Annotated in this window: 59 protein-coding genes and 8 pseudogenes (1 of these 67 only partly in view); 22 read left to right on the top strand and 45 right to left on the bottom strand. The window is 61.1% G+C overall.

What is annotated here, in order from left to right; genetic code table 11:
• The 5 genes from ACVENA_RS22950 to ACVENA_RS22930 form a co-directional block, all read right to left on the bottom strand.
• Window positions 1-264 carry the start of a DUF6884 domain-containing protein gene (locus tag ACVENA_RS22950; RefSeq protein ID WP_030541642.1) on the bottom strand. Its footprint begins 357 nt before the window's first position, so only the first 264 of its 621 coding nucleotides appear in the window; its start codon is at window positions 262-264; its stop codon lies beyond the left edge, outside the window.
• 11 nt (window positions 265-275) lie between these two features.
• Complete coding sequence (locus ACVENA_RS22945) at window positions 276-1,085, bottom strand: hypothetical protein (protein ID WP_008831890.1); 810 nt, start codon at window positions 1,083-1,085, stop codon at window positions 276-278.
• Window positions 1,082-1,330, bottom strand: a complete 249-nt coding sequence (locus ACVENA_RS22940) for a hypothetical protein (protein ID WP_030541643.1) — start codon at window positions 1,328-1,330, stop codon at window positions 1,082-1,084. Before ACVENA_RS22940 ends, ACVENA_RS22945 begins: the two co-directional genes overlap by 4 nt.
• 316 nt (window positions 1,331-1,646) lie before the next feature.
• A complete protein-coding gene (locus tag ACVENA_RS22935; RefSeq protein WP_008831824.1) occupies window positions 1,647-3,083 on the bottom strand; it encodes a DUF4942 domain-containing protein in 1,437 nt (478 codons plus the stop codon).
• A 17-nt stretch (window positions 3,084-3,100) separates the two neighbouring features.
• Complete coding sequence (locus ACVENA_RS22930) at window positions 3,101-3,361, bottom strand: hypothetical protein (protein ID WP_008831823.1); 261 nt, start codon at window positions 3,359-3,361, stop codon at window positions 3,101-3,103.
• A gap of 1,100 nt (window positions 3,362-4,461) precedes the next feature.
• Here ACVENA_RS22930 and ACVENA_RS22925 point away from each other — a divergent pair.
• Complete coding sequence (locus ACVENA_RS22925) at window positions 4,462-4,752, top strand: hypothetical protein (protein ID WP_008831821.1); 291 nt, start codon at window positions 4,462-4,464, stop codon at window positions 4,750-4,752.
• 41 nt (window positions 4,753-4,793) lie between these two features.
• Here the strand turns inward: ACVENA_RS22925 and ACVENA_RS22920 are convergent, their stop codons facing one another.
• The 13 genes from ACVENA_RS22920 to ACVENA_RS22860 all read right to left on the bottom strand — a co-directional run bounded on the left by ACVENA_RS22920 (window position 4,794) and on the right by ACVENA_RS22860 (window position 14,626).
• Window positions 4,794-5,327: a hypothetical protein gene (locus ACVENA_RS22920; protein ID WP_037520606.1), complete on the bottom strand. Its 534-nt coding sequence runs from the start codon at window positions 5,325-5,327 to the stop codon at window positions 4,794-4,796.
• Window positions 5,324-5,533, bottom strand: a complete 210-nt coding sequence (locus ACVENA_RS22915) for a hypothetical protein (protein WP_004213310.1) — start codon at window positions 5,531-5,533, stop codon at window positions 5,324-5,326. Before ACVENA_RS22915 ends, ACVENA_RS22920 begins: the two co-directional genes overlap by 4 nt.
• Window positions 5,534-5,545: 12 nt before the next feature.
• Entirely contained in the window at window positions 5,546-5,812 is a 267-nt protein-coding gene (locus ACVENA_RS22910; protein ID WP_008831641.1) for a hypothetical protein, read from the bottom strand.
• Complete coding sequence (locus ACVENA_RS22905) at window positions 5,809-6,096, bottom strand: hypothetical protein (protein WP_030541545.1); 288 nt, start codon at window positions 6,094-6,096, stop codon at window positions 5,809-5,811. Before ACVENA_RS22905 ends, ACVENA_RS22910 begins: the two co-directional genes overlap by 4 nt.
• Before the next feature lie 11 nt (window positions 6,097-6,107).
• On the bottom strand, window positions 6,108-6,497 hold the full coding sequence (locus ACVENA_RS22900) for a DUF3768 domain-containing protein (RefSeq protein WP_008831643.1): 390 nt from the start codon (window positions 6,495-6,497) through the stop codon (window positions 6,108-6,110).
• 328 nt (window positions 6,498-6,825) lie between these two features.
• A complete protein-coding gene (locus ACVENA_RS22895; RefSeq protein ID WP_059153630.1) occupies window positions 6,826-8,106 on the bottom strand; it encodes a Fic/DOC family protein in 1,281 nt (426 codons plus the stop codon).
• A gap of 3 nt (window positions 8,107-8,109) precedes the next feature.
• Window positions 8,110-8,370 carry a hypothetical protein gene (locus tag ACVENA_RS22890; protein ID WP_022684640.1) on the bottom strand — a complete coding sequence of 87 codons (261 nt, stop codon included), beginning with the start codon at window positions 8,368-8,370 and terminating at the stop codon, window positions 8,110-8,112.
• Window positions 8,371-8,518: 148 nt separating this feature from the next.
• Complete coding sequence (locus tag ACVENA_RS22885; protein ID WP_059153607.1) at window positions 8,519-9,391, bottom strand: ArdC family protein; 873 nt, start codon at window positions 9,389-9,391, stop codon at window positions 8,519-8,521.
• Window positions 9,392-9,771: 380 nt separating this feature from the next.
• Window positions 9,772-11,547: a ParB/RepB/Spo0J family partition protein gene (locus tag ACVENA_RS22880; RefSeq protein ID WP_059153608.1), complete on the bottom strand. Its 1,776-nt coding sequence runs from the start codon at window positions 11,545-11,547 to the stop codon at window positions 9,772-9,774.
• Between the two features lie 282 nt (window positions 11,548-11,829).
• Window positions 11,830-12,150 carry a hypothetical protein gene (locus tag ACVENA_RS22875; RefSeq protein ID WP_020819818.1) on the bottom strand — a complete coding sequence of 107 codons (321 nt, stop codon included), beginning with the start codon at window positions 12,148-12,150 and terminating at the stop codon, window positions 11,830-11,832.
• A gap of 116 nt (window positions 12,151-12,266) precedes the next feature.
• Window positions 12,267-12,857 carry a thermonuclease family protein gene (locus ACVENA_RS22870; protein ID WP_020819817.1) on the bottom strand — a complete coding sequence of 197 codons (591 nt, stop codon included), beginning with the start codon at window positions 12,855-12,857 and terminating at the stop codon, window positions 12,267-12,269.
• Entirely contained in the window at window positions 12,851-13,732 is an 882-nt protein-coding gene (locus tag ACVENA_RS22865) for a DUF7146 domain-containing protein (RefSeq protein WP_059153609.1), read from the bottom strand. Before ACVENA_RS22865 ends, ACVENA_RS22870 begins: the two co-directional genes overlap by 7 nt.
• A gap of 111 nt (window positions 13,733-13,843) precedes the next feature.
• Window positions 13,844-14,626, bottom strand: coding sequence for a hypothetical protein (locus ACVENA_RS22860; RefSeq protein WP_059153610.1), 783 nt, complete (start codon window positions 14,624-14,626; stop codon window positions 13,844-13,846).
• Window positions 14,627-15,044: 418 nt separating this feature from the next.
• Here ACVENA_RS22860 and ACVENA_RS22855 point away from each other — a divergent pair.
• Window positions 15,045-15,605, top strand: a pseudogene (locus ACVENA_RS22855) (DUF4158 domain-containing protein); the annotation flags it as partial.
• A 51-nt stretch (window positions 15,606-15,656) separates the two neighbouring features.
• Here the strand turns inward: ACVENA_RS22855 and ACVENA_RS22850 are convergent.
• From ACVENA_RS22850 to ACVENA_RS22800, 11 genes and pseudogenes are all read right to left on the bottom strand, one after another.
• Window positions 15,657-16,421, bottom strand: coding sequence for an IS6-like element IS6100 family transposase (locus ACVENA_RS22850; protein WP_001389365.1), 765 nt, complete (start codon window positions 16,419-16,421; stop codon window positions 15,657-15,659).
• A gap of 76 nt (window positions 16,422-16,497) precedes the next feature.
• Window positions 16,498-17,010: pseudogene (locus tag ACVENA_RS22845) on the bottom strand (transposase); the annotation flags it as partial.
• A gap of 122 nt (window positions 17,011-17,132) precedes the next feature.
• The gene (locus tag ACVENA_RS22840) at window positions 17,133-19,136 is read right to left on the bottom strand and encodes a TonB-dependent receptor (RefSeq protein WP_449328999.1); all 2,004 of its coding nucleotides are present in this window, start codon (window positions 19,134-19,136) and stop codon (window positions 17,133-17,135) included.
• A gap of 338 nt (window positions 19,137-19,474) precedes the next feature.
• Complete coding sequence (locus ACVENA_RS22835; RefSeq protein WP_449328998.1) at window positions 19,475-19,795, bottom strand: hypothetical protein; 321 nt, start codon at window positions 19,793-19,795, stop codon at window positions 19,475-19,477.
• Window positions 19,755-20,324 carry a TonB-dependent receptor gene (locus ACVENA_RS22830; RefSeq protein ID WP_449328997.1) on the bottom strand — a complete coding sequence of 190 codons (570 nt, stop codon included), beginning with the start codon at window positions 20,322-20,324 and terminating at the stop codon, window positions 19,755-19,757. The genes ACVENA_RS22835 and ACVENA_RS22830 overlap by 41 nt, the downstream gene beginning before the upstream one ends.
• 124 nt (window positions 20,325-20,448) lie before the next feature.
• Window positions 20,449-21,603, bottom strand: a complete 1,155-nt coding sequence (locus ACVENA_RS22825) for a lipid-transfer protein (RefSeq protein WP_208634557.1) — start codon at window positions 21,601-21,603, stop codon at window positions 20,449-20,451.
• A gap of 26 nt (window positions 21,604-21,629) precedes the next feature.
• Complete coding sequence (locus tag ACVENA_RS22820) at window positions 21,630-22,013, bottom strand: Zn-ribbon domain-containing OB-fold protein (RefSeq protein ID WP_208634558.1); 384 nt, start codon at window positions 22,011-22,013, stop codon at window positions 21,630-21,632.
• Window positions 22,014-22,061: 48 nt separating this feature from the next.
• The gene (locus tag ACVENA_RS22815; RefSeq protein WP_208634559.1) at window positions 22,062-22,898 is read right to left on the bottom strand and encodes an enoyl-CoA hydratase-related protein; all 837 of its coding nucleotides are present in this window, start codon (window positions 22,896-22,898) and stop codon (window positions 22,062-22,064) included.
• A complete protein-coding gene (locus ACVENA_RS22810; RefSeq protein WP_226949247.1) occupies window positions 22,895-24,067 on the bottom strand; it encodes a CaiB/BaiF CoA transferase family protein in 1,173 nt (390 codons plus the stop codon). Before ACVENA_RS22810 ends, ACVENA_RS22815 begins: the two co-directional genes overlap by 4 nt.
• Window positions 24,064-24,759 carry a hypothetical protein gene (locus tag ACVENA_RS22805; protein ID WP_212599159.1) on the bottom strand — a complete coding sequence of 232 codons (696 nt, stop codon included), beginning with the start codon at window positions 24,757-24,759 and terminating at the stop codon, window positions 24,064-24,066. The genes ACVENA_RS22810 and ACVENA_RS22805 overlap by 4 nt, the downstream gene beginning before the upstream one ends.
• Window positions 24,760-24,788: 29 nt before the next feature.
• Window positions 24,789-25,634 (bottom strand): alpha/beta fold hydrolase, encoded by an 846-nt coding sequence (locus ACVENA_RS22800; RefSeq protein WP_226870502.1) that lies wholly within the window; start codon window positions 25,632-25,634, stop codon window positions 24,789-24,791.
• Between the two features lie 29 nt (window positions 25,635-25,663).
• Between ACVENA_RS22800 and ACVENA_RS22795 the strand changes: the two genes are divergently transcribed.
• The 4 genes and pseudogenes from ACVENA_RS22795 to ACVENA_RS22780 all read left to right on the top strand — a co-directional run.
• Window positions 25,664-25,987, top strand: a complete 324-nt coding sequence (locus tag ACVENA_RS22795; protein ID WP_208634563.1) for a hypothetical protein — start codon at window positions 25,664-25,666, stop codon at window positions 25,985-25,987.
• A gap of 67 nt (window positions 25,988-26,054) precedes the next feature.
• Window positions 26,055-26,943: pseudogene (locus ACVENA_RS22790) on the top strand (VOC family protein).
• Window positions 26,944-27,024: 81 nt separating this feature from the next.
• On the top strand, window positions 27,025-27,357 hold the full coding sequence (locus tag ACVENA_RS22785) for a non-heme iron oxygenase ferredoxin subunit (RefSeq protein WP_185210326.1): 333 nt from the start codon (window positions 27,025-27,027) through the stop codon (window positions 27,355-27,357).
• A 75-nt stretch (window positions 27,358-27,432) separates the two neighbouring features.
• Window positions 27,433-27,588, top strand: a pseudogene (locus ACVENA_RS22780) (anthranilate 1,2-dioxygenase); the annotation flags it as partial.
• Window positions 27,589-27,707: 119 nt separating this feature from the next.
• Here the strand turns inward: ACVENA_RS22780 and ACVENA_RS22775 are convergent.
• Entirely contained in the window at window positions 27,708-28,676 is a 969-nt protein-coding gene (locus ACVENA_RS22775) for an ATP-binding protein (RefSeq protein ID WP_276516480.1), read from the bottom strand.
• Between the two features lie 192 nt (window positions 28,677-28,868).
• Window positions 28,869-28,982 (bottom strand): annotated as a pseudogene (locus ACVENA_RS22770) (IS3 family transposase); the annotation flags it as partial.
• A gap of 86 nt (window positions 28,983-29,068) precedes the next feature.
• Here ACVENA_RS22770 and ACVENA_RS22765 point away from each other — a divergent pair.
• Window positions 29,069-29,833, top strand: a complete 765-nt coding sequence (locus tag ACVENA_RS22765) for an IS6-like element IS6100 family transposase (RefSeq protein WP_001389365.1) — start codon at window positions 29,069-29,071, stop codon at window positions 29,831-29,833.
• Between the two features lie 61 nt (window positions 29,834-29,894).
• Here the strand turns inward: ACVENA_RS22765 and ACVENA_RS22760 are convergent, their stop codons facing one another.
• From ACVENA_RS22760 to bphC, 10 genes and pseudogenes are all read right to left on the bottom strand, one after another.
• Window positions 29,895-30,905 (bottom strand): ABC transporter substrate-binding protein, encoded by a 1,011-nt coding sequence (locus tag ACVENA_RS22760; RefSeq protein ID WP_208634564.1) that lies wholly within the window; start codon window positions 30,903-30,905, stop codon window positions 29,895-29,897.
• Window positions 30,902-31,060: a hypothetical protein gene (locus tag ACVENA_RS22755; RefSeq protein ID WP_208634565.1), complete on the bottom strand. Its 159-nt coding sequence runs from the start codon at window positions 31,058-31,060 to the stop codon at window positions 30,902-30,904. Before ACVENA_RS22755 ends, ACVENA_RS22760 begins: the two co-directional genes overlap by 4 nt.
• Before the next feature lie 70 nt (window positions 31,061-31,130).
• Window positions 31,131-32,714, bottom strand: coding sequence for a class I adenylate-forming enzyme family protein (locus ACVENA_RS22750; RefSeq protein ID WP_449328996.1), 1,584 nt, complete (start codon window positions 32,712-32,714; stop codon window positions 31,131-31,133).
• Window positions 32,715-32,738: 24 nt separating this feature from the next.
• The gene (locus ACVENA_RS22745) at window positions 32,739-33,137 is read right to left on the bottom strand and encodes a Zn-ribbon domain-containing OB-fold protein (RefSeq protein WP_208634567.1); all 399 of its coding nucleotides are present in this window, start codon (window positions 33,135-33,137) and stop codon (window positions 32,739-32,741) included.
• 12 nt (window positions 33,138-33,149) lie between these two features.
• Complete coding sequence (locus ACVENA_RS22740; protein ID WP_226949243.1) at window positions 33,150-34,337, bottom strand: thiolase C-terminal domain-containing protein; 1,188 nt, start codon at window positions 34,335-34,337, stop codon at window positions 33,150-33,152.
• Between the two features lie 20 nt (window positions 34,338-34,357).
• Window positions 34,358-34,894 (bottom strand): aromatic-ring-hydroxylating dioxygenase subunit beta, encoded by a 537-nt coding sequence (locus ACVENA_RS22735; RefSeq protein WP_208634569.1) that lies wholly within the window; start codon window positions 34,892-34,894, stop codon window positions 34,358-34,360.
• A gap of 106 nt (window positions 34,895-35,000) precedes the next feature.
• The gene (locus ACVENA_RS22730; protein ID WP_449328995.1) at window positions 35,001-36,293 is read right to left on the bottom strand and encodes an aromatic ring-hydroxylating oxygenase subunit alpha; all 1,293 of its coding nucleotides are present in this window, start codon (window positions 36,291-36,293) and stop codon (window positions 35,001-35,003) included.
• Between the two features lie 68 nt (window positions 36,294-36,361).
• Entirely contained in the window at window positions 36,362-36,532 is a 171-nt protein-coding gene (locus tag ACVENA_RS22725) for a 2-hydroxymuconate tautomerase (protein ID WP_208634571.1), read from the bottom strand.
• Window positions 36,533-36,534: 2 nt separating this feature from the next.
• Window positions 36,535-36,630: pseudogene (locus ACVENA_RS22720) on the bottom strand (glutathione transferase GstA); the annotation flags it as partial.
• 31 nt (window positions 36,631-36,661) lie between these two features.
• The gene (gene bphC / locus ACVENA_RS22715) at window positions 36,662-37,540 is read right to left on the bottom strand and encodes a biphenyl-2,3-diol 1,2-dioxygenase (protein WP_208634572.1); all 879 of its coding nucleotides are present in this window, start codon (window positions 37,538-37,540) and stop codon (window positions 36,662-36,664) included.
• A gap of 395 nt (window positions 37,541-37,935) precedes the next feature.
• Here bphC and ACVENA_RS22710 point away from each other — a divergent pair, with 395 nt between their 5' ends.
• Genes ACVENA_RS22710 through ACVENA_RS22660 form a run of 11 tightly spaced genes read left to right on the top strand, consistent with a single transcriptional unit; the run spans window position 37,936 to window position 46,042 of the window.
• Window positions 37,936-38,700 (top strand): IS6-like element IS6100 family transposase, encoded by a 765-nt coding sequence (locus ACVENA_RS22710; protein ID WP_001389365.1) that lies wholly within the window; start codon window positions 37,936-37,938, stop codon window positions 38,698-38,700.
• Between the two features lie 59 nt (window positions 38,701-38,759).
• Window positions 38,760-39,239 (top strand): RrF2 family transcriptional regulator, encoded by a 480-nt coding sequence (locus ACVENA_RS22705; protein ID WP_449328994.1) that lies wholly within the window; start codon window positions 38,760-38,762, stop codon window positions 39,237-39,239.
• A complete protein-coding gene (locus ACVENA_RS22700; RefSeq protein ID WP_001389365.1) occupies window positions 39,205-39,969 on the top strand; it encodes an IS6-like element IS6100 family transposase in 765 nt (254 codons plus the stop codon). The genes ACVENA_RS22705 and ACVENA_RS22700 overlap by 35 nt, the downstream gene beginning before the upstream one ends.
• A 24-nt stretch (window positions 39,970-39,993) precedes the next feature.
• Entirely contained in the window at window positions 39,994-40,431 is a 438-nt protein-coding gene (locus ACVENA_RS22695) for a GlcG/HbpS family heme-binding protein (protein ID WP_449329000.1), read from the top strand.
• A gap of 25 nt (window positions 40,432-40,456) precedes the next feature.
• Window positions 40,457-41,938, top strand: a complete 1,482-nt coding sequence (locus ACVENA_RS22690; protein ID WP_208634578.1) for a 2-hydroxymuconic semialdehyde dehydrogenase — start codon at window positions 40,457-40,459, stop codon at window positions 41,936-41,938.
• Window positions 41,939-41,943: 5 nt separating this feature from the next.
• Window positions 41,944-42,756 carry a 2-keto-4-pentenoate hydratase gene (locus tag ACVENA_RS22685; protein ID WP_208634577.1) on the top strand — a complete coding sequence of 271 codons (813 nt, stop codon included), beginning with the start codon at window positions 41,944-41,946 and terminating at the stop codon, window positions 42,754-42,756.
• Between the two features lie 22 nt (window positions 42,757-42,778).
• The gene (locus ACVENA_RS22680; RefSeq protein ID WP_208634576.1) at window positions 42,779-43,720 is read left to right on the top strand and encodes an acetaldehyde dehydrogenase (acetylating); all 942 of its coding nucleotides are present in this window, start codon (window positions 42,779-42,781) and stop codon (window positions 43,718-43,720) included.
• On the top strand, window positions 43,717-44,778 hold the full coding sequence (dmpG, locus tag ACVENA_RS22675) for a 4-hydroxy-2-oxovalerate aldolase (protein ID WP_208634575.1): 1,062 nt from the start codon (window positions 43,717-43,719) through the stop codon (window positions 44,776-44,778). The genes ACVENA_RS22680 and dmpG overlap by 4 nt, the downstream gene beginning before the upstream one ends.
• On the top strand, window positions 44,775-45,545 hold the full coding sequence (locus tag ACVENA_RS22670) for a 2-keto-4-pentenoate hydratase (protein WP_208634574.1): 771 nt from the start codon (window positions 44,775-44,777) through the stop codon (window positions 45,543-45,545). Before dmpG ends, ACVENA_RS22670 begins: the two co-directional genes overlap by 4 nt.
• Window positions 45,546-45,758, top strand: coding sequence for a tautomerase family protein (locus ACVENA_RS22665; RefSeq protein WP_208634573.1), 213 nt, complete (start codon window positions 45,546-45,548; stop codon window positions 45,756-45,758).
• A gap of 5 nt (window positions 45,759-45,763) precedes the next feature.
• A complete protein-coding gene (locus tag ACVENA_RS22660; protein WP_185210324.1) occupies window positions 45,764-46,042 on the top strand; it encodes a 2Fe-2S iron-sulfur cluster binding domain-containing protein in 279 nt (92 codons plus the stop codon).
• Between the two features lie 91 nt (window positions 46,043-46,133).
• Here the strand turns inward: ACVENA_RS22660 and ACVENA_RS22655 are convergent.
• A pseudogene (locus ACVENA_RS22655) lies at window positions 46,134-47,149 on the bottom strand (IS1595 family transposase).
• 170 nt (window positions 47,150-47,319) lie between these two features.
• On the opposite strand from ACVENA_RS22655, the gene ACVENA_RS22650 reads away from it, so the two are divergent.
• Window positions 47,320-48,558: an NAD(P)/FAD-dependent oxidoreductase gene (locus tag ACVENA_RS22650; RefSeq protein WP_226870539.1), complete on the top strand. Its 1,239-nt coding sequence runs from the start codon at window positions 47,320-47,322 to the stop codon at window positions 48,556-48,558.
• A gap of 60 nt (window positions 48,559-48,618) precedes the next feature.
• Here ACVENA_RS22650 and ACVENA_RS22645 read toward each other — a convergent pair whose 3' ends face one another.
• A complete protein-coding gene (locus ACVENA_RS22645) occupies window positions 48,619-49,008 on the bottom strand; it encodes an SDR family oxidoreductase (RefSeq protein ID WP_244858180.1) in 390 nt (129 codons plus the stop codon).
• Window positions 49,009-49,060: 52 nt separating this feature from the next.
• On the opposite strand from ACVENA_RS22645, the pseudogene ACVENA_RS22640 reads away from it, so the two are divergent.
• Window positions 49,061-49,896: pseudogene (locus ACVENA_RS22640) on the top strand (IS3 family transposase); the annotation flags it as partial.
• 182 nt (window positions 49,897-50,078) lie between these two features.
• On the opposite strand, the gene ACVENA_RS22635 reads toward ACVENA_RS22640, so the two are convergent.
• Window positions 50,079-50,498, bottom strand: a complete 420-nt coding sequence (locus ACVENA_RS22635; RefSeq protein ID WP_449328993.1) for a Fic/DOC family protein — start codon at window positions 50,496-50,498, stop codon at window positions 50,079-50,081.
• Between the two features lie 106 nt (window positions 50,499-50,604).
• On the opposite strand from ACVENA_RS22635, the gene ACVENA_RS22630 reads away from it, so the two are divergent.
• Complete coding sequence (locus tag ACVENA_RS22630; protein WP_212599284.1) at window positions 50,605-53,493, top strand: Tn3 family transposase; 2,889 nt, start codon at window positions 50,605-50,607, stop codon at window positions 53,491-53,493.
• Window positions 53,494-53,635: 142 nt separating this feature from the next.
• Window positions 53,636-54,502 carry a recombinase family protein gene (locus ACVENA_RS22625; RefSeq protein WP_006953933.1) on the top strand — a complete coding sequence of 289 codons (867 nt, stop codon included), beginning with the start codon at window positions 53,636-53,638 and terminating at the stop codon, window positions 54,500-54,502.
• A gap of 80 nt (window positions 54,503-54,582) precedes the next feature.
• On the opposite strand, the gene ACVENA_RS22620 is transcribed toward ACVENA_RS22625, so the two are convergent.
• Window positions 54,583-54,735, bottom strand: a complete 153-nt coding sequence (locus tag ACVENA_RS22620; RefSeq protein ID WP_006949649.1) for a hypothetical protein — start codon at window positions 54,733-54,735, stop codon at window positions 54,583-54,585.
• Between the last annotated feature and the right edge of the window lie 96 nt (window positions 54,736-54,831).

Here is a 54,831-nt window from a genome sequence, read left to right as displayed (position 1 = left end):
GCGGTCCAGCTTCGCAGCAACGCAAGCGACAAGGAAAACCGGAGACGGGGACGGGGGAGGGTCGATGACAGACGGCGGCGCTGCCTCAAGATCGGCAATGACGGTGCAGCGGCCCCATTTCTGCAATTGGCGCTGCCATCCTTTCGGCGGTCCTTGGCGCTCGGCAACGTGGCTAAGGGTCGGTCCACCGAACAAGTCGGGTTGCTCCCCGATGCGCTGCACCGGGGGAACGTAGCGAGGTTCGCGGATGCAATGGCGGGCCATGCTCGATCCCCTCAAAAGGCGAAAGCGGTCTGGCCGCTCGCCTCGGTAAAGCTGGCGCTATCGCCTGCCGCGTAACGGTCGCGGCCCATGGGGGACCATTGCAGATGCCCGGAACGGTCATAGGAAAACCAACCATCCTCGATCCCGATGATGAAAGACCATGCCTTATCCTCGGCGCAAGGTCCGTGAAGATTGATCGGCCAATGCTCGGCCCCGCGTTCCTGCTGGCAGGGCGACGGCGCGGAAAAGCTGCGAAGCAACGCGGCGCGGTCGGTCGGCTCGGTAGCTCCCATTTCCCGCATGATCTGGCGGGCCTCGACGGTGCTGATGTGGCCGCTCGCCTTCCTGTCGGCGTGGTCCGAATAGCGAAGGCCATAGACAACGGCATTGAAGATATTGCGCGGCTCGGTGAACTCCTGCGTGGCGAGCAATTCGCGCCATTTCCCGGCGCTGATAAGGTCCACCGCATGATGCCAGAGCGAATGAACGCGGTTGCTGTAGCCGTGGCGGTTCGTCACGCCATCGCGGGCGATCTCGATCCCAAGCGCACGCTCGACGTGTTGCACGAAAGGATGGGCGGCAAGCAAAGGATGGCGAAGGCCGATCTTGCGCGGCTCGTCCTGCTCTGCGCGGATGACCTCGATGGGGAACTGAAACAGGCGCGACGGCAGATTCCACGGCGCGGAAAGGGGAAAGTCGCGGGGCACATCAAGCGCCCCGTTAATGTCCAGCACAAAGCCGTTTGGCGCGAAGCCTGCGGCAATGATCTGGTCGCCCAGCTGGTCGGCCTGCGCGGTGCGTATCGCGGCGGCGGCGCTCATGCGCTCAACTCCGCATAGGTGGCGCTGCACTCGTAGCGGATCGCATCGCCATCCCACATAGGACCGCAAACGCCCTTGAATTTCGGTGCGCCCTGCAACTCAGGCCGCTGGCTCGGATTGCTGTCGTAACCGCTGCATTGAAGCCCCTCGACCGCTGCCCGGCTGACGATGGTTTCAAAGGTCGCGCCCTCGATCTCGATCCGGTCAAAGTCCTGCTCGGTCTGGCGGTAGATACGGATTTTCATGGGCTTTCCCTTCCTAATTGAGCCGAAGGCGATGACGGGTCATCGACTTCTGCCGAAAGCGGGCGACGCTGGGCCGGGGAATGCCGCAAACGGGGCCGATCAGGGGGGAGGGGGATCACCCGCCCTGCACGGAGCGCAGCGAAGGAAGGGCGGGGAAACCCGCCTGGTCGCCAAGCGGAGCCGCGCAGCGGCGGAGACGGTCTAGCCCTTGCGGCAGGGGGCAGGAACAGGCCCCAAACGCGACAAATCAGCGCGGCGGCTTGCCGCCTCAATCTGCGCCAGGACAGGCGGTGGCAGCTGCCACCGCCTGCACCGATCAACCCGGCTTGCGGATCGCAAGCAAAACAGTGTTCACGTTGGTTCCGGCGTGGGCGAAAGAACCGGGGGGAAGGTCGATCCATTTGCGACCGTGGAAATAGATCGCCTCGCAACCAGCGATCATGCGGTGTAGCGCCTTGTGGCGCTGATCCTCGCCATACTCTGCCCGCGCGCTCATGATTGCCACCAGCACGCCTCCCGGTTTGAGAAAGGCGAGGGCATGGCGCACATGGTCACAGTCGCGGCCTCGATCAAAAGGCGGGTTCATTATCACCGCGTCGAACGGTGCGTAATGGGCCGGGTCCAATGCGAGAAAATCGCCCTCGATCGCATCGGCAAAGCCGTGGATTACGCGTAGTTCGTGGGCGAAGCCGGGTTGCAGCTCCACGCAAGTTACATCGGCACCAGCGTTGCGCGCGGCCGAAGCAAGCGCGGCCTTTCCCGCGCTAGGCTCTAGAACGCGCTGGCCTGTGCTGATCCTCGCATGTTCGATGACCTGGGCGGCGATCTCCGGGGAAGTCATGAACGCGCCGAAGTTCTTAGCGGGCGTGATATGATAGGCCGGGGCCGCTTCTGCCTCGGTCGTCTCATAGCCATCACCGATAGCCTCGCCGTAATATTCCGCGAGCAACAGATTCACGCTCTGCAGAAGGTCGTCACGCTCGAACCATATGTGCAGATTCCCATTCTTGAAGACGCGAACGCGGAAATAGTCGCCCTCGATCACGGTTGGCAGCGATCCGCGCACGCGTGCCGAATCGGCAACCTGTGAGGCGATGCTGTGGCCCTCTGAAACCGGGGGCTTTTCGTCCAGTTCCAGAAAGACGCGCTCCACGTCCCGCAACGTGTCGCGGCGCTCGTAGCGGTCCCATGATCCCCATTCGTTCAAGGCGCGGTCGATGATGAGACGCGCGCCGATCTTGAAACCGTTGTGCGAGCGAAAGCGGCGATCCAGCTTGGCGAAGACGTTGGCGATGCCGCGCAAATAAAGGTCGCGCCGGTTGGTCCAGATATTCCCGAAAGTGGCGGCGCAGTTGTCGGGCGTGAACGGCACGGGATCATCGCGCAAGCCGTCATGAAACTCCTTGCGGGCCTGCTGATCTAGCAGCTGGTCAAAACCCAGCTGCTCCATGAGGGCCGCCCAGCACCGGCGGTCCATCGTGTGCGTCAAGACGCGCTCGAAATTGTCGCGTGCGTCGATGGTCTTGCGCGCTCCCGTCTCCTTGTCGCGCTGGTCGATAGGCTGCGACTGGATAAAAGCGCGGGTCAACGTGTCCTCGGTCCAGTCGCGGCCACATGACAGCGACAGTGCGCCGCCAAGGGTCAGGCGGGCCGCCTCGTCGCGGGTTGCATGGTAGGTGTCATAGAGGCTGAGCCAAAGGGCTATGGCCTTGTCTCGGCCGTCGCAAATATCCGCGATCTGCGCGGGCGTCATAAGCTCCTGGCCCATGTTCACGCCCCCCCGACAATAAGAGCACCAAAGCCGAAGCCCTCGGCGGCGTCCTCGATGGTGGTCACAAGGCCGTCAAAATCTTCCTCCGGCCCTAGTAGGTCGGCAATCTCGATGACAGCGGGAAGGTCAGCGCCATGATTTTCGGCAAGGTCTTTGATGTAGCCAAAGCGGTCGAAATTGCCCTCTTCCTCATAGCGAGTGAGCGGGATGGTGCGGGCGGCGTTGATCCGAAGAATTGTGGCCAGCGGAATGTCGGTCATGTGCTGTTTTCCCTGCCTAGAATGGAGCCGAAGGCGATGACGGGTCATCGACTTCTGCCCAGCGGCGAGCAGGGCCGGGGAATGCCGCAAATCAGGGCCGATCAGGGGGGAGGGGAATCACCCGTCCTGCACGGAGCGAAGCGAAGGAAGGGCGGGGAAACCCGCCTGATCGCCAAGCGAGGCCGCATAGCGGCCGAGACGGTCCAGCCCTTGCGGCAGGGGGCAGGAACAGGCCCCGAAGTCGAACAGCGGGCGCGGCGGCATTGCCGCCTCAATCTAGGAAAAGCGCCCGCCAGGTCATAGCATAGCGGCGACCTAGCGGGCGCTGCGGCATGTCGCCGGCGACATGCCCAACGGATAGCGCCGGAAGCATCCGAGTAATCGGATCCTCCGTCAGTTTAATTGCCCGAGCGGTTGCGCGACACGTCCGCATAAGGTTTGCGGCGGCACTGGCTGCACCGAAGCCGCGCGATGAGTTCGTATATGCGGGTATCGAAAGAAATGCGGCGTGAGCGGGCGAAGTCGCCCAGCGGGGCGACGACGCGGCGACCGCAAGCGCACTGGATGCGCAGATAGCAGCCTTGCCGATACCAGATAGGATCAATGGGCTTGGGGCGGTTGTAGTTCGCGGCCATTGGGCGCTTATGCGCCAAACGGAACAGGAGGGGAACGCGCCGCGCGCACGCCGGCTATTGGATTGGCAAGGGAAAAGGGCTATATAGGCAATGCTTCGTGTGCTGATTCATTTCACGCACCTACCTGAACCCGCCGTGCTGTCACACGGCGGGTTCAAACTTTTAGGGCGGGCGGCCCTGTCAGACCACCCGCCCCGCTGGATCAGCCCTTATCGGACTTCCCCAGCTTCACAATTGCAATCACGAGCGCGACGGCTGCGATCGTCAATTGAGCTGCTTCATATGCTGTCAAATCACATCACCTCCTTTGAGCGAGAGGATTTGCGAAAGGCCGCTGTCACAGTCCTTCGCCCTCGCTCGATGAAGGCTATACAACGGATTGACGACAATGCGCGCGAAACGCTCTTCACATTTTCGTGAAGCCATTGGATGATCGCCGGCGACCGTTGATGAAAAGGGGAAGCTATGGGCCTCGTATCGCAGGTTAGCGCCGATGACCGGGAAAGCGCATGGCGAATAGTCCGTCATCGCGAAATCATGGAACGACTGATTCCGCTTTGGGCCGTGCTCGGCGTTGCGCTGGTGTTGATGGGCGTGGACCTGGGCGGGCGTCTGCTGTGGACGCTGCCGATGATCGGATATGTCTTTGGGGTGATGGCGGTCGATCATGGCCCTGATTACCGCGCCGCGAATTATTGGGTGCCGGTCCTGGGAAGCCAAGCGGCGGCGCTGCTGCCTCTCATCACCAAATTCTAGATCTCTCTGGAGCGGTGGCAGCTGCCACCGCTCCACGCGCGTCAAGCTCTGCCCTCGAAGCGGGCGATCAGCTGCTCCGCTACGGAAGCAATTTCGGCGGGGTCGGCGGTTTGAGTGCAATCGCCGCCTACAACAGCGCCGAGCGTGCCGCCGTCCAGTTGGACAACGTGGACACGCCACACGTCGCGCCGGAGTTCGTATTGATCGGGAAGCGGCCTCTGCATGATTTCATGAAACACTAGGTCAACCCATTGGCGCGCGTCCGGATCGGAAGACGCATCGGCGTAGTCGGCGCGGCTCGCCATGACGCTGTATCGGTCGCCTAGCATGAATTGGCGTTCGCGCGCGCGCCGGTCCTGCTCGATCCGCGTTACGCGATCTTTTTCCGCCCGCTTCATCGCCTGTTTCATCCGAACATCGTCGGCGCTGCGCGTCAGCGCCGCCATGATGTTGGGGACGCGCGCGGGCATATAATGCCCCGCGCGCTCGGCCGCCTCGATCACAAATTGCAAATCGCTGATCTCGGTAGGCGAGAGGGTGACGCGAACGGCGCTCGCCGTGTTGCTGATTTTCATGGCTGCGGCTCCGGCTCTTCTTTCGCCTTGTAGGCGGCAAGGCCGATCCATGATCCGTTGTCGCCGCGAAACTGGCGCACAACATCGCCGCCGTCCCAATGGCCGGTGAAGATGCCGCGCCGGTTGATGCCGCCGACGGGGCGCGTGCGCGCCGCCAGAAGGCGGGCGCGGCGCGTGTCTCGATCTAGGTGGCGCATGGGTTGCATGGTCAATCCTTCCTATTCGCTGGCGGTGTCGAGGTTTGTGCCGATCTCGTCGGCGTCGAAGTCTTCAAGGGCTGAAATCGCGCTTTCCAGTTCGGAAACTGCGGCGTCCATCGCCTGCGCACGTTCGCTGTCCTCAAGGCTGGGTGGTAGATTCTCGCGGGCGGCCTGTTCGTCATCCTTGACGGTTTCAAGCATGTCGCGCGCCTCATCCAACAGGGCTTTGCCCTTGTCGATCAGCACGCGGGCGGCGGCGATCTGCTTGCGGCGTTCGCGGTTCATGCCTCTGCCCTCACGTCGCCGCTGTCGATCTGGAATCCTGCGCGGGCCAGCTCGTCACAAAGGGCGTGCTGCCTCTCTTCGCGGGTGCCGCTGGTGGCGATATAGCTGCATCGCCCCCAATGGAACGCGAAGCCTGCACGTTTCAGGCATCCGCGAAACCGCTGGTGGGTGCGGTCGCTCCAATCCAGTGTGCCCGCATAGTTGCGGAAAGCGGCGACGGCGCAGACGGAACCATAATTCTCATCACGCCAGCTAAGCTCGATAACCGGGGGCGATTTGGTCATGATGGCCTCCCTCAATATTCACTGGTTAGGAGAATGGTGAGCACGCGGGTTGTGGCATCGGGATTCCACGGTTCGGCGCTGCCAAATTCAAGATCGCGGTCGTAATAGTCGAACTTCCACATGACCGAGAGGGCTGGGCGCGTGCTGTCGTCAGTCCAGCGGGTATGCCATTGGCCGATCACATCACGATAAAGGAAACCGGCGTCATGCTCGCCGTGCGGGTCGTTGTCGGGTGTGAAATCCTCAAAGCCCTCGATCATCTTGAGAATGTCGGACTGCGTGTTCTCGTCCAGCGCCGCGATGCCTTGCGTAATCACGGTGCGACAAGTCACACCCATCGTTCGCCGCGCAATGTCGTTCAGCGCCGCGATGGTGGCGATCTGGTCAGTTGTCGCTTCCATTTTCCTCACTCCTTTAGGCGAAGCCGCTGCCTGCGGCCTGCGGCTCTGACCCGCTGGCGAAGCGCGGGATGGGGAGGGGGAAGCAAAATCGATGGGAGTGGTGCGGGCGGCGCGTCTAGGGAGGCCCCGGCGCGCGGGAGCGCGCCGGAACTGGCCGAACTTGGCGTGCAACCCGGTCCTGTCGATTATGCTTCGGGAACGAAAGGGCGGGTGCCCTTGGTGTTCCCCCCGGTGGCAACTGCCACTACTGACGGGGCGCGGCCCTGGGCCGCTCGATCCTATGTGGCAGCTGACAGACTACTAGGCGCGCGGCCCTGGCCGCTCATTTTCAGCGCTCGCGGTCCTTTGATTTCTCGGCCGCCTGTGTCGGTGATTTGCCTTCGCGCAATGTTGCGGCGACATGCGCCTTTGCGCTTTCGACGATCTGCGCCAGCTGTTCCTTCGATGCGCCGCGCTCGGTAGCTGTGGCGACGCGCTTATCAATGGCCAGCTGGAATTGCGCGAACCTGGCATCGGCCCGGTTCTGCTCAGGCGAGTTTTTCTCGAATTGCGCGGCAAGGCGTAGATCAACCTGACTGACGCCGGGAGGCATGACTTGCAGACGTAGCACGCGATCGGCGGCCTGAATGTCGCGGTCGGTCATTTTCGAAAGGAAATCAGCAGTGCCCGCGCTGATGGCGCGGACTCGTTGCAGCGGGTCCATGCCCTCGGACCAACTGACTTCGATTTGATGATAGCGGCGCTGTTCGATCAGTTGAAGGTGGTGCATCGGCCCTTTGGGATCACGGAAAAAGGCGAGTTCCTGCGCAGAACGGGCGGCTAGCTGGCGCATGTCAGCGGACGTTTCCGCGATCCGGTTAAGCTGCTCATACTGCCGCGACGCAACGGTTTGCGCAGTAGGTAAGTAACGGCTGATCTGATCCTTGGCTTGCTCGATGCTCATAGCGCGCCGTTCGCCAGCTGGCATGAGAGATTCCATCGAGGGCGGAAACGCGATGCCCGCTGGCCCGCGCGCTGGCTCGACGCGGCTCTGTTCGAGGGGCATGGCATCACGGATAACTTTGGCGAGGGAGGCGTGATTTCCGGTATGGAAGCTATCGCGGCTCGCCTCCATCCAGTCCTTCGGCCCCATTGCCTGGATCGAGACGAATTTTTCGGCCGCAAGGGAATGTAGCTGCAAGTGCAGCCGCATGGTACGACCATTGCCCTCACGGAACGGATGAACGGCATTTAATTCGGAGATATGCCGTCCCATGGTATCGGCAAAGCGATCACGATCCATCGACTTGAGGGTTTGGAGGTCGGGCAGCTGCTTAAATTCGTGCTCCATGCTGCGGGCAATGAAGTGCGCTCGCGCAAAAGTGCTGCCGGGTTTGCTTATGTCCACAGTCCGAAAGCGCCCCGCCCAATCATATACATCCTGAAACAGATGATTGTGCAGTTCGCGATACTCGCGCGCATTCGTCGCCGGCATGGCGCGCTGCACAATCAGCTCGCCATGCCGGACAACCGAGAAGAAAGCTTCTCGCTCCTTGAGAATATTATCGTCGCGGATTCCCAGCTTGTTCCGAAGAACGTCGCTGTTACGCCAGGTGTAAGGGTCGCTCACCAATCATGCAGCAAGTTTCTGGCGGGACAGAACATCACGGTTGTAGTCCTGCGCCAGACCAATCGCCACATCGACGGGAATTTGGGTTTCGACCAACAGCAAACAAAAAGAGTGGTCATCCGAAACCAATTCAAGTCCTTCAATCTTGCAATTTGCGATTGCTTCGCAATAAGCTGCCATCACGTCAGGAATGTCTTCCTGCCGACGCGGCTCATACCCCATCGCCTTGATGCGATTCCTGTAGGTGTCGATGATATTTTCCATTTTGCACCTAAAAACGACCTGCTCCCGCCCATAGTTAACATGTCGGGATTTGTATATAAACCACATTGAGTAGCCCCCCATATTTCACTTTCCTGAAATGAGACGCCGCGCAAGCGCGGCGTCTCGTGCATTTTGCGGGGCGGGGCATTCAATCCGCTTGGTCGGTCATCATCGCCAACAGGTAGTCGGCGGCGTTCTGCGCCTCGCGGGCTGCCTCAAAAATGGCGCGCTTGTCGTTGCGGAGCGCGGTCAACCAGTGCTCGATATACGCGGCATGGTCTTCGCGTTCCTCGACCTTGAAACCGACAATCGCGCCGATGAAGGATGCGCCCAGCTCGGCCACGAGTTCGTCCCTCGCATAGTCGGCGCGACTCGTTGAAATCAGGGTTTTTCGGTTGAGGCGGCTTTCATGCCCTGCATGATGCACGGCCTCATGCGCAAGCGTGGCATAGTAGTCGTCGGCGGAATGGAACGCTTCAAAAGCGGGCATTTGGATATAGTCGTCGCGGGTGTGGTAATAGGCTTGCGATCCGCCGATGCGAACGGTTGCGTCGATGCGAGAGAACATCACTTCAAGCTCAACGTCGCGGGTTTCGGGATTGGTGATGATCGGGGCGGGCGCGGGATATTTGCCGTCCAGTCCTTCGACCTGATCGGCATTGAAAACCGTGTATCGTTTCAAGAACGGAATGGCGCGCTCGTTGTCCGTCTCGGAGTCTTTCACGACAAGCTTGTTGGCATAGACAATGGTGGTTCCCTTGCTGCCCTTCCTGACATTGCCGCCCAGCTCCAACGCCTGTTTGAAGGTCAGCCAATAGGGCGAGGCGAAGCCCTGACGCATAGCGCTGGCCCAAAGGCTGAGGACGTTGATCCCACGATAGGCGACCCCATTGTGCCGGAGCGGAATGGTCGGCCCACCGCTCCACGGCTTCACCCACGGCTTGGTGCCCGCTTCCAGCATCGCAAGAATGTCGTCGGTGACGGCCTGATAAATGTCGATCCGGTTCGTTTCCTTAGCCATTTTTCACTCCTTTAGGCGAAGCCGCTGCCTGCGGCCTGCGGCTCTGACCCGCTGGCGAAGCGCGGGATGGGGAGGGGGAAGCAAAATCGATGGGAGTGGTGCGGGCGGCACGGCTAGGGAGGCTCCGGCGCTCGCGCGCGCCGGAACTGGCCGAACTTGGCGTGCAACCCGGTCCTGTCGATTATGCTTCGGGAACGAAAGGGCGGGTGCCCTTGGTGTTCCCCCGGTGGCAGCTGCCACCACCGGCAACGCGCGGCCCTAGCCGCTCATTATACGCGGCCGATTTTACCGGCTGCGTTCTGTAAAATGGGTGCGGTGGCAGCTGCCACCGCCCCGCAAGTTTGCGGGGAGCGCGGGAGTGAAGCGCGCTCCCCATGCCGTCATGCCGCTTGGCTTTCGCTATCAGCGGCATCGGGCAAGGCAGAGGGTCGAAGGGCGGGGGGCAGGATGCGCCGCCCCGCAAGGCGCTCGTTGACCGTCAAGGCAAGATCAGAGCGCTTCATGGTCTGGCAATTCTCTGCGGCGTCGTTGCCGCAACCTTCGGCCAGCAGCTTCAAGAGCGTGGCCTTGCTAAGCTGGTCATAGAATACCTGATTGGGTTCCCACTTGTCGGCCATGTCGATCTGCGCGGCCCCGACGATCTGCGCCAGCTGGCGGTCGCGGTCGCTATGGAACGAAAGGCTCGTGATCTGCGAGGCCACGCAGTAGGCCAGCAGCCGCAATTTCGCTTCGCTGTCCATCTGGCGCATGTCGTCCAGCGTGGGTGTCTCGGCCAAGCGGGCAAGATCGGCCCCCGCGATTTCGTCAATGTCGGCAATCGTGGAATGGCCCATGATCGCCTCGTCAACATGGAAGCGGTTCTTCTCGGCGGTGATTTCGGCGGCTTGTTGCCACGAATAGGAGTTGCCGCGAACCTGCCCCAATAGGCCCGTCAAGAGCACGTCCAGCGCCAGCTCCGGGTCGCTGGCAAGGGCTTCCCGAACCGCCATCGTGCGGATGCCGCCCAGCTGATCCATGACCTTCTGCGAGTAGTCGGGCCGGGGAGGCTTGGGGCCATCGGCGGCGGTGCCCTTGGCGCTGCGCGTGAACGCAACCTGTTCGATACCGTCATGCCCGATGAAGACGATAAGCGAGTGCTCGGCCTTCTGCTCGGCGGTGAAGACGCGGCAAGCCGATACGATAGCGTCCTGCTTGCGGGTCAGGGCGCGCAACTCGTCGTCATAGTCGTGCTCGTCCTCGTCCACCTCGCTTTCCCGCTTGGCGATTGCCGCCTCGATCTCGACCAGCTGCGCGGTTTCTTCCTCGGTCGGATGGCGCTCGCCAGCGGGTTCCAGATGGCCGCGCATCCAGTAGGAATCAGGCCGGTAGAGCTGCCCTTCTGCATCGCGCCAGCCATCTTCGCGCGCCGCCTTGGCGATGGCGTCGAGCCGATCTTGCACAAGGTCCATGACAAGGCCCGCATCATCGCAATAGCGACGTTCTCCGAAAAGATCGGTGGTGAAGGTGCCGCCTGCGGCGCAATAGGCTTCCTCGCCTACAATGCGAAAATGCTTGTCGGTATCGGCAACCTTCTCCTGGGTGAGCATGGCGCGGATTTGGTGGGCGTTGTCGCCGGTGCGCTTGAAAACCTCAAGCTGGCGGTCCTGATCGTCTGTCAGCGCGAAAGCCTGCGCCGCGCCCATGCCGATTTCGTCTTTCTGGAAGGCTTTGAGAATGGTCGGGTGCAGCGCCGCCAGCTTCAACACGCGGCGGACATAGGCGGGGGAGACGCCGAACGATGCTGCAACATCGTCAACGTCTTTGCCGCTGTCGATGATCGCCCGATAGGCGGCGATGGCATCGGCGGGGTGCATGTCCTCACGCTGCGCGTTCTCGGCAAGAGAGATTTCCAGCGCCTCGTCCTTGCTGCGGATTTCAACGGGAACCTCGAAAGTGCCGGGGATGGTCTTTGCCTTCTGCAACAGCTTCAAGGCCCGGTAGCGCCGCCCTCCAGCGCAAATCTTGATCTTGCCGTCCTCATCATAGCCGATCAGGTTTTGCAGCACGCCCCGCGCCTGAATGTCGGCTGCGAGGGCTTCAATTTCCTTGGGCTTCACCTTCCGCACGTTGAGGTCGGAAAGCGCCAGCTTGTTCAGTTGGATGGTCTGGATGGTCATTTTTCACTCCTTTAGGCGAAGCCGCTGCCTGCGGCCTGCGGCTCTGACCCGCTGGCGAAGCGCGGGATGGGGAGGGGGAAGCAAAATCGATGGGAGTGGTGCGGGCGGCGCGACTAGGGAGGCCCCGGCGCGCGTGAGCGCGCCGGAACTGGCCGAACTTGTCGAGCAACCCGGTCCTGTCGATTATGCTTCGGGAACGAAAGGGCGGGTGCCCTTGGTGTTCCCCCCCGGTGGCAGCTGCCACCACCGGCAAGGCGCGGCCCAGGGCCGCACATTTAGCGGCTAGAGAATGGCGAGAGCGAGAACCGCAACGATTGATCCGCACAATGCGGACAAGAGCATCAGGCGTGTCGTCGCGGCATTGATCGCGATCGCAGCGCCGGCACAGGCCCATAGCAGCGCAATCGTGGGTCCAGCGCGGTAGATAAGGAAGCCGATATAGCTGTTCGGCAGGAGCCGCGGATAATCGACGATCAGGCGTGCAACGATACCGCCGCCTGCGAGAATGAGCGCGGCGATCAGCCATGCCGCGATTGCCTCGACGCGCGGCGATGCACTGTGCCTGGGCGCGGCCTGCATCGTCGTTCGCATCGCATCATTCATGCTAATCTTCCCTTATAGCCCTGACCGTCACCCGAATGGGCGGAGACGGCTTTGCTGGCTCCGTGGAGCCGCGCGGCGCAGCCGTGGGGTGGAATAGGGCAGGTTCCCGGCTCCGATCATTTGCACTTGTTCGGCAACTGGCCCCTCTCGATCGCCAGATTCCTCATCGCCTCGTAATCGACACCCCAAAGGCCTCGCCGCTCGTCGGCTGCATCTTTCATGAAACGGGCATAGGCCAGCCCTGAATGTTGCCTGTAATCAACGGCATATCCATGGCGCACCATCGTTGCCGAAACAGATGCCCCATTCGACCGAAACCGGCACGACAGGTTAGACCGGCCCCAGCTTGTCCGCCGCGTGTTGCATATCGGCTCGATCGTCAGCTTTTCGTCCTGAAAATCGCTGGTGCAATCCATGCCGCCATTTTGCTTCACCAGCTCTTCCAAATAGAGCTGCGCTGCGATCTTGGGCACATTGCCCTTACCGTCCTCATCCGGCGCATCGATTCCCGACAACCGCACCCGCTTTTTATCGAGCGTTTCGAGCGTATCGCCGTCGATAATGCGCGGGTTCTCGACGTGGATCGAAACTGGCTCGCTATTCCTTGCTTGCATCTGATTGAACAGCGCACCGAACGCGAAAACAGAGAGAATCGGCAACGCGATTTGCTGATTTCGCGGCCATTTTTTGAAACCTCGGATCAGCACCTGGCTTTCTCCTGAAGAATGTCGTTCCAGTCCATCGGCGCCGGGGCTGGCGGGAGGATGATTTTCAATTCGCGGTCGTTGGCAGTGAGGTGGCCGCGCGCGTCCTCTATGGCCTGTGCCGCTTCCTGGCCGTGTTGCGAGTAGATGACGATTTTGCGGATGCGTTCGGGGATCGCGATCAGGCCATAGCGGCGAATGCCGCCCGCGCCCCATACCTTAAATTTCCCGGCGCTAAGCTGGGACACGGAAACGGCTTCCTCGAAGCCTTCCGCGAGGCGCAGCACGTCGCCGGGTGGCTGGCCGCCGATCCGCATGGCGGCATGTCGGACCAGGCCAAGCGTCAATTTCGCCTCGCGCAGCGCCGCATGGTAGCGTTTCTCGCCGGTTGCTGGATCGAGCAAGATCCGCTGCACGGCGATTATGCCTTCATCGGCCTCGAACGGCACGAGAAGGGCAGGATGCTCTTCGCGGGCATCGGGCGGGCCAACGATGCAGCGCGGTGCGAAGCGAACCTTGAGGCCGGTCGGGTCGATTGCGCGCGAACGCAGATAGCGTTCAGCCGCGGTGCCCGCGATCGGCACGGCGGAATCCCATAGTTGCAGGGCGAGCTTCCGGCGCGAGGGTTCAGGCGCGCGATCGACCGTCTCGCCGCTGGTGTGACGATTGATTTTGCGGCTGTTGAGCGCGGACCATACGGCTTCCTGGCTGCAACCGGCCCAACATTTGAACAGGACGGCCTTCTTGCCGGGGGTGACTTGGAGCGACGGATTGCGGTCGTTGTGGGCTGGGCAGCAAACCATGCCATATGAGCCGCGCCAGTGGCCGCCCATATCCGCTACGATCCGACGTGCGCGTGCTTCGACGTCCATCTGCATCGAACTTCTTTCGTCAACGGTATCCCTACATTGGGATTTATACACATTTCACGGAGGCGGGCAAACGGCCGGGATATATGCCAATATCGCGCATGGCCCGACTAGGGCCATTCAATATAAATATCTCCGCCGGTTATCTTCACTTGCGGATGACTCACGTTCTTTCGCCTCAATCGCTTCGCCCAAGCTGGCGAGAATATCGGCCAGCTCGCGCTTGTCCCGCTCTTCACGGGTTAGCTCCCATAGGGGCAGCTGATCCCTCATGCGCTCCATGTCGCGCGCCGCCTCGATCTGGCGATACTGTTCGCAAGCGGGGGCTGGGTCAGCCGCGATGCCGCGACGGCGGCGAGCGGCGAAGATTTTGGAGAGGAAGGCGGGGAAGAGGAAGCGATAGGCGTTCGTGGCCTGCTTGATGCGCGGGCCAGCGCCTTGCGCTTCTTGATCGGGAACCGGCTCGTAGCGCCGGAACCAGTCGATAATGCGCGCCTCTTTGAGGCGCGAAAGCGTCTGAACGACGCAATTTTTGCTGAGGCCGGTTCCCTCCATGATGGTGTGAAGGCTGGGGAACAACGCGCCGGTGCTATAGTCGATGACGCGGGCCAGGAACTCGATAATCTGGATGCCGGCCTGTCCGATCGCACCGTTACGAATGCGCGGCGTGGTTGTCCGCCGCTGCGCGAGCGTCTGCCGCTCGTAGAGCTTTGCGGCTTCGATCATCTCGCGCATCTGGCGAGCATTGCGGATCGGCGTGTAGGCCTTCGCCCGCTTCTCGTGGCCTACGGCGATGCTGCCGGCCCAGACTTTGACGCGCGGTTTTTCGGCACGCGCTAGCAAGGCGCGGTCGATCTTGGCGAGGCCAGTGCTACGCAGCACGGCGCCTATGGAAGTGGTCATGCGGACCTCCCTTCGTCGGTCCCGCGAGGCCAAGCGCCATCGCTCCCGAAAGCACGCTTTCGAGATTGACTTTCGCTGCCGCACCACCGATAAAGGGAGCCAAGTTAGACGCGCTCACCTTCGGTGGCACAAACAGCCCTCGCTCAGCCAAGCGAGGGTTTTTTGTTGCCCTGTCGCCTCGGGGAGCCACCCCGCACGCAACAGATGAATCGCCGACTCCAAGGCGGAATCAGCGCGTCATAACTGGCTCAAGTTTAAGGGGTTGGCAAGAATAAGCGTGCGCGCACGCTTATAAGGCCCAGTCGGCCCCAAGCTGCGATTTTGGCCAAGTCGGAGAACGTTTTGGGAACGTGGCATTCGGTATTGACGATGGAAATCATAGAAGAGGACAGTTCGCTCCATCATAGGGAGTGGGTTGATGGATCGGAGTATTCCGGGCGGGGATTTGATCGGACGATGGAGCCTGAGCTTTGCCGATATTGATTTTGTAAATTCGAAGCCGGCCCTGACGCGCCTTGGCCTCGCCGCGCAGCTGAAATTCTTCGCTTCCCTGGGGTTTTTCGCGATCGATCCCGGCTCAATCCCTACCGATGGCCTCTCGTATCTGGCCGAGCAACTCGGTGTCGAGGCTGGCGAGATAGCCGGTTATGACTTTTCCAGTCGGACAGCACGACGGCATTGTGCGGAGATCCTGATCCATCTTGGATATCACCGCATGAAGCGGGTGGATCGCGCGCAATTGACGGAATGGATTGCTGGCGAGCTGTGCCCGGGCGGCCAGTCGATCAATGCCATGCTTGAGCATGTTTTCCTGTGGTGCCGGGACCGGCGTATTTATGGGCCGTCGCGCAAGGAGCTTGAACGTGTCGTTCGCTCACAACGGCAAGATTATCTGGACACCTGGCTGATCGGAGCCAGTGATCGGCTTTCGTCAGATGCGGTGGCGTTATTGGAAGCCTCGCTTGCCGATCCGGACGGCTCTGTTGCAAAGATTGGCGGCAGTCAGAGGTAGGCTGTCGCTCTGCGCCGATCAGGCGGCTGCTGCGAAATGGTGGTTGAGCATGCCCATGGCCTCCGTCAGCGCCGAGGGCCCAATGCCAAAAGCTCTCTCCACAAGGCGCACCTCGCCCCTGATGCCGGGCTGCAGGCACCAGGGGCGAGCCTGTCCTTTGCGCAGGGCTCGCATGACTTCGAATCCCTTGATCGTGGCATAGGCCGTGGGGATCGATTTGAAACCGCGCACCGGCTTGATCAGTATCTTGAGCTTTCCGTGATCGGCCTCGATCACGTTATTGAGATACTTCACCTGCCGGTGGGCCGTCTCCCGGTCCAGCTTTCCTTCGCGCTTCAATTCGGTGATCGCTGCACCATAGCTCGGCGCTTTGTCGGTATTGAGCGTGGCAGGCTTTTCCCAGTGCTTCAGGCCTCGCAGGGCCTTGCCCAGGAACCGCTTCGCTGCCTTGGCGCTGCGGGTCGGCGACAGGTAGAAATCGATCGTGTCGCCCCGCTTGTCGACTGCCCGGTACAGGTAGGTCCACTTGCCCCGCACCTTGACGTAGGTTTCATCCAGGCGCCAGCTCGGATCAAAGCCACGCCGCCAGAACCAGCGCAGCCGCTTCTCCATCTCCGGGGCGTAGCACTGGACCCAGCGATAGATCGTCGTATGGTCGACCGAAATGCCGCGTTCCGCCAGCATTTCCTCAAGGTCGCGATAGCTGATCGGATAGCGACAATACCAGCGCACCGCCCACAGGATCACATCACCCTGGAAATGGCGCCACTTGAAATCCGTCATCGTTCCGTCCGTCCAATCTCCGCCAAGCATGCTCAAGCTTCACGATTTTTGCAACAGAGCCCGCCGGGCTATCCTTCCAGCGCTCGGGTATCCGGCCTTCCTTGATCGCCGCTTTCTCCTCCTCAGTATTCCGCTGCTTCGGGGCTGGCACCACGGTCGCGTCGATGATCTGCCCGCCCATGGCAAGGTACCCCCGATCCGTCAGGGCCGCATCGAAGCGGGCGAAGAGCCTGTCGATCGCCCTGGCCTTGACCAGCCTCTCGCGGAACAGCCACACCGTCGTCGCGTCCGGCACGGTGCCGTCGAGCCCCAGGCCCAGGAAGCGCTGGAACGAGAGGCGGTCCTTGATCTGGAATTCGGTTGCTTCGTCCGACAGCGAGTACAGCGCCTGCAGCACCAGGATCTTGAACATGAGCACCGGGTCGAAGGGCGGGCGACCACCCTTGCCGCGAGGACTGCGACGCAGCGCGGCAACCAGCGGACCGCGAAAGACCTCAAAGTCCACGACCGCTGCCAGACGCTCCAGCGGATCGCCCGCCGCGCTCAATGCTTCGTATCGGTTCGAAAGATCGAAGAAACAATGAATCAGATCAGGCCCCGATTTGCGAGGGGTTTTTGGAGGTGCCCATCTTTCCCATGGTGACGTCGTTTGGCGCCGTTGCCTCCGGTTCGATGTGCAGGGTCGATCCTGTACTGCCGGCGCCCCTCTAGCTAGAAATCGACTTCTAAGCCAACGCCGACGACCCGCGGTTTCTCATAGAGAATATCCGTGGCCAGCGCACCTTGCCTGATCTGCTGGGCCGCTTTCGAATTCGTCAGGTTGGTCCCCCAGATCGAGAGCTTCAAGTTGTCGGCTGCCTTGAACCATATTTCTCCGCTAGTCATCGTATATGGCTTCTGCGAAAAACGATTAAGAAAGTCATAATAAACCCGCGAACTGTAGAAGAAATTCGCTGATGCCCCGAATTCCCGGCCAGCCAGTGTCGTGGTCCAGTCCGCGCCGAGGTTCGCCGTGTACCGCGGGGCCCTGATAAGGGTTTTGCCGGATGCATCGTTCGATGTGACGATGTTACCGCCGGTCGGCCGGGGAATGAAGTCCTGAGCTGCGGGAAATTTATCATAAGTTCCATGATTGTATGCGACCGATCCGCGAACGTTCAGGCCCTGGGTCGGTATGACATTGATTTCGAGTTCCCCGCCATAAACCTCAGCGCTTGCCGCATTTTGCAGAACGTAAGCGTTGCCATCGGGGGTACGCGCCTGCACCTGAAGGTTCGAATAATCATAGTAGTAAAGAGAAAGGTTGGCACGCAGCGAACGGCTGAGATCCGACTTCACCCCCACTTCTGCAGCCTTGATCTTCTCCGGCTCCACGGGCACCGGAGAAGTTGCCGCCACATTGTATACGCCGCTTTTGAAGCCGGTTCCGTAGTTGGCGAAGATATTCGTCGTATCAGTAATCTGGTACCTGGCGGCTACTTTGTAGGTGAAGTTACTGAAAGTCTTGTCAACCCGACCGTACGGCAGTTGTACGCCGTTCACGGATTGCTGGAATTCCCGCTTTTCGGTCGTGTAGCGGCCGCCTGCGGTCAGGAAGAACTTATCAGAGATCTGGAGCGTCCCCTCCGCGAAGCCCGCCAAAGAACCGGTTTCGACCGCCGGATTAAGTATTGTACTGATCAACGGCTGGCCGATTCCTCGTGCATTGGCGAGATCGATGTTTGGGATTGTCGCGTCGAGGTGAAAGGCATAAACCCCGACCAGCCAGTTGAACTTCTCGGAGTTCGTGGACAATACTCGAATTTCCTGGCTCTCGGCCTCGATATTAAGATCGAACTTGATATAACCCATACTTATATTAGTCGAATCTACGTCAGCGTGCTGCCTACCGGTATTATGCATATAAGCGGTTGTCGATTCGATATTGAAATCTTCGAATTCAAACTTAGCCCGAAGAGAGGTACTGAACCTTTCGTAATCAATCCTAGGCGTAAGTGATAAGGACGATTCCCACGGGCCGTCCGGAAGGATCACTCCGGGCGCCAGCAAGGCAGCGGTATTGTTATTCAGAGGTTGCGTGGCATTAAGGGTACTGTTCTGTCGGGTGTAGTTTGCGGTCAAAACAAACTGCGTGGTCCCGTTGGGCTGGAACAGAAACTTGCTTCTCAGATCCACGACGTCGAGACCGCCCAGCTTTCTTCCGGTCGACAGTTCCGGGATGTATTCTTCGGTCTTCCGGTACATGCCGGCAAAGTCGATCGCGAGATTGTCAGTTAAGCCGGTCGTCGCATAAGCGCGAAGGTTGTAATCGTTCGAACTGTTGCGCAGCCAGCCGACGCGCGACGAAATGCGCGCCCGAGGCGTAAAGCTTGGGTCGGGCGTGATAACGTTGATTAACCCCCCCGTCGCGTTGCGGCCGAAGACGGTTCCCTGCGGCCCGCGCAGCACTTCGACCCGTTCGACTTCGACCAGTTCAATCGAGTTCGAGAAAGCATCGGGTTGATACACACCGTCCACGTAAGTAGCGACATTGGGCTCGTCACCGACGGACACGCCGCCGGAACCGATACCGCGGATCACCGGCTGGATGACAGAGGCGGTTCTGTTGCCGGTAAAACCCGGCACGACTTGCGTGAGGCTGCGAGCATCGACGATGCCGGCGCCGGCGAGAGACCTTCTGGTTATAGCTGTCACAGTGACCGGAATTTGCTGCAACCGCTCCTCGCGGCGCGTTGCGGTGACGACGATGTCCTCGATCCCACCTCCTTGCTATGCATTGGATGGAGTGTTGGGCGATGATGGTTCACCACTCGTTCCCGCGTCTTGCGCCCATGCTGGTTGCACTACGAAAGACGCAGCCATAAAAGCGCCGGACGTTAATAACAAATAATTGGACCTTCCCATTACCTTTCTCCTATAATTTACTGCGTATTTTTTACCTAATTGTGGCCTTCTTCCTGATAATCCGCTCACTATTTCAAAACGCCGCAAAAATATTCAATAACTGGCGAACTCGTTACAGGCATTCGAAAAATCCTCATTCAAGGGACCTGTTACTGATTTCCCCTACCAAAATGGAACGTGAGCGTTGCTCCTCCCGTGATTGGATCGCCGTAAATCACATTTTCACCGAGCGTGGTCAGAAGGATGGTCCTGTAATAGCGCTGATCTGTCAGGTTGTTGCTCCATATCGTCAGGTCCCAGCGGTCGTTGGCCGGTGCGAAGGTGACAGAGGCATTGAGCAGTTCATACGCCGACTGGCGCGAGCGGCCCGAGGGTTCGAAATTGTAGCCGTCCGTATGGAACAGGACGCCGTTGAGCCGAAGCTCGTTCTCACCGATATTGCCGCACGTCGCTGTAGACCGGTTCCGCATAGGCGACCTCGAACGGCTTGGAACGCGAACCGGACAACGTGGCGGACAGCTCATCGGACGGCCGTTTGGTAACGATGTTGATGGCGCCGCCGGTGGCATTACGGCCATAGAGCGTGCCCTGCGGCCCGCGAAGCACCTCCACCCGTTCGACATCGAACAGTTGCTGCGTCGTGCCCGCCGAATAGGCGATATAGACGCCGTCGATATAGGTTGCGACGCTCGGCTCGGAATTGGCCGTCCGGTCGCTGCCGACGCCGCGCAGGAATGGCTGGGGGAAACCACCGCCTGTCGACACCGTCAGACCCGGGGTCACCAACGCGATCTGGTCGGAATTGGTGATGCCGCTCTGCGCAAGTCTCTCGCTCGACAGCGAAGTGACCGCCAGCGGTACGCTTTGCAGGCTTTCGGACCGGCGCTGGGCGGTGACGACGATCTCCTCCAGCCCCGCGGAATCCGTCTCCGCCGGGGATGGGTTCGACGACCCAATTGAGGATGATTGCTCCCCGGGCGCTCCGGTATCCTGCGTCATGGCTGGATCGGTCGCGAAAATGAACGTGGTTATTAGCGCAAAGAAAGCAGCTATGTTATGATTTCGCATTCCTTCCCCCTTTGGTCTTTTGCTTGTTAAAGGCGTTAATTTCTCCGTATCGGACTCAGTTTCCCAGTATCAGGCCACTGGTCGGAACCCCGCCACCCGACGTAACCAGGATGTTCTCGAGTCCGACAACCTGATTGATCGCGCTGCCACGCACCTGACGGACCGCTTCGGCGATGCCGTTCATGCCGTGGATATAGGCCTCACCAACCTGCCCGCCGTGGGTATTGACCGGGAGGCCGCCGCCGATTTCAATGTTGCCGTCCCTTATAAAATCCTTTGCTTCGCCACGATTGCAAAAGCCGCTGGCTTCAAGCGCGGGAAGTATGGTCGGTCCGAAGTGGTCGTAGATGATGGCGGCGTCCATGTCCTTTGCCGAAAGACCGCCCATGGCATAAAGCTGTTCGGATACGATGCGGGTATCCTCAAACGGAATGATATCGTTACCGTAGAAGCCCATGAGCGGAATATTGCCGCGGGCGGCCCCCTGCGCAGCGGCCCGAACCATTACCGGCTTGGTCTTGAGGTCGCGCGCACGCTCCGCCGACGTCACGACTAGTGCGACCGCACCGTCGCTTTCCATGCAGCAATCGTACAGGTGAAGCGGATCGGAGATCGTCCGGCTACCGAGGTAATCGTCAAGCGTCAGTTCCTTGCCGTAGAAGAAGGCTGCCGGATTGACCGCCGCGTGCTTGCGGGCTGCTATTGCGACATTGGCGAAGTCTTGTCTGGTGGCGCCATACTGGTGCATGTAGCGGCGGATCATCACCGCAACAAACGAAGCGGCCGTCGCGAGGCCATGCAGCGTGTGATAGTGGGTCACTTCGCCTTCGGCTGTCGGTGCGCTCGGCAGCGGCCCGCCGAAACGATACTGCGATCGTTCATTCATGGCCCGATAGCAGACCACTGTCGAAGCGAGTCCGCTGGCGACCGCCAGCGCAGCCTGCTGCACCACAGCGCAGGCACCGCCGCCCCCAAAGGGTATCCGCGAAAAGAAGGTCAGTTCGCCCGCGCCGATCGCGCGCGCGATTTCCACTTCGGAAGTGTTGTCGGCCCCCATCGTGCACAGGCCGTCAACCTGAGACGCCTCGATGCCCGCATCCGCGAGCGCGGAGCAAACCGCTTCGGACGCCAGGCGGAGCTCGCTTCGGCCCGAATTCTTCGAGAACTCGGTAGCGCCAATGCCTGCGATGGCAGTCTTGTCTGAAAGCATGATGCCGTCCCCTTCATCCGCCCGATCTATGCCGGACCAAAACGAAACGACGCCCGCCCGTTTCGTTCTATGAACTCAACCTGCACGGGATTGTCGATCGCGATCGAGTTTATTTCCATGCCGTCGAGGCCGGCCACAACCCGAACGCCTTCTTCAAGCTGAACCACGCCGACCGGATGCGGCAGGACAAACCCTTCGAGGGGCGGGTGATGGTGGACGGCGAAGCTGAACACGGTGCCGCGCCCGCTCATCCGGACGGGCGCCCATTCGAAGCTGCCGCATTGTCCACACATTGTCGAAGGGGGATTGCGGATCAACGAGCACTGCGAGCAGCGTTGCATCAGCAGTTCCTGCCGCGCGAGGCCTTCGTAAAAGAACGCAAATTCCCCGCTCGATTGATGCACGCGCATTCTCCCGATATTATATCTTTATATGTTCGATTCACCAATTCGCGATATTCATTCAATATTCCTATTTCCTATTGTCGTATAGTTTTCTAGCGCCGGTTTGAATTTTCGATTAGAGAACCCCTGAAGTGCGACGTCAAGCCATTTCTGACGCGATGTATACGAAAGTTCAAAGAATTTTGCTGATTCCCATTCAACTGCTTCGTCGAAATCCATTTCGACGGACCGCTCGAATACACGCTTGATCGCGACAGCCGCGTGCCTGTCTTTTGCTGCCAACTCGGTGCTCAGCCTGTCAATCTCGCCGCTCAGATCTGCAACCGGAACCACATGATTGACCAATCCGATCTCCGCCGCCTTGTGACCGTCGAACACCTGCCCCGTCAGGAGGTAATAGAGCGCCACTTTGCGTGGCAAGTGCCGGGCGACCATCCAGGTCAGACCTGCACCGGGGATGACGGCGAAGTTGATTTCCGAAAGGCTGAAACGCGCGTTCGAGGCAGCGACCGACAAATCGCAGAGCCCCGCGACCAAAATGCCTCCGCCCACGCACCAGCCCTGAACCGCCGAGATCGTGATGCCGTTAAAGTGGCGAAGACGCTTCATCCACGACAGCGCCAGATCCATCGTTCGCATGAACATGTCGGAGTCCCCGAAATTCCCAAGCAGGAACTCCTCAAGATCCATGCCTGCGCAGAAGTTGTCACCTCTCCCGACAATAACGATAAGCCGTACATCGCCCCGGCGCTCCACCTCGTCCAGCGCGGAGTGCATGTCGGCATGAACTTGCGGAGACATCGCGTTGCGCTTTTCGGGGCGATTGAACGCGATCGTTGCTCGCGCTCCATCGAAACACAGGTCGACGGTCGGAAAAGTTACGGCGTTCATGTCGTCTCTCCCGTTGCGGCCCGGCCGACCCCGGTCTCTTCGCGTGCCCGCGCTTCATCCGGTTCACCGAAATAGCGATGATTATGCTCACCCAGAGCGGGTGAAGATGCCGTGGAGTCGGGCGTGTATCCGCTGATCTGTATCGGGAGTTCGAATATCACGTCTGACGACGCTATCCCGGCACAGCCCGCTTCCGCCTTTCCGTTCGCCATGGCTTCGGCTACGCTAAGCACGGGAGCGAAACAACAGTCGGCCTTCACCAGCAGGTTGCACCAGTGATCAAGTGGGTGCGACCCAAAGATTCCTGCAAGCTCGGACTTCAGCCAGGCTTGGCGAGTCTCGTCGAACTGGAAGGGCTGCAAGTCGGGCCTCTGCAGCGCCGCACACAGCCTCGCCCAGAACTTGGGTTCACCGGCCCCGACGGTCAGATGGCGATAGTCAGATGTCTGATATATCTGGTAGCAGGCAAAGCTCCCGTCGAGAAGCGAAGGCCCGCCGGCCGACATCGTTAGCGGCCCGATGTTCAGCGGCTTGCAGCATTCGGTCATGGACACGCCGTAGAACCGTCCCCGGCCCGTCCGTTGCCGCTCGACGATGCCGGTCAGCACCGCGATCACGGCGTGAAGAGATCCACCCATGACGTCCGCGATCTGGAAACGCGGCAAAACCGGCCCTCCGGTATCATCACGCAACTGATCCAGAAGCCCCGCGTATGCAAGGTAATTCAGATCGTGGCCCGCGAGATCGCTGAGGGGACCAGACTGACCATAACCGGTAATCGAGACATAGACGAGCGCGGGCTTGATAGCCGAAAGAGTCGCGTAGTCGATTCCAAGCTTCGCTGCTACGCCCGGCCTAAAGCTCTCCAGCACAACATCCGCTTCGCGCACCAGATCGATCAATCTTTCGCGTTCCACTTCCCTTGTCAGATCGAGCGTGACGCTGTGCTTCCCGCGATTGACAGCCCGGAAGAATGCCGATTGCCCGAGCTGCTCATCAGGTGCGGCGTCGAGCGGGCGGCGCGCGTAATCGCCGCCAACAGGATGCTCGACTTTGATTACAATCGCACCAAGATCGACCAGGTATTGCGTGCACATGGGGCCGGGCAGCAACCGAGTCAGGTCGACGACCGTAGTGCCATGCAGCGGCGCCTGCGCCATGGAGTTCATACCGTCCACGGCAGCCGATCCAAATTGTTCCGGAATTCCTGCCGTAGGGCAAACTTGTCGATCTTGCCGGTGACGCCTTTAGGCAAGTCTTCGACCGCCTTGTTGCTGCAGCTCATGAAGACCGCTAGCTCGGTGCCGTTGCTCTCGTCGACCACCGTCTCCGAGACTTCGAAGTCGAGCGCCTCGACGAAGATCTTGGTCGACCCGACGATGTCGGTGCCGTTGAGCGCGCAATGGTCGAAACGCTGCACGCGCATACCGCGCGGCTCGCGATGCCACACATCCGGATTCTTGGTCATCGGCGCCGTGTCCGAAATCTCCATGTCCGCATAGAGATCGAAGACATGCTTGGTCGGCGTCGTGAAACGGATCTTGCGGCCCACGCCCGGATCGGCACCAGCCGGGATCTCCTCGGTGCGAACCCCCATCGCATCGATCCGCTTCTTGAACACGTCGAGATCGCGGTCGCTCGCGACCTTGAAGCCGATCACGTCGAGACCGGGTGTGTCCGCCTCGCGCAGGATGATGCTGTGCCGATCGAATTCGTCGAAGCCGCGGAAGAAGGCGCGGTCGCCTTCGGTCTCGCCAACCTGATCGAGGCCGACGCGGTCACGATAGTGAGGGATCGCCTGCTCCATATCGAGGACCCGCATCTGGACGTATCCGGGCCTCAAGACTCCTGTGACAGCCATGTTCAACTCTCCTAATTTGCTAGCTCGTTCTAGCCGTTGAGGCCCTGTTTTACAAATTCGGTGACGAGGCGATTGAAGCTCGCCGCCCGCTCGATCTGCACCCAATGCCCGCAATTGCCGAAGGCATGCAGATCGGAATTCTTGATCAATTTCACAAGTCTTTCAGAAACTTCGAGCGGAATCACCTGGTCGAGCTTGCCGTGAAGGATCAGCACCTCGTGCGGGATCGCCGCGACATCCTCCTCGTTGCTGCACAGCATCTTGAGGTGGTTCTGGCGCGGTTTCGGGCCGAACGTGGCCGAATAGGGTTCGGCCGCGCCGGGACGCTTGCTGGCCTCGTAGCGAGACTCGATCAGCGACTCGGTGATGCGGCTCGGGTCGGTCGAGAGATAGGCGATCGTCTTGCGCATCATCTCCATCGAAGGCTCGTAGCCCCAGACGTAATCGAGGGCCTCGGTGATCGGGAACTCGACGCCGGCCGCGCCCATCAACACCGCGCGGTCAACGCGGTCGGGATGCGCGATCATGAACGCGATAGCCAGCGCGCCGCCGAAGCTGTTGCCGACCAGCGACGCCTTCTCGATGCCCATCGCATCGAGGAAGCCGGCGAGATGGTCGACCCAGATCTGCCGGTCCTTGATGCCGCCTGCCGGGGCGTCGGTGTAGCCGAAGCCGATCATGTCGGGTGCGTAGACGTGGAAGTCCTTGGCCAACTCGGGCAGGTTGGCGCGCCAGTTCGCCCACGCCGTCACACCGGGACCCGAGCCGTGGATCAGGAGCAGCGGCGGCCCCTCGCCCTGCTCATGATAATTGGTACGAACGCCGTTCACCGAGACGGTCTTGCCGATCTCGGGGATCGTAGCTTGTTTTTCCATTACTGCGTCCGACATGGAGATGACAGGAATTGACCTACAAGGGCGCGCCACCAGGAGGTCGTCTCACGGAATTCGCCGGAAAGGACCGGCTGTGCGCTCTTGTTTTAGTTGCACATAGAGGAACTCCTTACAAGGCGAATCTCGCCGTTCAGGCCCTCGAACACGTCGATAATCAGCGCTTGCGTGCTTCGCAAGCGCCGAGCCTGAAGCCGCGTTTCGACATTTTTCCCGATCTGGCTGATCTACGCTGTCGTTCAACCACTCCAAAAGCGGTTCGGGCCGGGGCGTTATCAGGCGAATCCCGTGCAAACCGTTGTCCTGATGCGGTTGCGGAGGTGGTCGAGTTGGACTAAGGCGCGGGGGGCGGGACCGGGCTGGGGTGCCGGGCTTGAAGTAGAGACAAGAGAGAGGATGAGCGCGATGTCGCAAGTGACCGAGCTGGGTTATATCGGTCTGTCCATATCGACGTTGAGGCGTGGAAGGATTATGCGGCGTCGATCGTCGGCATGGAGATCGTCGACGAGGGTGAGGGCGACCGCATTTATCTGCGGATGGACAAGTGGCATCACCGCCTCACGCTGCACATCGATGGCGGCGACGACCTGGCCTATATCGGCTGGCGGTTGCGGGTCCGTCCGAGTTCAACGAGCTGGTCGAGAAGCTGCGGCTCAACAACCTCGACATTCGCGTGGCGTCGTAGGAGGAATGCGCCGAGCGGCGTGTTCTGGGCCTGGCCAAGACGGTCGATCCGGGCGGCAACCCGACCGAGATCTTCTATGGTCCGCTGGTCGACAACTGGCGTGCGTTCCACCCGGGGCGGCCGATGTTCGGCAAGTTCATGACCGCCAAGGAAGGCATCGGCCACTGAATCTTGCGCCAGGACGACATTCCTGCCGCGGTGCGCTTCTACGAGATGCTCGGCCTCACCGGCTCGGTCGAGTACAAGCTTCCGCTTCCCGGCGGCATGGTGGCGCAGCCTTATTTCATGCACGTCAACGGGCGCCAACATTCGGTGGCGTTCGGCGCTTGGGCCGATGAAGAAGCGGATCAAGATGCTCGAATATACCGATCTCGACGATCTGGGGGTGGCGCACGACATCATCCGCCAGCGCAAGATCGACGTTGCGCTGCAGCTGGGCAAGCATTCGACCGACGAGGCTTTGACCTTCTACTGCGCCAACCGTCGGGCTGGCTGTGGGAGCTGGGCTGGGGTGCCAAGAAGGCGGACAACCAGCAGGAATATTACAGCCGCGACATTTTCGGCCACGGCAACGAGGCCGCCGGCTACGGGATGGACATCGAGCTCTAACCGAGCGTTTGAAGTCTTGGGCGATGGACGCCGGGGTCTTGATGATCCCGGCGTCCCAGCGACGATTGCGAGAAGGATGATATGAGCGAGCTGATTCGCCTGTGCCGAGTGGATGAGGTGAAGGAGGGCGAGCCGGTGGCGGCGCATGTCGCCGGGCTGCCGCCGTTTGCGGTCTATGATGTCGGGGGCACTTATTATGTGACCGACAACATCTGCACGCACGGCAATGCGATGCTGACCGACGGCTATCAGGACGGCGGCACGATCGAATGCCCGTTCCATGGCGGCGCGTTCGACATTGCGAGCGGGGCGGCGACGGTGTTCCCGTGCCAGATCCCGCTCAAGACCTATAGTGTCGAGGTCGACGACGGCTGGATCGCGATCCGGCTGGCATCGCCCGAAGCGGGCGCCTGAAATGGGAGCTGAGATGGGGGCACGGACGGGGTTCGAGGAAGCTGGGGCGCGCGATCTTCACCAGGAGGTTGAGGACTGGTGGCGCGCCATGCCGAGCTGATCGACGAGGACCGTCTGGAGGAATGGCCCGAGCTGTTCACCCAGGAGTGCGTCTACAAGATCATCGCGCGCGAGAATGTCGACCGCGGCCTGCCGATCGCGGCGATCTTCTGCGACAGCCGCAAGATGCTGGTGTGAACCGACAATTTAAGCTGCAATCTGCTTTGAACGCGGAATGCTGCCAACCGACAGATTATGCTGCAGCGGACGAGACTTCACACGCACCGTGATTGCCAGCCCGGGCGCAATTCTCATGATGGTTTTGAAGTCCCGGCCACCAGCTGCTCCAGCGCCTGCACCAGAGGCATTGCCGTGATGCCGTGCGGCTTCGGGTAGGCCATTTCTCCGGGGTAAATCAGCCAGCGCTTCTCGATCTCGAGATCGTCACAGGCAAGGTGAAACCCGCGCTCAACGCTGGGCGCCGTCGACCGCTTCACTTCGATGGCCACTTCGGGAACGCCGCCGGACACGAGGATGAGGTCTATCTCCGCACCATTCGCCGTCCGGTAGAAATGGGCATCGTAGCGATCGCCGACCGCGCCGATGATGTTCTCGATAACCATTCCTTCCCAGCTGGTGCCGGCGACAGGATGGGAAAGAATGTCGTCGAGCTTTTCGAGGCGCAGCAGGGCATGCAACAGCCCGCTGTCGCGAACATAGAGCCTCGGTGCCTTCACCAGTCGTTTGCCGACATTGGCAAACCAGGGATTGAGCCTGCGGACGAGGCCGAGATCACACAGGATGTCGATATAGTTGGCAACGGTCGGTGCCGAGATGGAGAGACTCCCCGCAAGGCCAGAGGCATTGAACAGACCCCCCTGCCCGTGGGCGAGCATCGTCCAGAGCCGGTTGATGGTCGCACTCGGCATGCGAGGAACCATGAAAGGCAGATCGCGTTCAACATAGGTGCGGATCAGGTCGAGCCTGCGGCGGAAGCTTTCGGTGTCGTTGGGCGCGGTCAGGCTCTCGGGAAAGCCGCCGCGCACCCACAACTGGTTGAGATCGTCCAGTCCGGCTGACCGCGCTTCGTCTGCGTCGATCGGACCCATGTCCATATAGGCGACGCGTCCGGCGAGCGACTCCGAACTCTGATTGAGCAGAATTCGGTTTGCCGAGCCGAGCAGCAGGAAATGACCCGCCCCCTCCCCTGCACGGCGGCGCTCGTCGATAACGCCGCGCAATGTCGAAAACAGATCCGGTGCCCGCTGGACCTCGTCAATGACGACAAGCTTGCCAACGCCTATCGTACGTAAATGTCACTTTCGTGCAGTGACCCCCGCTTCTCGCAAGGCTCGAGCGGCACCGTCGGCAACCGGCATATTTTCAGCATTGTCTCGCGGCCTATAAGCCCGAATATACCTGTACGCCGGTTCCCGGTCCGATCACGCTGCCTCCACGCAGCGGATGAGCCGGGTCAGGGTGATGCGCCGGCACGGCTCGGCCGTCGTTCCGCTCTGCGCCAACACGATCTCAACTTCACGCAGCTTGCCGATAATCTCTTCCGGCTTGTGCTTCTTGCTCGGCATTCGTCGTCCCTTTCGTGATCCAGACGGCTCTGTTGCAAAAATCGTGAAGCTTGAGCATGCTTGGCGGAGATTGGACGGACGGAACGATGACGGATTTCAAGTGGCGCCATTTCCAGGGTGATGTGATCCTGTGGGCGGTGCGCTGGTATTGTCGCTATCCGATCAGCTATCGCGACCTTGAGGAAATGCTGGCGGAACGCGGCATTTCGGTCGACCATACGACGATCTATCGCTGGGTCCAGTGCTACGCCCCGGAGATGGAGAAGCGGCTGCGCTGGTTCTGGCGGCGTGGCTTTGATCCGAGCTGGCGCCTGGATGAAACCTACGTCAAGGTGCGGGGCAAGTGGACCTACCTGTACCGGGCAGTCGACAAGCGGGGCGACACGATCGATTTCTACCTGTCGCCGACCCGCAGCGCCAAGGCAGCGAAGCGGTTCCTGGGCAAGGCCCTGCGAGGCCTGAAGCACTGGGAAAAGCCTGCCACGCTCAATACCGACAAAGCGCCGAGCTATGGTGCAGCGATCACCGAATTGAAGCGCGAAGGAAAGCTGGACCGGGAGACGGCCCACCGGCAGGTGAAGTATCTCAATAACGTGATCGAGGCCGATCACGGAAAGCTCAAGATACTGATCAAGCCGGTGCGCGGTTTCAAATCGATCCCCACGGCCTATGCCACGATCAAGGGATTCGAAGTCATGCGAGCCCTGCGCAAAGGACAGGCTCGCCCCTGGTGCCTGCAGCCCGGCATCAGGGGCGAGGTGCGCCTTGTGGAGAGAGCTTTTGGCATTGGGCCCTCGGCGCTGACGGAGGCCATGGGCATGCTCAACCACCATTTCGCAGCAGCCGCCTGATCGGCGCAGAGCGACAGCCTACCTCTGACTGCCGCCAATCTTTGCAACAGAGCCATTACACTTATTCAACGAGTTTCCATCGACCATTCTTGACCTGTACGATCCGCAAGGAGTCGGGGGTCAAGCCAATGTGGTCGGTCTCGTTCATCATCCGGAAATGCCCTGTCACACCCACAAAGGCGTTGCCTTTTTCGATGGCATCGCGAATTTTGGCGGGCTCGATACTGCCACTGCGCCGCACCGCCTCCCGGATGGCGAAGAACGAGTCATGTGCAATACCCGCAATGAAGGAAGGGGCTTCGTTGAATTTGGCGCGGTAGGCCTTCACATAGGACTGCACCACCGGTTGCTGGGGGTCGCTGGCCGGCAATTGATCCCACACAAGGATGGGGCCGTTGGCCATGATCATGTCCTCCGCCGCGCCGGCCGCCAATTTGACGAAAGCGTCCGACGCCAGCGCATGGGTTCCGTAGTGCGGCACGGTGATGCCGAGTTGCTTGTAGTTCTTGGTGGCAATCGCCGCCGGCTCGCCGAAGCCGCAATTGAAGATCGCCTGCAAACCCGGTTCCTGTCGCAGTTTGGTCAGCTGTACGGTCATGTCCGTGTCCTTGGCGTTGTAGGACTCATCGCGCAGAATCTTGACGCCTTTTCCCGGTGCCAATTTCTGCGCGAATGAGAGACAGGATCGACCGAACGCATCGCTACCGGCAATGATGCCGATGCTCTTGATACCGCGACCCAGCATGTGGTCGTACAGACGACTGACTACCATCGCATCGTTGTGGGCCAGTCTGAAAACGAACTTCTTGACAGGGTCGGTGATCACACTGCCACCGGCCAGCGACAGCATGGCGATACCGGCCCGTTCCACCAGCGGGACGGCTGACATCGTCGCGCCTGTCGTAGAGCCGCCAATGATGACGTGAACCTTGTCGTTCTCGATCAGACGCTTGACCAGCGTATTGGCGCGCGATGCATCCGATTCGTCGTCGTAGCCCTGGAACTCGACTTTGCGGCCATCGATGCCGCCAGCGGCGTTGATGGCTTCGACGTACATCTCGACGGTTTTCATGGCACCGCGCCCAGATAAGAAGCAGGGCCAGTGACGGACAGATAGGCACCGATTTTCAACGGCGGCTTGGTTTGAGCTGCCGCCGGCAACAAGACGGACACACACACGACGGCGGTAGCCATCAAACATTTCATGGGGTTGCGTAGTTTCAACATTTTTGTCTCCTAGGGTTACAAGTTTTAAGCAGGGGGAATTTTTAGAGGTGCTTGACGGGGCACTACAAGGTCAAGCAACTTCGAGTTGCCAGGGAAGGGGCACTGCACCGCCAGACAGCCATTTCTTCAACTCGCCTTTCTTCAGCTTGGCGTTGGATGTCTTGGGCAGTTCATCGACAAACACCACATGCTTGGGCGTTTCGGGGCGACTGAGCTTGCCGTGACAAAAATCGATAAGCGCCTGCACCGTCACATCGCGGTGCGAAGGTTTTCGGACGACCACAGCGACTACCGCCTCGCCCCATTCCGGGTGCGGCACGCCGACCACGGCCACCTCCTCCACCGCCGGGTGCTCGACCAGAATCGCCTCGACCGTGGTTGGAAACACATTGACCGCGCCGGTAATGATCAGGAACTTCTGCCGATCCAGCAGATACAGATAGCCGCGCTCGTCGAGCCGCCCGATGTCGTTGGTGCGCAGCCAGCCGTCCGGCATCGCTTCCGCCGTAGCCTCGGGCAGGTTGCGGTAACCCTTCATCATGGTATTGCCACGCAGCCAGATCTCGCCGGATTGACCGATCGGCACTGGCTGGCCCGACTCGTCGCGAATCGAACAGTCGTAGTGAATGCCGATGCGGCCGACCGACTTGAGCAGCTCGATCTCCTCGCGCAACGCATGCTCGTGGTCGGCATCGGTCAGGTAGCTGATCCAGCCGCCGGTGGCTTCTGTCATCGCGTAGGCCTGCAGCAGCTTGATCCCCTTGAAGGTCGCCCTCGCATCACGGATCAATTTGGGCGTGGCGGGCGACGAGCCGTACAGCACCATGCGCAGAGAGGACAGGTCGTAAACTGGATTGGTTTGGATTTCAACAATCGCGCGCTGCAGCATGGTCGGGACGAGCATCCCGACCGTAACGCGAAAACGCTCGATGTCGCGCAGGTAAGCCTGTAATTGGTATCCGCCGTCCGGAATCACGGTCGTCATCCCGTTGCCGAGCCCGAATGCGTTCAGTATCACGACCACCCAGGCCGATGCCGCCGGCATGTACCAGACATCGTCAGGTCCAAAACCAAAAGAAATCAGCGAGTGGAGGATGCAGTTGACACCGCCCTCCTGCGTGAGCATTACGCCCTTGGGTACACCGGTCGTGCCGGAGGTGTAGCTGACAAAAAGGATGTCGTCGGGCGCCAACGCTGGCCAGTGCGGCTCACCCTCGGCTGTCGCCAGCAAGCTTTCGTAGTCGCGCTCCAGACCATGGCCTGCACCATAGCCAATCAGCGTGATGCCCAGTGCCTTGAGCTCGCCCAGCCGCTCGGCGAGCAGATGCCGGCAGCGCGTATCCAACAGCAGGAACTTGACCTCGCTGTCCTTCAGCACGTGCAGCATCTCGGGCCAGACGTACCCTGTATTGAGCCCGACCCGCGGCGCCGCGATCTTCATGCAGGCAAAGAAGTGCTCATACACCTCGATGCTTTCTTGCGTCAGGATGGCCACCGCCTCGCCCGGACGGTGGCCGAGTTGTTGCAAGGCCACGCCGAACCGGTCGGAGCGTTGATCCATCTCGCGCCAGCTACGCGAGCGTTCGCCGCACAGGTAGGCGGTCTTGGTCGGGTAGTTACGCGCACAGCGCTTAACCAGGTCTCTTGCCAACATAACTTGTCTCCTTGGTTTTAAGTTTCACTTGTCGGCCTTATTGCCGTCGTCAAGGGCCGGTCGGAACACCAGACCTTGTCGGTCGAAATGCGCCTGGACCGCCTGACCGACGGCGACCGCCTCGGGCGTGACGCCGTCAAGCCGGCATATCAGTCGCGGCCCCTCGGCCAGCTCGATCAATCCATGCACCAGAGGCACGGGAAATTCGGGCGTGTAGGGCCGACGCGTCACGGTAAAAGAGAGAACAGCCCCGCGGCCAGACGCGGGCCTCCATTGCACGCCGTGATCTCCAGCGACACACCAGGCACGCTGATGCAGACCCAGCGCCCGGCCGGTTTCGGTATGCACGGGAATGCGCAATTCGCCAGCAGCGATGAATGCGAGAAATGCCTCGTCGTAGCGGTGAAAAAAGGTGCTATCCATCAATGGCTCCAGTCAGGCGAGGGTGCGGTGTGGGCTGACCAGTACGCAGGTGTGGTAGTCAAGGCAGCCACCATTGCCGGTCACCAGAATCAAGTCGTTGCGCACGACCTGCCGCGCGCCGCCGGCACCGCGTGCCTGGATCACCGCCTCCGACAGCGGCGTCATGCCCTGCAGGTAAAAGCCCGACAGGTGCCCACCACCGGTATTGACCGGCAACTTGCCGCCGGGCGCGGTGTGGCCCTGCGCGACGAAGGCCCCGCCCTCACCCCGGGGACACAACCCATATGCCTCCAGACCCAGGATGCCGGCGTAAGAAAAAGCGTCGTAAAACTGGCACTGAGTCACATCACTGGCATTCACCCCGGCACTACGGTAAGCGGTCTGGCCGGCCTGGATGGCACCCGTGAAGACCTCTGGATCGTCGCCGCTCAGGCCACTGCGGCCGCGGTGCCCCTGGCCCATGCCGTGGATGAAAACGGGCGGCTGAGGCCCATCAACAGCACGGTCGGCGGAGGTGACGATGAGCGCGACAGCGCCGTTGACCGGGAAGCAGCAGTCGAACACGCGAAACGGCTCCACGACGAAAGGCGATGCGAGGTAGTCGTCCATCGTCATCGGCTTGCGCAGGAAGGCCTGCGGGTTCAGCGCCGCCCATTGCCGGCAAGCAAGCGCATAGGCGCCGAGCTGCTCGGCCGTGCTGCCATAGAGCGCCATGTGACGGCGCGCGGCCAACGCATAGGCGGCGGTGGCCCCCAGGAAGCCTTGCTGGGCCTCCCAACCCTCGACACCGGTCAGCGGCATCGCCAGAGCAAAGGCATCACCCCCACCTGCCCCCGATCCTTTGAGCGGGGTGTCGGCAAACACACAGGCCACCGACTTGACCAGTCCTTCACGCACCGCCATCGCTGCATACTGCACCATCTGCACCGCTGTCGAGCCCTCGGAATCCATCGCAGCCAGCAGCCCCAGGTCGCGCAGCCCAAGGTCGTTTTGCAGACGCAAGGGCAACTCTTCAGGCTCTGCTGCCGGGCTTTTGTTGAGCAACAAGCCATCGATGTCTTGCAGGCGCAGACCCGCATCAGCGGCAGCGGCGGCCACCGCAGTGGCCGCCAACTCGCGGATCGTGCCGACGGGCTGGCGTGACATCGCACTGAAACCCAGCCCGGCAATCGCGGCTCTGGCCCTGGTCTTTTTCTTCACTCGCGTGACCATGGTGCGCGTCAGATGATGAATGCCAGACTGGGAACAGCCTCGTCCCCATGGATCAGCACCACTTTCTTGAAGAACATGCCCAGCGAGCCATCCGCTCGGCGGCGCAGATGGTGCTCCACCCGCCCCGGCCAAACTTCTATCTGACCTGTCGATGAGCGCCGCAATTCGTAAAGCACAAAGTTCGACAGTACGCGGTAGCCGCCCTGCGCATGATGCTCTACCTCAATGTTGCTGACGATCCGCCGCATCGACGACACCGGCAGTTGGGCATGGCGCTTGCCTGTCATCAACTGCGCGATGCGGACGCGCAAGCGGGAACGGTTGTCCGCGGTAATCGACACATGTTTGTTCATGTCGTAATCACCCTCGCCGCGCGGAACCCAATAGGTCATGTCGTCCTCAACCAACGCCTCCCATTCGGCGTAACGCGATTCGTCAGCCAGGCGCGCCTCTCGGTACAAAAAGTCGCAGACTTCGCGGTGCTCTTCCAGCCCGATCACGTCAGTCTTTTGCTTGGTGCCGACAGCGGCTGTGATGCTTGTCATGATGTATCTCCTTGCGCGTCCTGCTCGCAGGACGCTTTTTTAAACACGAAATTTCAGTGAATCCGCCGCCCCCGAAGGGGGGCGGATGAGGTGGTGATCAATACGCTCAAACAGGGGACGGCGAAGGGGCTGTCATCACCTTTTTGTAGTGCTGCCAAAAGCCGCGGTTGGTACACTCGTCGGTCACGTGCCCCACCACCACGCCCATCTCATCGACATGCTCTCGGTTCAGACCGCGCGACACGTCCAGCCAGTCGGCACGGTCGCGCAAGGCGATTTGCTGGCGCTCCGAAATCACGCTGTCGTCGGCAAGCAGGAAGCCCGAGGGGCCCATCGCCGCTTCGGAGTTGCGGATAATGCGCTGGTTGACTTCGTCAGGAGCGCCTTCAAGCAGCATCGGGGTGTGCCATTGCACGCACTCATGGGCGTTGATTGGCAGAAAAATGATGATGTTCATCTCGCCGAGGAACAGGTTAGGGAAGATCGCGGCGTGGGGCGGGCCATCTCGCAGAATGTTGTCGCCCTTTTCCTCGCCGTAGGCGGCCTTCATCTGCGCGATGTACTCCGGAAAACGATTCGGCGTGGTGTTGAACCACTTGAGATACTCGGTGTAGGTCGGGGAGAGATACGATTCTGTATGCCCGTTACCCCAATCCTTGGCTTGGGAGCGCAGGCTGTCTTCTGCAGCAATCGCGGCGCTGTCATAGTGCGAATCGATCACTTGGGCAAAGGAAGCATGCACGTCGTTGACGTGGTAGCCGTCCGTGTCGTTCTCGGGCAGCATCTTCCAGTTGGCACCGAAACGCTGCTTGGTCCAGCCCGCCGTGAGCTGAAGGCGACCGGTGGGCGACATGTCGCAGGCGCGGTCGATCAGGATTTTTCCTCGCCCCAGTTGTTCCATCAAGGGTGGCGCCGAAGCATTGAAGGTGGCGAACACGAAGCCACGATAGACTTCAGTGCGCAAGGGCTGCAGCTTCAGCTCCGACTTGTCCTTGTCAAACCCGCCGGGATAGGGAACGTCCTTCAGGTTTCCGGCCAAATCATAGACCCATCCGTGGTAGGTGCAGGTGAAGTATTTTTCCTTGCCATGGTTGGCGATGCACATCATGTTGCCGCGATGCGCGCAACGGTTGGCGATGACGGCGATGGAGCTATCGCGCTGGCGCACCATCAAGACCTCTTCTCGGCCCAGCGTGCGGCGCACGTATTCGCCGGCCGTTGGCACTTCGGAGTCGTGACCAACGAAGACCCAGCCGTCGTAGAATATTTTCTTCATTTCGAGCTCGAATATCGACTCGTTCGCGTACAAGCTGCCGTGAATACGGTCTCGCTCTATCAAGGCACCGACATCAACGTCAGGAGCCTTGCGTGTGATGGTGATCGTTTGTGTACTTGCCATTTTGATTCTCCATAAAAATAGTGTAAAAACTGGCGCTGAAAGTATTTCCTTCCCGGGCCGCGCGCCAGCTAGCGTCCGAGATCCTTGGCGCTCACCCCGGCAATGCCCCAGTTCTCCTTGGGCACGTCCTGGATCCAGACTCTGACGTTTTCCTTGGGCGCGCCGACAGCGTCAACCAGCGCCTGCGTGACCTTTTCGATCACCGCGCGTTTTTGCTCTTCGGTGCGACCTTCAATCATGTCAGATCGACTTGTACCAGCTCGAAGTTCAGGCCCGCCTCGCGCAAGGCGATGTGCGGGGACAGGGAGCAGGCGCCAGGGCTGTAGTAAAGCTTCATTCAAAAACTCCTGTGTGGGTCAGCTTGTTGTTTATGCTTTGTTGCGCACCGACTTATGGCCCCACATGCTCGGGCTATCGTGCCGTGCCACCACCCAGGAGCGGTCAACGGTGCGGGCGCCCCAGCCGTACTCGACCTCGACTCCGGACGGGGTCGCTGCATAGAACGACACCATATGGTCATTGGTGTGGCACCCCAGCGTGGAGGTGATCAAGCCGTCAGCGTCAACCCGGTCAAACGCAAAACCGACGTCATTGAGCGACGAGACTTCGAGCATGAAGTGGTGAATGCGCTTGGGCAGCGGAAAAGCTGCGATCGCGAGGGTGTGGTGGCGTTCGTTACAGTGCAGAAAATACGCCGGAATCGTCACGTCCGGTCCCATTTTCATGTCGATGACGTCCGACAACTGGAAGCCGAGCACCTGGGTATAAAACGCCAGCGCCTTGTCCGAATCCGGCACGCAGCGCACAAAATGACCCAGCCCCTGCTCGCCGGTCAGAAAACCCGACACCGCCGCGCCGGGCATGAACGGTTTTTCGAACACCTCGCTGGCGCCATAATAAATTTCCAGTGGCAGACCAAACGGATCGGCAAACGAAATCAAGCCCATCACGCCGCGCCGCTTGGCCAGTTCGACATCGCCCGTGACCACTTCGATTCCGGCCTGCCGCAGTTTTTCTGTCATCTGCGTCAGACCCGCTGCATCGGCCACCTCGTAGCCAGCGTAGGCCAAATCGTCTGCCTCGCCCTGCTGGACGGCAATCCGCCAGGCGCGCGAATCGATGCGAAACAAGGCGCCGTCATCGGTGACGCCTGCTTCCATCAAGCCCAATTTCTGGGCCAGGAAAGAACGCCAGGCGGGCACATCCTTGACCGCGAATCCCATGTAACCCAAGCTTTTGATACTCATTTTGAAGTTCTCGCATTCATTGTATTTTTCACTTGGTCATTACAGAAGATTTCGCCACACTTCAGCATGGACCGAATCAAGGCTCAGCAACGTGTGTCTCGTCATAATCTCGATAATATAATCGACATTCGACATTTTTACGATAGGGAAAAACCCTAGGTGTCGAGTTCCGTGCGATTATGTACCCCGTCGCAGCTGGCCGTTGTTTCGGGCCCGTGCTGTTTTGGCGGGCCTTCTGGCCTCTGGTACTGAGGAGAACGCATCATGAGTATGGTCCATCCGATGGCACGCACTACCCCACGCACGCGTGCTGAGATTCATGAATCCCAGGCCGGGCTCTGTTGCAAAAATCGTGAAGCTTGAGCATGCTTGGCGGAGATTGGACGGACGGAACGATGACGGATTTCAAGTGGCGCCATTTCCAGGGTGATGTGATCCTGTGGGCGGTGCGCTGGTATTGTCGCTATCCGATCAGCTATCGCGACCTTGAGGAAATGCTGGCGGAACGCGGCATTTCGGTCGACCATACGACGATCTATCGCTGGGTCCAGTGCTACGCCCCGGAGATGGAGAAGCGGCTGCGCTGGTTCTGGCGGCGTGGCTTTGATCCGAGCTGGCGCCTGGATGAAACCTACGTCAAGGTGCGGGGCAAGTGGACCTACCTGTACCGGGCAGTCGACAAGCGGGGCGACACGATCGATTTCTACCTGTCGCCGACCCGCAGCGCCAAGGCAGCGAAGCGGTTCCTGGGCAAGGCCCTGCGAGGCCTGAAGCACTGGGAAAAGCCTGCCACGCTCAATACCGACAAAGCGCCGAGCTATGGTGCAGCGATCACCGAATTGAAGCGCGAAGGAAAGCTGGACCGGGAGACGGCCCACCGGCAGGTGAAGTATCTCAATAACGTGATCGAGGCCGATCACGGAAAGCTCAAGATACTGATCAAGCCGGTGCGCGGTTTCAAATCGATCCCCACGGCCTATGCCACGATCAAGGGATTCGAAGTCATGCGAGCCCTGCGCAAAGGACAGGCTCGCCCCTGGTGCCTGCAGCCCGGCATCAGGGGCGAGGTGCGCCTTGTGGAGAGAGCTTTTGGCATTGGGCCCTCGGCGCTGACGGAGGCCATGGGCATGCTCAACCACCATTTCGCAGCAGCCGCCTGATCGGCGCAGAGCGACAGCCTACCTCTGACTGCCGCCAATCTTTGCAACAGAGCCATGGCGTGGAATATGGGCTGCATTGCCTGCTGTGGCTGGCAAGGCCACAAGCAGGCTTTGCGAGCAGCCGCGATCTCGCGGATCTGCAAGGCGTCTCACCCTCCTTCCTGGCGAAGATCTTCCCAAAGTTGGAAAAAGCGGGCGTCGTGACGGCTTCCGACGGGGTCCATGGCGGCTATCGTCTGGCGCGGCCCGCCGGCGAGATCAGCGTGCTGGATGTGGTCGACGCCATCGAAGGTCCAAAGCCGCTGTTCGATTGCCAAGAGGTTCGCGGCAAATGTGCGGTGTTTGGCAGCGCGAAACCCGATTGGTCGACGCATGGCGTTTGCGCCGTTCATTCCGTCATGATCCGTGCCGAGCAGGCCATGCGCGCCGAACTCGCGAAAACGGGCTCTGTTGCAAAAATCGTGAAGCTTGAGCATGCTTGGCGGAGATTGGACGGACGGAACGATGACGGATTTCAAGTGGCGCCATTTCCAGGGTGATGTGATCCTGTGGGCGGTGCGCTGGTATTGTCGCTATCCGATCAGCTATCGCGACCTTGAGGAAATGCTGGCGGAACGCGGCATTTCGGTCGACCATACGACGATCTATCGCTGGGTCCAGTGCTACGCCCCGGAGATGGAGAAGCGGCTGCGCTGGTTCTGGCGGCGTGGCTTTGATCCGAGCTGGCGCCTGGATGAAACCTACGTCAAGGTGCGGGGCAAGTGGACCTACCTGTACCGGGCAGTCGACAAGCGGGGCGACACGATCGATTTCTACCTGTCGCCGACCCGCAGCGCCAAGGCAGCGAAGCGGTTCCTGGGCAAGGCCCTGCGAGGCCTGAAGCACTGGGAAAAGCCTGCCACGCTCAATACCGACAAAGCGCCGAGCTATGGTGCAGCGATCACCGAATTGAAGCGCGAAGGAAAGCTGGACCGGGAGACGGCCCACCGGCAGGTGAAGTATCTCAATAACGTGATCGAGGCCGATCACGGAAAGCTCAAGATACTGATCAAGCCGGTGCGCGGTTTCAAATCGATCCCCACGGCCTATGCCACGATCAAGGGATTCGAAGTCATGCGAGCCCTGCGCAAAGGACAGGCTCGCCCCTGGTGCCTGCAGCCCGGCATCAGGGGCGAGGTGCGCCTTGTGGAGAGAGCTTTTGGCATTGGGCCCTCGGCGCTGACGGAGGCCATGGGCATGCTCAACCACCATTTCGCAGCAGCCGCCTGATCGGCGCAGAGCGACAGCCTACCTCTGACTGCCGCCAATCTTTGCAACAGAGCCATCAGTCCTGAGGCCGCTCATGCCGCCGTCGGCGCCGCCCTCCGGGCCGGCGCCGACGAAGGTTGTGCGGTGGTGGCGGCCGTGGTCGACGCAGCAGGCGAGCTTGTCGCCTTCGTGCGGGCCACGGGCGCGCCGTTTCATTCGAGCGACATCGCTCGGGACAAGGCGTATACGGCCGCGAGCTTCAAGATGCCGACCGCGGACATCCCGGGCATCGTTTCGGGCAGCGACGCACTTCGCGACGGCATCACGCGGCGCAGGAACATGGTGATGTTCGGCGGAGGACTCCCGATCGTCGTCGACGGCGAGATCGTCGGCGGCATCGGCGTATCGGGCGGCAGCGAGGCGATGGACACGGCTTATGCCAATGCCGGCCTTGCCGCGATCGGCGCCAAACGGTTCGACTGAAGTTTCGAATTAACGGAGAAAGAAGATGGCGCGAGGCGACGAGCCCTTGCCGACGGTGACGGCGGAAGTTTTGAATTATATCGACGGCGCCTATCGCAAGGGCAGCGAAGGCAAGAGCTTCGTCAACATCGACCCGGCGACCGGCAAGGAGATCGGCCGCGTCTATGAGGCGAGCAGGGAGGACGTCGACGCTGCCGTTCAGGCCGCCAAGCGCGCCTTGAAGGGCCCGTGGGGCAAGATGACGATTCCCGAGCGAGTCAAGCTGATCATCAAGGTCGCCGACGAGATCGAGCGCCGCTTCGACGATTTCCTCGCGGCCGAGGTCGCCGACACCGGCAAGCCGATCTCGATCGCCTCGCACATCGACATTCCGCGCGGCGCCGCCAATTTCCGCATGTTCGCGGACGTCGTCTCGACGACCCCCACCGAATCGTTCATGACCCCGACTCCCGACGGGTCGAAGGCGCTGAACTATGCGGTGCGCAAGCCCAAGGGCGTGGTTGCGGTGGTCTGCCCGTGGAACTTCCCGTTGCTGCTGATGACCTGGAAGGTCGGCCCCGCGCTCGCGTGCGGCAACACCGTCGTCGTCAAGCCGTCCGAGGAAACGCCGCGCACCGCGGCGCTGCTCGGCGAGGTGATGGACGCGGTCGGCATGCCAAAGGGCGTGTTCAACGTCGTCCACGGCTTCGGCCCGGATTCGGCCGGTGAGTTCCTGACCAGCCACAAGGACGTCGATGCGATCACCTTCACCGGCGAGACCGGCACCGGCACGGCGATCATGAAGCAGGCCGCGGTTGGCCTGCGCGACATTTCGTTCGAGCTCGGCGGCAAGAACCCGGCGATCGTGTTCGCCGATTGCGACATCGACAAGGCGATCGAGGGTGTTGCTCGCGCCACCTTCCTCAACACCGGCCAGGTGTGCCTCGGGACCGAGCGCATCTTCGTCGAGCGGTCGATCTTCGACAAGTTCGTCGAGCGGCTTGCCGCGGCGGCGCAGGCGTTCGAGCCCGGCGATCCGAAGCATCCCCAATATATGGGCCCGCTGATCAGCGACGAGCATCGCTCGAAGGTGCTCGGCTATTACCAGCGCGCGGTCGACGAAGGCGCGACCGTCGTGACCGGCGGCGGCGTTCCGAAGAACGTTGACGGCGGTTTCTACGTCGAGCCGACGATCTGGACCGGCCTTGCTCCCGATTCCACGGTTATGCGCGAGGAAGTATTCGGCCCGTGCTGCGGCGTCATTCCATTCGACACCGAGGAAGAAGCCATTGCGATGGCCAACGACACGCCCTACGGGCTCAGCGCGACGATCTGGACGCAGGATCTTTCCCGCGCCCATCGCGTGTCGGCCGAGATGGAGGTCGGCATCTGCTGGGTGAACTGCTGGTTCCTGCGTGACCTGCGCACCGCCTTCGGCGGCGCCGGGCAATCCGGCATCGGCCGTGAAGGCGGGGTGCACAGCCTCGAATTCTACACCGAGATCGAAAACATCTGCGTGAAGTTGTGAGCGCCATGGCTGATCAGGAAGTCACATTCGATAGAAGCAACATCGACAAGGCCGCGGCCCAGTTGAGGCACGCCGCCGAGACGATGAATCCTGGCCCGCCGATCCGGGATCTGATCTCGGCCGGCGGCGTCGAGGCCGCTTATGCGGTGCAGGACGCCAATACGACGCACTATCTTGCCAACGGCCGCCGGCTGGTGGGCCGCAAGACCGGGCTCACGTCGAAGTCGGTGCAGAAGCAGCTCGGCGTCAACCAGCCCGACTACGGCATGCTCTATGCGGACATGGACGTGCCCGAAGGCCAGCCGATCCTGCTGACGCGCGTGGTGCAGCCCAAGGTCGAGGCGGAGATCGCTTTGGTGATCGGGCGCGACCTCGACGATCCCGACGTGACCACCGCCGAAATGCTGCGCGCGATCGAATATGTCGTGCCGGCGATCGAGATCGTCGACAGCCGCATCGCCAATTGGGATATCAAGATCTGGGACACGATCGCCGACAATGCGTCGAGCGGGGTGTACACTCTGGGGGCCGTTCCCAAGAAGCTTGACGGGCTCGACCTGCGCACCTGCGGGATGGTGATGGAGCGCCGCGGCGATCCGATCTCGGTCGGTGCGGGCGTCGCCTGCCTCGGCAGCCCGATCAGCGCGGCCTTGTGGCTTGCGCAGGTGATGGCGAAGGCCGGCCGGCCGCTCAAGGCGGGCGACGTGATCCTCAGCGGCGCGCTCGGCCCGATGGCCGGCGTCGCGGCCGGCGACGTGGTCGAGGCGCGGATCAACGGTGTCGGCACCGTCAAAGCCTTTTTCGAAGCGGGCGCCTGAAGGCGCTTTGGGAGATTTACGAATGTCGAAGATCAAATGCGCGATCATCGGTTCCGGCAACATCGGCACGGACCTGATGATCAAGATCCTCAAGGGCTCCGACAGCCTCGAGCTCGCCGTCGTGGTCGGCATCGACGAGAAGTCGGAAGGCCTGGCGATGGCGCGCGAGCGCGGCGTCGCGACCACCCATGACGGGATCGAGGGCCTCAAGAAGATGGGTTCCTATCCCGAGATCGGCGTCGTGTTCGACGCGACCTCGGCTTACGCCCACAAGGTCCATGACGAGATCCTGCGCGCCGACGGCAAGCAGATCGTCGATCTCACTCCCGCGGCGCTCGGGCCGTTCACCGTGCCGCCGGTCAATGCCGATTCGAACCTCGATGCGGTCAACGTCAACATGGTGACCTGCGGCGGCCAGGCGACGATCCCGATCGTCGCCGCAGTCGCGCGCGTCACCAAGGTCCATTATGCCGAGATCGTCGCGTCGGTCTCGTCGCGCTCGGCCGGTCCGGGCACGCGCGCCAACATCGACGAGTTCACCCGCACCACCGCCAAGGGCATCGAAGTGGTCGGCGGCGCCGAAAAGGGCCGGGCGATCATCATCCTCAACCCGGCCGAGCCGCCGATGATCATGCGCGACACGATCTTCACGCTGACCGACCAGGTCGACGAGGACAAGATCCGCCAGTCGATCCTCGACATGATCGCGACGGTGCAATCCTACGTTCCCGGCTACCGCCTCAAGCAGGAGGTCCAGTTCGAGCGCTTCGGATCGAACAACCCGGTCAAGATCCCCGGTTATGGCGAGTTCGCGGGGCTCAAGACGAGCGTCTTCCTCGAGGTCGAAGGAGCGGGCGACTATCTCCCCAAATATGCGGGCAATCTCGACATCATGACCGCGGCCGCCAAGGCCGCCGGCGAGATGCTGGCGGCCCGCATGCTCAATCGGAAGGCTGCAGCATGACGCTCTATCCCACCCAGACCAAGCTCTACATCCAGGACGTGACCTTGCGTGACGGCATGCACGCGATCCTGCACAATTATGGCACCGAAAGTGTCCGCACGATCGCCAAGGCGCTCGACGATGCCGGTGTCGACGCGATCGAAGTGTCGCATGGCGACGGGCTCAACGGCAGCTCGTTCAACTATGGCTTCGGCGCGCACACCGATTGGGAATGGATCGAGGCCGCCGCCGACGTGATCGAGAAGGCGGTGCTGACCACCTTGCTCGTGCCCGGAATCGGCACCGTCGAGGAGCTCAAGCGCGCTTATGCGCTCGGCGTGCGCTCGGTGCGCGTCGCGACGCACTGCACCGAAGCCGACGTCGGCAAGCAGCATATCGGCATCGCGCGCGATCTCGGCATGGACGTGTCGGGCTTCCTGATGATGAGCCACATGCTCGAGCCCGAGGCGCTCGCCCAGCAGGCGTTGCTGATGGAAAGCTATGGCGCGCATTGCGTCTATGTGACCGACAGCGGCGGTGCGCTCGACATGGATGGCGTCCGCGCCCGCCTGCAGGCCTATGACCGGGTGCTCAAGCCCGAGACGCAGCGCGGCATGCACGCCCACCACAATCTCTCGCTCGGCGTCGCCAACTCGATCGTTGCAGCGCAGGAAGGTGCGATCCGCATCGACGCCAGCCTCGCTGGCATGGGCGCGGGCGCCGGCAATGCGCCGCTCGAGGTGTTCATCGCCGCGATCGACCGCAAGGGCTGGAAGCACGGCTGCGATGTGATGGCGCTGATGGACGCCGCCGAGGATCTGGTCCGGCCGCTTCAGGATCGCCCAGTCCGCGTCGACCGCGAGACCCTGAGCCTGGGTTATGCGGGCGTCTATTCGTCGTTCCTGCGCCACGCCGAAAAGGCCGCCGAACAATACGGACTCGACACACGCGAAATCCTGGTCGAACTTGGCCGGCGCCGGATGGTCGGCGGACAGGAAGACATGATCGTCGACGTCGCTCTCGATATCCTGAGCGCGCGCAAGGGTGAGACCGAGCCCAAGGGGGAAATGGCCGCGTGACTTCGCTTGCTGAATATGCCGAGATTCTCGACCGTGCCGCGCACGAAGCGCATGCCACGCCTCAGATCACCCACAGCAATGACAAGCTGACCGTCGCCGACGCTTATGCGATCCAAAAGCTGTCGGTCGAGCGCCGCCTGGCGCGCGGCGAGAAGCGGATCGGCGTCAAGATGGGCCTCACCAGCCGCGCCAAGATGCAGCAGGTCGGGGTCGACGAGGTCGCCTGGGGGCGGCTCACCGACGCGATGCTGCTCGAGGAGGGTGCGGCGCTGTCGCTGTCGCGCTTCGTCCATCCGCGGATCGAGCCGGAGATCGCCTTTCTGATGAAGGCGCCGCTCGCGGGCAAGGTCACGGCGGCGCAGGCGCTCGCCTGCGTCGAGGCCGTCGCCCCAGCGATGGAAGTGATCGACAGCCGCTTCGAGAATTTCAAGTTCGCGTTGGTCGACGTGGTCGCCGACAACACCTCGTCTTCGGGCCTGGTGGTCGGCGGCTGGGGCGATCCGATGCAGGATCTCTCGAACCTCGGCGTGATCCTGGAAATCAACGGCGAGGTCGTCGAGGTCGGCTCGACTGCCGCGATCCTCGGCCATCCGTTGCGCTCGCTGGTCGCCGCCGCGCGGTTGATCGGCGAGGCGGGCGAGACGATCAACGCCGGCGACATCGTCATGGCCGGCGGCATCACGGCGGCGCCGACCCTCAAGGCCGGCCAGACCATCCGCAACACCGTCCAGAACCTGGGATCGGTCAGCATCACGGTGGAAGCATAAATGCCGATCATGGAAGTCACTTTGGTCGAGGGCCGCACGACCGAGAAGAAGGAGGCGTTCATCCTCGCGCTGACCGATGCCGCGGAGCAGTCGCTCGGCGTGCCTCGCGAGTCGATCCGCGTGATCCTGCGCGAGATCCCGGATGCGAATTTCGCGGTGGCGGGCGTGACCTTCGCCGCGCGCAAAACCAATACTTTGAAAGCGGCAAGCTGACCACGATGATCAAGCATCAAGTCCAGATCGTCGATGGCAGCCGCTTCGAATGCCCCAAGGAGGAACGGGTCCTGATCGCGATGGAGCGCTTGGGGCTGAATGACATTTTCGTCGGCTGCCGCGGCGGCGGGTGCGGCGTGTGCAAGGTGAAGGTGACCAGCGGAAATTATCGCACCGGTAAAATGAGCAGGCTACAAGTGAGCGAGGCGGAAGAGGCGGGGGGTTATGCGCTCGCCTGCAAGCTGTTCCCGCTCGACAATCTCGTCATCGAATTGCCCAACTAAAAACTTTTTGTCAGAAGACGGAAAATGCAGCCTAAGCAATCTCGACGACCGCAAGATCGGCATGTTCGATCAATAACGCGTGCCTATCCGGTTAACGCAGACACCCACTACATGTGGGGTGCGCCCAGCCACCGGAATATAGCTCGGCGTAGGTCGAGCTTTCACCTCGCCCGCAATTCCGAGGAGCGAGCGGAAGGCGTTGAACGGGTAGAACCGTCTGTTGAAGCGGAACGTGAACTCGTTGAGGTAGGCCTGCAAATGCTTTGCGCTCACGCCGTGGTGGATGCCGTTGAGCCAAGTCTTCAGGTTGCTGAAGACGAGGTGGATGATCGGCATGAACTCCTCGGCCACCTCGGGGTCGCCACATTCGGCGATTGCGTGGTGGTCATAGCCGCGTGTCCGCAGGTTGCCATAGCCGCTCCAATCGTCGGTGACGATCAGCGACCCCGGCATGACGGCACTCCCTACGAAGCCGCACAGCGAATCGGCGCTGCGGTCGGCGGCGATAGACAGCCGCACCCGACCGGCAAAGCGGCCATCCTTACGCTTGTCCTGGGCTGTACCCGGCTCCCGGTGGCGGACTTCGACGGCGGCAGCCACCAGCGTCTTATGATGAACACCCCGGCCTTCGCCGCGTGTCTTTCCACCGACATAGGTTTTCGTCCACCTCGACATGACCGTCCGTCTTGCCGCCGATCCGGTCCTGCTCGGGCCGTACCATGCCCGCGCGGAGCTTGTGCAGGATTCCGAAGGCGGTTTCGTACCGTGTCAGCCCAAGCTGCTGGAACTGAACCGCCGACATGCCTGCGTCTGGCTGGCGACCAGATAGGCTGCCCAGAACCATGTGCTCAAGGGCGTGTGGCTGCGTTCCATGACCGTGCCGACGGTCAATCCCGTCTGGCGGCGGCAAGCGCGACAGGTCAGGACGCCGGGCCGCGTAGCGATGCGGAAAGGCTCACCCACAATGCCACAATGCGGGCAGGCGAACCCGTCACCCCAGCGAATCCTTTCCAAGTAGGCGGCGCAGGCCCCATCGTCGGGAAAAAGCCGCTGAAACTCGGGGAGCGATTGCGGGAAGGGCAGATCGGTGCGGCCGAGAACGTCCATAACCCACTACCCGCTTCACGCACACAATCTATCCCTAGTGGGTGTATGCGTCAACCGGATAGGCACGCAATAACGATCGTCACGAAAAGCAGAGGAAAGTTAGGCCAATCCCGGTTCAATCAAACCGGGATTGAGTCTAAGTTCGGTTCGAAGGGTACGGAGGCTAATTTATGATCGCTTCGGTTGTGATTGTCGGCGCCAACCTTGCAGGGGGACGCGCCGCCGAAGCGCTCCGGCTCAACGGCTATGAAGGACGGATCGTCCTGATCGGGGAGGAGCGGTGGCTGCCCTATGAGCGGCCGCCGCTCTCCAAGGAATGCCTGTGGGACAGGGACCAGCTTCCCGAGAATTTCTTCCTCCACGACCAGCAATGGTATGAAGACAATAAGATAGAGCTGGAGCTCGGCGTGCGCGCCGAAGCACTGGAGCTTTCCGGCCGAGGGGTTCGGCTGGCCTCCGGCAAGGAAATCCCGGCCGATCGCATCCTGCTCGCGACCGGCGGCAAGGCGCGCTTGTTGCCGCTCGATGGTGCGACCGCCGCCAATGTCCATCATTTGCGGACCAAGGATGACGCCGACCGGCTCGCGGCAGATCTCAAGCCGGGTGCGCGTATCGTCGTCATCGGCATGGGCGTGATCGGCGCTGAGGTCGCCGCGAGCGCGCGCAAGAGCGGCTGTGAGGTCACCGCGATCGAGCCGGCGCCGGTGCCGATGATCCGCACGCTCGGTGCGCATTTTGGCGCCTGGCTCGGCCGCGAGCACGACAAGCGCGGGGTGAAGGCGCGTTACGGCATCGGCGTGACCAGGCTGTATCTTGACGGCGGCCTGGTCCGCACCGTCGAGCTCGACGATGGCACGCGCATCGATTGCGACGCGGTGGTGGTCGGGATCGGCATCGTGCCCTCGACCGAGCTTGCCGCCAACGCCGGGCTAGCGATCGGCAACGGCATCGTCGTCGATCGCCAGGGGCGCACCAGCCATGAGGCGGTGTTCGCGGCGGGCGACGTCGCCGACCAGCCCAATTTCTTCGGCGGCCGGGTGCGGCTCGAAACCTATCAGAATGCCGCCGATCAGGGCATGGCCGCGGCGCAGGCGATGATCGGCCGCGAGGTCGATTATCTGAAGCCCTGCTGGTTCTGGTCCGACCAATATGACATCAACATCCAGGTCTCCGGCCGGATCGACGACAGCCTGCCGGTGGTGATGCGCGGCGAGCTCGACAGCAGCCAGTTCACCGCTTTCTTCCTCGACGGCAACGTCGTCGCCGGCGTGCTGACCGCAAATCGCGCGGTCGACATGGGCGTCGGCAAGAGGATGGTCGAGCGTCGGCTCGAGGTCGACCCGGGTCAGCTCGGCGACGCCTCGATTCCGCTCCGCGAGTTCTTGAAGCCCAAGGCGCGGGCGGCATAGGCCTGCGGTGAAACCCTCTCCCGTACGGAAGAGGGTGGGCGCCTTGGACGCCCCCTCAGATCAGCCTATCCCGCCGCCTGCCACGTACAGCGTCTGGCCGGTGATGTAGGACGCCTCGGGCGAGGCGAAAAAGCAGATCGCGGCGGCCAATTCTTCCGGCGCCGCGAAGCGCTTCATCAAGGTGTCGCGCAACGTCTGCTCGCCGACTTCGCCGAAACCCTTGATGTCGGCCTCGGTCGGCGGCTTGGGATTGCGCGGCGTGACCCGCTCGACATTGACTCCGCCGGGAGCGACGCAATTGACCCGGATCGGCCGGTCGTCGAGGTCGAACGACAGCGCCTGGGTAAGCGCCGACACTCCGCCTTTGGCCGCGGCATAGGGGACCCGGTTGATGCCGCGCGTTGCGACCGGGCCGATGTTTACGATCGCGCCGCTGTTCGCTTCGAGCATCAGCGGCAGCACGGCATGGCAGCACCACATTGTCGGCCATAAGGAGCGCTGGATCTCGGCCTCTCAGGCGCGCCGTATGAAGGATCTGGAGAAGGAGAATCTGCGGCTTGGCCGGGCGATATCCAACCTGACGCTGGATAAGCTCATTCTCCAGGAGGCCGCCCGGGGAAACTTCTGAGCCCCGCGCGGCGACGGCGCTGTATCGACCAGCTGTGGCGAGAGCTACCGGTGTCCGAACGACGGATTTGCCAGGTGCTCGGACAGCATCGGTCGACCCATCGCAAGGTAGCGCGCGGGGCGGACGACAAGCAGGCGCTGACCGAGGACATCATCGCTTTGGCCAAGCAATATGGTCGCTATGGCTATCGACGTGTCACCGCCCTGCTGCGCGACGCGGGGTGGACAGTGAACCGCAAGCGGGTCGAGCGGATCTGGCGACGCGAGGGGCTCAAGGTGCCGCAGCGGCAGCCGAAGCGCGGGCGGCTGTGGCTCAACGATGGCTCCTGTATCAGGCTCCGGCCGGAATATCCGGGCCATGTGTGGGCCTATGACTTCGTTCAGGGCCGCACTCACGACGGGCGCAAGTTCCGGATCCTGACCATTATCGATGGGGCCAGCCGGGAATGCCTGGCGCTCATCGTCGCCAGGAAGCTACGTCACGAGGACGTGCTGGCCGCGTTGGCCGAGTTGTTCGTCATGCGCGGGCCTCCGGCACACATCAGGTCCGCTAATGGTCCTGAATTTATCGCTACGGCCGTCCAGAAGTGGCTCGGCAAGATCGGCGTGAAGACGCTCTACATCGCGCCGGGATCACCTTGGGAGAATGGCTACAATGAGAGCTTCAACGGGTCGCTGCGCGACGAGCTGCTCAACGGCGAGATCTTCTATCCTCCGAGCGCTCCCAGCTGATATAACCTTCATGCGAGCCGGGAATCAGCGCCAACCACTCATCCCGGGCCTTGCGACGACTCCTCGTCCGCAGGGCGGCGCCATCATATCCAGCTACAACGTGGGTTTTACCATAGGCATACAGGATCGCCTTGCGCTCAAGATGCTGGGGACCGATCTTCTCACAGATCATCGCTCTTCTCCTCCCGTGCCGCGCAGGGGGCGCCGGTGGCGTGGTCGAGCAGTAGACGCACGATCAGGGGCATCAACTTCAGCCCGCGAAGGCCGTTCTTCGCCCCTACGTCGGCGAACAGCTTGTCGAGTTCCCGCGCGATGTAGGGCACGTGCGCGAAACGCGCACCGCCCTTGGCGGTGTCGACGGTGCGGTCCTGGCCAGCCCATTCGTAGAGGTCTTGGAAGAGATGCTTATGCAGGGCACGGTAGCCGTCGGCCGTTGCCGGAAAGGTCAGGCGCGCGGCTTCCGCGCCGCGCGCCTGAGTAAGTCGCCGCTCGGCCTCTGTGAGCGTCTTATCATCGGTGATCCCAAGCCGGTTCCGAAGCGTGTCGGTGCCGGGATAGGTATAAGGCCCAGTCGGCCCCAAGCTGCGATTTTGGCCAAGTCGGAGAACGTTTTGGGAACGTGGCATTCGGTATTGACGATGGAAATCATAGAAGAGGACAGTTCGCTCCATCATAGGGAGTGGGTTGATGGATCGGAGTATTCCGGGCGGGGATTTGATCGGACGATGGAGCCTGAGCTTTGCCGATATTGATTTTGTAAATTCGAAGCCGGCCCTGACGCGCCTTGGCCTCGCCGCGCAGCTGAAATTCTTCGCTTCCCTGGGGTTTTTCGCGATCGATCCCGGCTCAATCCCTACCGATGGCCTCTCGTATCTGGCCGAGCAACTCGGTGTCGAGGCTGGCGAGATAGCCGGTTATGACTTTTCCAGTCGGACAGCACGACGGCATTGTGCGGAGATCCTGATCCATCTTGGATATCACCGCATGAAGCGGGTGGATCGCGCGCAATTGACGGAATGGATTGCTGGCGAGCTGTGCCCGGGCGGCCAGTCGATCAATGCCATGCTTGAGCATGTTTTCCTGTGGTGCCGGGACCGGCGTATTTATGGGCCGTCGCGCAAGGAGCTTGAACGTGTCGTTCGCTCACAACGGCAAGATTATCTGGACACCTGGCTGATCGGAGCCAGTGATCGGCTTTCGTCAGATGCGGTGGCGTTATTGGAAGCCTCGCTTGCCGATCCGGACAGCTCGACCGGATTCAACAGGATGAAGGGTGACGCCGGACAGGCAACGCTCGACAACATTCTCGACGTGACCGAGAAACTCGCCTTTATCCAGAGACTTGATCTTCCCCATGATCTCCTGACGGCTACGGGCAAGCCATGGGTCGATCAGATTGTTCGCCGCGTTGCCGGTGAAAAGGCCTCGGAGATGCGCCGGCATGCGCCGGCGCGACAGCTCGGCCTTTATGCGATTTATCTAATGTCGCGGGAGGCGCAACTCACTGACGCGATGATCGACCTGCTGATCGAAACCGTTCACAAGATCGGAACGCGCTCGAAACGCAAGGTGGTGGGCGATATCGCGAAAGACATCGAGCGGGTCTATGGAAAGGAGCGCCTGCTGGTCGAGATCGCCAGCGCCTCGATCAATGAACCATCGGGGCGCATCTGCGATGTCATTTTCCCGATCGCCGGTAAGGCCAAGCTGGCGGCGATCGTCAAGGAGAGCCATGCGAAGGGCGCTCTGGACCGGCGCATCTACAAGGTGATGCGTGGTTCCTGGGCCAATCATTACCGGCGCATGCTGCCAAGCCTGCTTTCCGTACTTGAGTTCCGGTCGAACAACGCGGTGTGGCGGCCGGTCCTGGCGGCCCTCGACTGGATCAGGAGCAAGGTGGATGGCGGATGCCGCTTCGTGCCATTGCAGGATGTTCCGATCGATGAGGTGATTCCAGCGCGATGGCGCAGTTCCGTCATTGATGACGATGGGCGGGTAAACCGGATCAGCTATGAGCTTTGCGTCCTGACGCAACTGCGCGACCGCATCCGCTCCAAAGAAATCTGGGTGGTCGGGGCGGATCGCTATCGCAATCCCGATGACGATCTTCCCAAGGACTTCGAGATCAGGCGAGATGCGTACTATTCCGGCCTCAGCCTGACGCCAGATGCGCAGGCGTTTTGCGCCTCGATCCGGGAGGAGCTTGAACGGGAACTGTTGCTCCTCAATGCCAATATTCCACAAAACGACAAGGTCCGGCTCCTGTGGCGCGGCGACAACCGGATATCGATTACACCGTTCAAGCCCTTGCCCGAACCGAAGGGTCTCGCTTCGATCAAAAGCGAGATCGGTCAGCGCTGGCCGATGACCGGACTGCTGGACGTGTTGAAAGAGGCTGCTCTGGACACGGGATTGATGGATGCTTTCGAAACGTCGGCCTCGCGGGTTACCCTGTCGAAAGCAGCCTTGGCTCAGCGTCTTTTGCTGTGTCTCTATGGCTTGGGCACGAACGCCGGGCTCAAGCGGGTCGCTGGCGCAACACCCGATGTCAGTTACGAGGAATTGCTGCATGTCCATCGCCGTTTCATCCACGCGCCAGCGCTGAGGGAGGCGTGCGCGCGGGTAGCAAACGCGACACTGGCAATCCGCAATGCCGCAGTATGGGGAGATGCGGGCACGGCATGCGCGTCCGATTCAACGAAGTTCGGCGCGTGGGACCGCAACCTGATGACGGAATGGCACGCCCGCTATGGCGGCCGTGGCGTCATGATCTACTGGCATGTGGAGAAGCGCGCGACCTGCGTTTATTCCCAGCTCAAGCGGTGCTCTTCCTCGGAGGTCGCCTCCATGATCGAAGGCGTGCTACGCCATTGCACCGACATGGAAATCCAGCGCCAGTACGTCGATAGCCACGGCCAGAGCGCAGTCGGCTTTGCGTTCTGCCGACTCCTTGGATTTGAGCTTGCCCCGCGGCTGAAAGCAGTGGCACGCCAGAAACTGGCCCTTCCCCAAGCCGGCATGCGCACGCGGCTTTCCAATTTACTGCCGATCCTCTCCAGCCCGATCGACTGGGACGAAATGGTCAAATATGCCGCTGCCATGCAATCGCGCACCGCCGATCCGGAAGCGATCCTGCTCCGGTTTGCCAGAGCCGAAGTGATGCACCCGACCTACAAGGCGCTGAGTGAACTCGGCCGCGCGGTCAAAACAATCTTCCTATGCCGGTATTTGCGTCAGGAGGCATTCCGCCGCGAGATCCACGAAGGGCTGAATGTGGTTGAGAACTGGAACGGCGCTAATGGTTTCGTGTTCTTCGGCAAGGGCGGCGAGATCGCCACCAACCGCATCCATGAGCAGGAAATCTCCGTTCTGGCGCTACACCTCCTGCAAGCGTCGCTGGTGTATGTGAACACCCGCATGCTTCAGACCGTACTGGTTGAGCCGAAGTGGGCGGGGCGGATGACGCCGGAAGATTATCGTGGTCTCACGCCGTTGATCTACAGTCATGTGAACCCTTATGGCCGCTTCGACCTCGACCTGAACGACCGGATTGATTTTGGACGGCTTGCAGCGTGAGGCGGCTGATCGGCCTATAACATTTGGGTACACCCCAGAGTGATAGGGCCGAGTGACACCATTCGTCTGTCACAAAAGGGTGGGTTTGCGCTCAATGTGACGATACACTGCAAGAGCCACCCTAATGTGACGGATTTTGCACTTGGCTCGTATCGGATATGCCCGCGTCAGCACCACGGACCAGGATCTGGATATCCAGATTGGCCGCCTCAAGAATGCAGGTTGCGAAATTATCCGTTCCGAGACCGGATCGGGGGCCTCGCGGAGCGGGCGCACGGAACTGGAAACGATCATGCAGTTTATGCACACCGGCGACGAGCTGGTCGTGCTGCGGCTCGACCGGCTCGGCCGCTCCACGCGCGATGTCCTGAACCTGGTGCATGAGCTTGATGAAAAGGGAGCTTCGCTGCGCATCCTTGAGCCAGAGGTGACGACGGCGGGCGACATGGGGCGAATGGTCATCACCATACTCGGCATGGTCGCCGATATGGAGCTGAAGTTCATCAAGGATCGTCAGCGCGCCGGGATCGAAGCGGCGCGCGCCGAAGGCGTTTACAAAGGCCGGAAGAAGAACGTCGATGACGATGAAATCCGCCGTCGCCTTGCCGCCGGCGCCAGCAAGGCCCGCGTTGCCCGCGACCTGAAGGTCTCACGAATGACCGTCTATCGGGCGCTCGACATTATTCCGTCACAGACCAAACTGCCGGAAAAGCCGCCCACTGCCAGCATCGCCCTGCATCTGATTATCGAGAACTTCAACAAGCGTGGAAGAGGTAGAAAACCCGCTCGGGAGCGGATTGAGGCGATGCTGGAACGCGACTACGCCATGGTAAAAAACGGCAATTGTGATTACAAACTGACCGTCGCCTATGACCCCGATCCGGATGGCATTTCCCTTGATGAGGAAATCCAAAGCCTCCTCTCCGAGATGTTCAACATCGCAGAGAGCTACAATTGCTCCATGGAAGCCGATATCTACGAGGTCGGTGGTCAGCAACGGTCCTGGTAGAATCAATCAAGCGTTCAGTGTTCGTTCTTCAACCTGGCCAAAATCGCAGCTTCGGGCCGACTGGGCCTATAACGCGCTCGTCACGCCAACTTGCGGTAGTGGCGCAGATAGTCGGGATATTCGATCCCGCGTGCTTTCAAGAGATTAATCGTCGCCTCTTCGACCAGGGCGGCAACGGACGTTTGTTCGCGCTCAGCAAGGTTTTTGATCTCTGCCGCCAGCTCGGGTTTCACCGACGCTGCGAGATTGCGCGTGTTCGCGCGGCTCGGCCGACGCCGGGGCAAGGGAACCGGGAGAAGGGGGTCTTCCTGTCTTTTCGGGCGAGCCAT

Source organism: Sphingopyxis sp. 550A (assembly GCF_053569535.1).
The sequence above is the reverse complement of the archived record's forward strand: the minus strand, read 5'-3'. Positions and strand labels throughout refer to the sequence as shown.

Excerpts from the sequence above, each read along its gene's own strand:
- ACVENA_RS22680 (WP_208634576.1), top strand. The coding sequence starts at position 42,779 with ATGTCGAAGATCAAATGCGCGATCATCGGTTCCGGCAACATCGGCACG.
- ACVENA_RS22945 (WP_008831890.1), bottom strand. The coding sequence starts at position 1,085 with ATGAGCGCCGCCGCCGCGATACGCACCGCGCAGGCCGACCAGCTGGGC.
- ACVENA_RS22630 (WP_212599284.1), top strand. The coding sequence starts at position 50,605 with ATGGATCGGAGTATTCCGGGCGGGGATTTGATCGGACGATGGAGCCTG.
- ACVENA_RS22805 (WP_212599159.1), bottom strand. The coding sequence starts at position 24,759 with ATGGCTGTCACAGGAGTCTTGAGGCCCGGATACGTCCAGATGCGGGTC.
- ACVENA_RS22750 (WP_449328996.1), bottom strand. The coding sequence starts at position 32,714 with ATGTTGGCAAGAGACCTGGTTAAGCGCTGTGCGCGTAACTACCCGACC.
- dmpG (WP_208634575.1), top strand. The coding sequence starts at position 43,717 with ATGACGCTCTATCCCACCCAGACCAAGCTCTACATCCAGGACGTGACC.
- ACVENA_RS22900 (WP_008831643.1), bottom strand. The coding sequence starts at position 6,497 with ATGGAAGCGACAACTGACCAGATCGCCACCATCGCGGCGCTGAACGAC.
- ACVENA_RS22915 (WP_004213310.1), bottom strand. The coding sequence starts at position 5,533 with ATGCAACCCATGCGCCACCTAGATCGAGACACGCGCCGCGCCCGCCTT.
- ACVENA_RS22930 (WP_008831823.1), bottom strand. The coding sequence starts at position 3,361 with ATGACCGACATTCCGCTGGCCACAATTCTTCGGATCAACGCCGCCCGC.
- ACVENA_RS22850 (WP_001389365.1), bottom strand. The coding sequence starts at position 16,421 with ATGACGGATTTCAAGTGGCGCCATTTCCAGGGTGATGTGATCCTGTGG.
- ACVENA_RS22920 (WP_037520606.1), bottom strand. The coding sequence starts at position 5,327 with ATGAAAATCAGCAACACGGCGAGCGCCGTTCGCGTCACCCTCTCGCCT.
- ACVENA_RS22935 (WP_008831824.1), bottom strand. The coding sequence starts at position 3,083 with ATGACGCCCGCGCAGATCGCGGATATTTGCGACGGCCGAGACAAGGCC.
- ACVENA_RS22785 (WP_185210326.1), top strand. The coding sequence starts at position 27,025 with ATGAGCGAGCTGATTCGCCTGTGCCGAGTGGATGAGGTGAAGGAGGGC.
- ACVENA_RS22940 (WP_030541643.1), bottom strand. The coding sequence starts at position 1,330 with ATGAAAATCCGTATCTACCGCCAGACCGAGCAGGACTTTGACCGGATC.
- ACVENA_RS22890 (WP_022684640.1), bottom strand. The coding sequence starts at position 8,370 with ATGGAAAATATCATCGACACCTACAGGAATCGCATCAAGGCGATGGGG.
- bphC (WP_208634572.1), bottom strand. The coding sequence starts at position 37,540 with ATGAGTATCAAAAGCTTGGGTTACATGGGATTCGCGGTCAAGGATGTG.
- ACVENA_RS22820 (WP_208634558.1), bottom strand. The coding sequence starts at position 22,013 with ATGCGCGTGCATCAATCGAGCGGGGAATTTGCGTTCTTTTACGAAGGC.
- ACVENA_RS22800 (WP_226870502.1), bottom strand. The coding sequence starts at position 25,634 with ATGGAAAAACAAGCTACGATCCCCGAGATCGGCAAGACCGTCTCGGTG.
- ACVENA_RS22865 (WP_059153609.1), bottom strand. The coding sequence starts at position 13,732 with ATGCAGATGGACGTCGAAGCACGCGCACGTCGGATCGTAGCGGATATG.
- ACVENA_RS22765 (WP_001389365.1), top strand. The coding sequence starts at position 29,069 with ATGACGGATTTCAAGTGGCGCCATTTCCAGGGTGATGTGATCCTGTGG.
- ACVENA_RS22735 (WP_208634569.1), bottom strand. The coding sequence starts at position 34,894 with ATGACAAGCATCACAGCCGCTGTCGGCACCAAGCAAAAGACTGACGTG.
- ACVENA_RS22875 (WP_020819818.1), bottom strand. The coding sequence starts at position 12,150 with ATGAATGATGCGATGCGAACGACGATGCAGGCCGCGCCCAGGCACAGT.
- ACVENA_RS22910 (WP_008831641.1), bottom strand. The coding sequence starts at position 5,812 with ATGAACCGCGAACGCCGCAAGCAGATCGCCGCCGCCCGCGTGCTGATC.
- ACVENA_RS22650 (WP_226870539.1), top strand. The coding sequence starts at position 47,320 with ATGATCGCTTCGGTTGTGATTGTCGGCGCCAACCTTGCAGGGGGACGC.
- ACVENA_RS22835 (WP_449328998.1), bottom strand. The coding sequence starts at position 19,795 with ATGCGGAACCGGTCTACAGCGACGTGCGGCAATATCGGTGAGAACGAG.
- ACVENA_RS22880 (WP_059153608.1), bottom strand. The coding sequence starts at position 11,547 with ATGACCATCCAGACCATCCAACTGAACAAGCTGGCGCTTTCCGACCTC.
- ACVENA_RS22660 (WP_185210324.1), top strand. The coding sequence starts at position 45,764 with ATGATCAAGCATCAAGTCCAGATCGTCGATGGCAGCCGCTTCGAATGC.
- ACVENA_RS22825 (WP_208634557.1), bottom strand. The coding sequence starts at position 21,603 with ATGCTTTCAGACAAGACTGCCATCGCAGGCATTGGCGCTACCGAGTTC.
- ACVENA_RS22730 (WP_449328995.1), bottom strand. The coding sequence starts at position 36,293 with ATGGCAAGTACACAAACGATCACCATCACACGCAAGGCTCCTGACGTT.
- ACVENA_RS22690 (WP_208634578.1), top strand. The coding sequence starts at position 40,457 with ATGGCGCGAGGCGACGAGCCCTTGCCGACGGTGACGGCGGAAGTTTTG.
- ACVENA_RS22905 (WP_030541545.1), bottom strand. The coding sequence starts at position 6,096 with ATGACCAAATCGCCCCCGGTTATCGAGCTTAGCTGGCGTGATGAGAAT.
- ACVENA_RS22860 (WP_059153610.1), bottom strand. The coding sequence starts at position 14,626 with ATGACCACTTCCATAGGCGCCGTGCTGCGTAGCACTGGCCTCGCCAAG.
- ACVENA_RS22745 (WP_208634567.1), bottom strand. The coding sequence starts at position 33,137 with ATGGATAGCACCTTTTTTCACCGCTACGACGAGGCATTTCTCGCATTC.
- ACVENA_RS22700 (WP_001389365.1), top strand. The coding sequence starts at position 39,205 with ATGACGGATTTCAAGTGGCGCCATTTCCAGGGTGATGTGATCCTGTGG.
- ACVENA_RS22685 (WP_208634577.1), top strand. The coding sequence starts at position 41,944 with ATGGCTGATCAGGAAGTCACATTCGATAGAAGCAACATCGACAAGGCC.
- ACVENA_RS22885 (WP_059153607.1), bottom strand. The coding sequence starts at position 9,391 with ATGGCTAAGGAAACGAACCGGATCGACATTTATCAGGCCGTCACCGAC.
- ACVENA_RS22725 (WP_208634571.1), bottom strand. The coding sequence starts at position 36,532 with ATGATTGAAGGTCGCACCGAAGAGCAAAAACGCGCGGTGATCGAAAAG.
- ACVENA_RS22810 (WP_226949247.1), bottom strand. The coding sequence starts at position 24,067 with ATGAACTCCATGGCGCAGGCGCCGCTGCATGGCACTACGGTCGTCGAC.
- ACVENA_RS22815 (WP_208634559.1), bottom strand. The coding sequence starts at position 22,898 with ATGAACGCCGTAACTTTTCCGACCGTCGACCTGTGTTTCGATGGAGCG.
- ACVENA_RS22755 (WP_208634565.1), bottom strand. The coding sequence starts at position 31,060 with ATGTTGAAACTACGCAACCCCATGAAATGTTTGATGGCTACCGCCGTC.
- ACVENA_RS22645 (WP_244858180.1), bottom strand. The coding sequence starts at position 49,008 with ATGCTCGAAGCGAACAGCGGCGCGATCGTAAACATCGGCCCGGTCGCA.
- ACVENA_RS22710 (WP_001389365.1), top strand. The coding sequence starts at position 37,936 with ATGACGGATTTCAAGTGGCGCCATTTCCAGGGTGATGTGATCCTGTGG.
- ACVENA_RS22925 (WP_008831821.1), top strand. The coding sequence starts at position 4,462 with ATGGGCCTCGTATCGCAGGTTAGCGCCGATGACCGGGAAAGCGCATGG.
- ACVENA_RS22665 (WP_208634573.1), top strand. The coding sequence starts at position 45,546 with ATGCCGATCATGGAAGTCACTTTGGTCGAGGGCCGCACGACCGAGAAG.
- ACVENA_RS22830 (WP_449328997.1), bottom strand. The coding sequence starts at position 20,324 with ATGACGCAGGATACCGGAGCGCCCGGGGAGCAATCATCCTCAATTGGG.
- ACVENA_RS22760 (WP_208634564.1), bottom strand. The coding sequence starts at position 30,905 with ATGAAAACCGTCGAGATGTACGTCGAAGCCATCAACGCCGCTGGCGGC.